Origin of the sequence: Nocardia sp. NPDC005825, assembly GCF_040630175.1 — a bacterium.
Classification (GTDB): Bacteria; Actinomycetota; Actinomycetes; order Mycobacteriales; family Mycobacteriaceae; genus Nocardia.
In genome coordinates, this window is record NZ_JBEXXC010000007.1 from 342,502 (window position 1) to 400,172 (window position 57,671).

Here is a 57,671-nt window from a genome sequence, read left to right on the forward strand (position 1 = left end):
ACGGCAAGCTGGACCGCAAGGAACTGCCGGAGCCCACCTTCGAGAAGGCGGTCTTCCGCGCCCCCGTCAGCCCGATCGAGCAGATCGTGGCGGGCGTGTTCGCGGAGGTGCTGCGCGTCGAATCCGGTCGCATCGGCCTGGACGACGACTTCTTCCAGTGGGGCGGCAACTCGCTGCTGGCCACCCAGGTCGCCGCGCGCCTCGGCGAGGCGCTCAACACCCGGGTGCCGGTGCGACTGCTGTTCGAGGCGTCCACCGTGGCCGCGCTCGCGGCCCGCGTGGAACGCGACGCCGGGGCCGGTGGCCGCAAGGCGCTGACCGCCGCACCGCGACCGGAGAACATCCCGCTGTCGCTGGCCCAGCAGCGCATGTGGTTCCTCAACCGCTTCGACACCGCCTCGGCGGCCTACAACGTGCCGGTCGCGGTGCGCCTGTCCGGCGCGCTCGACGAGGACGCGCTGCGGTCGGCCATCGCGGATGTGGTTGCCCGCCACGAGATCCTGCGCACCATCTACCCGCAGACCGAGCAGGGCCCGGTGCAGGTCATCCTGCCGCCGGCGCAGGCCGTGCCCGAGCTCGAGGTGCGCACCGTGACCGCCGACGAGGTCGTCGGCGCGGTGGTCGAGCTGACCTCCACCAGCTTCGACGTCACCGTCGAGGTGCCGATCAAGGTGGCGCTGTTCAAGATCGAGGGCGAGACCCCGGCGCCGGCTCCGGTCGAGTCGGAAGCCGCGGCGCACGCGGCGGCCTACACCTTCGACTTCGCCGACATCGCCCCCACCGGTCAGTTCCAGATCGTGGACCCGGATGCCGCGGCTCCGGCGGAATATGTACTGGCACTGGTCATCCACCACATCTCCGGTGACGGCTCCTCGGTGGCGCCGCTGACCCGCGACCTGATGACCGCCTACGCGGCGCGTTCGCTCGGGCAGGAGCCGGGCTGGAGCCCGCTCGCGGTGCAGTACGCGGACTACTCCATCTGGCAGCGCGAACTGCTCGGTGACGAGAACGACGCGGACTCGCTGGCCGCCAAGCAGGTCGCCTACTGGCAGCAGGCGCTGGCCGGGCTGCCCGACCAGCTGGACCTCCCGGCCGACCGGCCGCGTCCGGCGGTGCAGTCCTTCGCCGGTGGCAAGATCGACATCCGCATCGACGCCGAATTGCACTCGGGGCTGGTCGATCTGGCCCGTGCCGAGGGCGCGACGCTGTTCATGGTCGTGCACACCGCGCTCGCCGTGCTGCTCGCGCGGCTGTCGGGCTCGGGCGACATCGCCATCGGCACGCCGATGGCCGGTCGTGGCGAGGCCGTCCTCGACGACCTGATCGGTATGTTCGTCAACACGCTGGTGTTCCGCACCGAGGTCGACGGCGGCGAACCGTTCAATGCTCTGCTGGCACGTCAGCGCGAGACCGACATCCAGGCCTACGCCAATGCGGACGTGCCGTTCGAGCGTCTCGTCGAGGTGCTCAACCCGGCCCGTTCGACCGCGCGGCACCCGCTGTTCCAGGTGGGTCTGTCCTTCCAGAACCTGACCCGCTCCACCCTGGAACTCCCGGGCCTGAGCGTGTCCGGCCTGGACGTGGATACCGAGCTGTCGCAGTTCGACCTGCACCTGATCGTCTCCGACCTGTACGGCGACGACGGCGCGGCCGACGGCATCACCGGCATCCTGACCTACGCGACGGACATCTTCGACCGGGAGACCGTGGTCGGCTTCGCCGATCGCTTCGTGGCCCTGCTGCGCGAGATCGTGTCCGCGCCGCGGACCGTGGTCGGCGAGATCGAGATCCTGGCCGCCGCCGAGCGGACCGAGATCCTGGACCGCCGCAATGACACCGCGCACCAGGTGGATTCGACCGCCACGCTGGCGTCGATGCTGACCGCGACGGTGGCCGCCAAGCCGACCGCCATCGCCCTCATCGGCCCCGACGGCGAGACGCTGACCTACGCCGAACTCGGCGCGCGGGTCAACGGCCTGGCCCGCCACCTGATCTCGATCGGTGTCGGCCCGGAGGCGCGGGTCGCGCTGGCGCTGCGGCGCTCGGTCGACCTGGTGGTCGCCATGTACGCGGTCTCGGTCGCCGGTGGCGCGTACGTGCCGGTCGACCCCGACCAGCCCGCCGAGCGGACCGGGTACATCCTGGAAACCGCCGCGCCGGTGTGCGTACTGACCAACGCCGCGGCCGAGTTCTCGACCGAGGTCGCGCCGCTGGTGCGAATGGACCAACTCGCGCCGGCCGCGAAGCTCGGCCCGATCACCGACGCCGACCGGGTCGCCCCGTTGCGTCCGGACCACACCGCCTACGTCATCTTCACGTCCGGTTCCACCGGCCGCCCGAAGGGCGTGGCGCTGCCGCACGCGGCCATCGCCAACCAGTTGCAGTGGAAGAGCGCGGAATTCGAGCTCGGCCCGGACGACGCGGTGCTGCTCAAGACCGCCGCCACCTTCGACCTCTCGGTCTGGGAGTTCTGGTCGGCCGCCGTCACCGGTGGCCGCCTGGTGATCGCCGCGGCCGACGGCCACCGCGATCCGGCGTACCTGAACGAGCTGATGGCGCGCGAGCGGGTCACCACCCTGCACGTGGTTCCGTCCATGCTCGACGCGCTGCTCACCGCGGGCGACGGCGTCATGAATGACGCGCTGCGCCGGGTGCTGGCCATCGGTGAGGCGCTGCCCGCCGCCGTGGCGCAGCGCTTCCGCGCCTTGAACCGGCAAAGTCGACTGTTCAACCTGTACGGCCCGACCGAGGCCGCGGTGTCCATCACCAGCCACCAGGTCACCGACGCCGACAAGGGCTCGGTGTCGATCGGTGCGCCGGAATGGAACTCGCGGGTCTACGTGCTCGACGCGCGCCTGAACCCGGTGCCCGACGGCGTGTCCGGTGAGCTCTACCTCGCCGGCACCCAGCTGGCCCGCGGCTACTTCGCGCGACCGGACCTGACCGCGGATCGCTTCGTGGCCAACCCGTTCGCCGTCGGCGAGCGCATGTACCGCACCGGTGACCTCGTCGCCTGGTCGGACAATGGCGAGCTGGAGTACCGGGGCCGCACCGACTTCCAGGTGAAGATCCGCGGCTTCCGTATCGAGCTCGGCGAGATCGAGGCCGCGCTGCTGGCGCTGCCCGAGATCGCGCAGACCGCGGTGCTGGCCAAGCAGGACGCCAAGACCGGTGACCGCCTGGTCGCCTATCTGGTGCCGTCCGGCTCGGGTGTGGATGTGCCGCTGGTGAAGTCGGCGCTGTCGGCGGGTCTGCCGTCGTACATGGTGCCGTCGGCCTTCGTGGTGCTCGACGCCCTGCCGCTCAATGTGAACGGCAAGCTGGACCGGAAGGCGTTGCCGGAGCCCGAGTTCGAGACCACCGCCTTCCGCGCGCCGTCCACCCCGATCGAGGAGATCGTGGCGGGCGTCATCGCCGAGGTGCTCGGTGTCGAACGCGTCGGCGCGGACGACGACTTCTTCGCCCTCGGCGGCAACTCGCTGCTCGCCACCCAGGTCGCCGCGCGCATCGGCGCGGCCCTGGACGCGCGGGTGCCGGTGCGCGCCGTGTTCGAGGCGTCGACCGTCGCCGGGCTGGCCGCCAAGGTCGAGCAGCACGCCGGAGCGGGAGATCGCAAGGCGCTCACCGCCGGACCGCGACCGGAGACCGTGCCGCTGTCGCTGGCGCAGCAGCGCATGTGGTTCCTCAACCAGTTCGACACCGCGTCGGCCGCGTACAACGTGCCCGTCGCCGTGCGCCTCACCGGCGCGCTGGAGGTGGACGCGCTGCGCGAGGCCGTGTCCGACGTGATCGGCCGCCACGAGACGCTGCGCACCATCTACCCGCAGGTGGACGGCGCCGCCGCCCAGGTGATCGTGACCGCGGCGCAGGCCATGCCGGATCTGCGGCCGGTCACCGTCACGGCCGAATCGGTGACCGAGCGCATCGCCGCTCTCGTCACCACCGGCTTCGACGTGACCACCGAAGTTCCGTTGCACGCCAAACTGTTCCGGGTGGAGGACGCCACCGCGGCCACGGGCGGCACCGCCGCCGAGGCCGAGCATGTGCTCGTCTTCGTCACGCACCACATCGCCGCCGACGGCTGGTCCATGGGCCCGCTCACCCGCGACGTCATGGTGGCCTACGCCGCCCGCGCCGCCGGCGTGCAGCCCGGCTGGGCCCCGCTGCCGGTGCAGTACGCGGACTTCTCGATCTGGCAGCGCGAGGTGCTGGGCTCCGAGGACGACGCGACCAGCCTGATCTCGGCCCAGGCCGAATTCTGGCGCACCGCGCTGGCGGACCTGCCCGACGAGCTGAACCTGCCCTCGGATCGCCCGCGCCCCACCGCGCAGACCTTCCGCGGCGGCCGGGTGCTGTTCCCGATCTCCAACGACCTGCACCGCGGCCTGCAGCAGATCGCGCGCACCAACAACGCGACCATGTTCATGGTCGTGCACACCGCGCTCGCGGTGTTCCTGGCGCGCCTGTCCGGCACCACCGACATCGCCATCGGCGCGCCCATCGCGGGCCGTGGCGAAGCCGAGCTGGACGATCTGATCGGCATGTTCGTCAACACCCTGGTGCTGCGCACCGAGGTGAGCGGCCAGACCGGCTTCACCGAGCTGCTCGCCGCGAACAAGGACAGCGACCTGGCGGCGTTCGCGCACGCCGACATTCCGTTCGAGCGGCTCGTCGAGCTGCTCAACCCGGAACGCTCCACCGCGCGGCACCCGCTGTTCCAGGTGGCGCTGTCGTTCGAGAACCTGCCCGGCGGCTCCTTCGAGCTGCCCGGGCTGAAGGCCGCCGCGGTCGACTTCGAGAACGAGATCGCCAAGTTCGACCTCATGCTCACCCTGACCGAGGCCCCGGCCGACGCGGACGCGGGCATGTACGCCGAATTCGGTTACGCCCGTGACCTGTTCGACCAGGAGACCGTCGAGGGCTTCGCGGCGCGGTTCGTCCGGCTGCTCACCGAGATCGTCTCCGCACCCCGCCGGGCCGTCGGCGATCTGGAGATCCTGGCCGCCGATGAGCGGGCGGAGCTGATCACCCGCACCGGCGGACCGGCCATCGCGCCGCGCACGCTGCCCGAGCTGCTGGCCGACGCCGTCGCCAACAACCCGGTCGGCGAGGCCGTCGCCTTCGACGGCCAGGCCCTCGGCTACGCCGAACTCGACGCGGCCTCCTCGCGTCTGGCGCGAGTGCTCATCGAGCGCGGCGCCGGACCGGAAACCCGTGTCGCCGTGGCCATCCGGCGCTCCTTCGAATCGGTGCTGGCCATCTGGGCCGTCGCCAAGTCGGGTGCGGCGTTCGTGCCGGTCGATCCGTCCTACCCGGCGGACCGCATCGCGCACATGGTGAACGACTCCGGCGCGGTGCTGGGTCTGACCATCGACGCCGAACTCGAGGGGCTGCCGCCGGTCGCCAGCCTGGCGGGCTGGATCTCGCTCGACGATCCGATGGTGCACGCCGAGATCGCCTCGCACTCGGCCGAACCCGTCACCGACGCCGAGCGGTGGGGCGTGGTCCGGCCCGAGCACGTCGCGTACGTGATCTACACCTCCGGCACCACGGGCATGCCCAAGGGCGTCGTGGTGACGCACGCCGGTCTGGCCAACTTCGCCACCGAGCAGATCGTGCGCTACCACCTCGACTCCGGTTCGCGCGCACTGCACTTCGCGTCGCCGTCGTTCGACGCGTCGGTACTGGAGTACCTGCTCGCCATCGGCGCGGGCGGCACCCTCGTGGTGGTTCCGCCGGGCGTCTACGGCGGCGAGGAACTCGCCGAGGTGATCAAGCGCGAGCGGGCCACGCACGCGTTCATCACCCCGGCCGCGCTCGCCACCCTCGACCCGAAGGGGCTGGACTCGCTGCGGGTGCTGGTCGCCGGTGGTGAGGCCGTCCCGGCCGATCTGGTCGAGAAGTGGGCGGTGCCCATCGGTGAAGGGGCGCAGCAGAACCGCGCGATCCGTGCGTTCCACAACGGTTACGGCCCCACCGAGACCACGATCATGACCAACATCAGCGACGCGCTGCTGCCGGGCGATCTGGTCACCATCGGCGGCCCGATCCGCGGCATGCAGGCGCTGATCCTGGACTCGCGTCTGCGGCCGGTGCCGGTGGGCGTCGCGGGTGAGCTGTACCTGTCGGGTATCCAGCTCTCACGCGGCTACCATGACCGCCCGGGCCTGAGCGCCGAGCGGTTCGTCGCCAACCCGTTCGTGGCGGGCGAGCGCATGTACCGCTCCGGTGACGTGGTCCGCTGGACCCCGGACGGCCTGGTGGAGTACGTGGGCCGCAACGACTTCCAGGTGAAGGTCCGCGGTTTCCGTATCGAGCTCGGTGAGATCGACGCGGCGCTGGCCTCGCACGAGACGGTCGACTTCGCGGTCACCGTGGGCCACAAGACCGAGGCGGGGGCCACCATCCTGGCGGCCTACGTGCTCCCGGTCGCGGGCCGCAGCATCGACATTCCGGCGCTGACCGAGCACGTCTCGGGCCGCCTGCCGGAATACATGGTGCCGACCGCCATCACCGTCCTCGACGCCATCCCGCTGACCCCGGTCGGCAAGCTGGATCGCCGGGCGCTGCCCGAGCCGGTGTTCACCGCGCGCGACTTCCGCGCTCCGGTCACCGAACTCGAGGCCACGCTCGCCGAGGTCTTCGCCGACGTGCTCGGCGTCGAACAGGTGGGCGCGGACGATTCGTTCTTCGCCCTCGGCGGTGACTCGATCCTGTCCATCCAGCTGGTCTCGCGGGCCAAGGCGCGCGGCATCAAGTTCTCGCCGCGTGACGTGTTCGAGCAACGGACCGTGGCCGGACTGGCCGAGGTGGCCACGCTGGGCGACGACACCGCGCAGGAGAAGCTGGCCGAACTGCCCGGCGGCGGAGTCGGCGACATCCCGCTGACGCCGATCATGCACGCGATCCTGTCGAGCGGTTCGTCCTACGACCGGTTCTCGCAGACCATGCCGCTGCGTCTGCCGGACGGCATCACGCGACCGGTGCTCGTCGGGGCCATCTCGGCCCTGTTCGACCACCACGACGTGCTGCGTTCGCGTCTGCGCGGGAACGCTTCGGAGGGCTTCGAATTCGAGGCGCTGCCGAAGGGCGCCATCGACATCGACGCGCTCGTGCACCGGGTCGAGCTGGCCGCGGACATCTCCGACGAGGAGCTGACCCGGGTCGGCAGCGTCGAATTCGACGCCGCCCTGGGCCGACTGGATCCGGCGAACGCCGCCATGGTGCAGTTCGTCTGGTTCGCCTTCGCCCCCGAGGGTTCCGACGAGGCTCGCGTCCGCCGCGACGTGCTGCTCATCGTCGCGCACCACATGGTGGTGGACGGCGTCTCCTGGCGCATCCTGATCCCGGACCTGGGTCTGGCCTGGTCGCAGGTGGCCTTCGAGCAGCCGATCGCGCTGCCCGAGACCGGTACCTCGCTGCGCCGCTGGGCGCACGCCCTGGTCGAGGAATCGCGCAGCGAGGCGCGAGTCGCGGAACTGCCGTTCTGGCAGCGGGTCACCGAGACCCCGGACCCGCAGCTGGGTTCGCGGGCCTTCGACCCGAAGGTCGACACCTTCGACACCGTCGAACGGATCGAGGTCAGCGTCCCGGCCGAGGTCACCGACGCCGTGCTCACCGCCGTCCCGGGCCTGTACCGCGGCGGCGTGAACGACGGCCTGCTCTCGGCGTTGGCCATGGCGGTCGCGCGCTGGCGCGGGGAGACCACCGGCGGCTCGGCGCTGATCAAGCTCGAGGGCCACGGTCGTGAAGAGGAGATCGTTCCGGGCGCGGATCTCTCGCGCACGGTCGGCTGGTTCACCGCGGCCTTCCCGGTCCGCCTGGACCTGAACGGCGCGAACCTCGACGAGGCGTTCGCGGGCGGAAACGCCCTGGGCGACATCGTGAAATCGGTCAAGGAACAGCTGCTCGCCATGCCCGACAAGGGTCTGGGCTGGGGTCTGCTGCGGCACCTCAACCCCGACACCGCCCCGCAGCTGCGGGACGTCGGCCAGATCAGCTTCAACTACCTGGGCCGCATGTCCGCGGGCGAAGCGCCCGAGGGCATGGCCGAGATCGGCTGGGTGCCGGTCGACGACCTGGGCCGCCTCGACGGCGACATGGACGCCGACATGCCCGCCAACGCCACCCTCGACATCAACGCCATCGTCACCGACGGCGAGGACGGCCCGCAGCTGGGCGCGGCCTTCTCCTACCCGCGCGGCCTCCTGGAGCGCGAGCGGGTGCAGGAGTTCGCCGACCTGTTCGTGGCGGCGCTGACCGCGCTGGCCGAACACGCGAATCGGCCTGAGGCGGGCGGTCTCACGCCGTCCGACCTGCCGCTGGTCCGGGTCGCGCAGTCCGACATCGAAGTCTGGGAACGGAACTACCCGGCCCTGGGCGACGTGTGGCCGCTCTCGCCGCTGCAGTCCGGTCTGCTGTTCCACGCGCTGCTCACCCAGAACACGGTGGACGTCTACACCATTCAGACCGTGCTCGACCTGAGCGGTGTGGTGGACGTGGACCGTCTGAAGGTGGCCGCGCAGGCCATCCTCGACCGGTACCCGAGCCTGCGGACCGCGTTCGTCACCGACGCCGACGGTCAGGCCCACCAGGTCGTGCTGGATCGCGTGGAAGCCCCGTTCCATGTCATCGACCTGACGGATCTGCCCGAGGCCGAACGCAATCCGCGCATGCGGGAGATGATCGAGGCCGATCGCGCCGATCACTTCGATCTGTCCGCGGCGCCGCTCATGCGGTTCAACGTGTTCCGGATCAGCGACGACCTGGTGCACCTGGTCATCACCACCCACCACATCCTGGTGGACGGCTGGTCCATGCCGCTGCTGATGCAGGACCTGCTGGTGCTGTACGCGGTGCGCGGCGACGCGTCGGTGCTGCCGCGGGTGCCGTCGTTCCGCAACTACCTGGCCTGGCTGGCCGGACGGAACCGGGACGAGTCGATCGAGGCGTGGAAGCGCGCCCTGGCCGGGGTCAGCGAGCCCACCCAGCTCGCGCCGGCCGCGACCCGCGACGAGAACTACGAGATCGGCCGCTACACCGTCGACATCGACGCCGAACGCACCCGCGCGCTCACCAAGCGCGCCGGGGAACTGAACGTCACGCTGAACACGCTGATCCAGACCTCCTGGGCGGTGCTGATCGGGCGCCTCACCGGGCGCAGCGACGTGGTGTTCGGCGCCACCGTCTCCGGCCGCCCCGGCGACCTGCCGGGCGTGGAAGCCATGGTGGGTCTGTTCATCAACACGGTGCCGGTGCGCATCCGGGTCGACGACCGCCTGACCATCGGCGGGCTGCTGCAGCGCGTCCAGAGCGATCAGGCCGACCTGCTCGAGCACCACCACATCGGGCTCACCGAGATCCTGCAATTGGCCGGCGCCGGAGCGGAATTCGACACCATGATGGCGTTCGAGTCCTACCCGGTGGACAAGGACGCGATCGCGGCCGCCAGCTCCATCGACGGCATGTCGGTCAGTGGTGTCGGTATCAACGACAACACCCACTACCCGATGAGCCTGGTCATCATGGCGGGCGAGACCATCGACATCTCCATGCGCTACCTGGGCAGCCGGTTCACCGCCGACGAGGTCGTCATCCTCGCCGCGCGCTTCAACCGGATCCTGGACGCGCTGGTCGGCGATGCCGACGGCCTGGTCGGCGACATCGACATCCTCGATGCCGGCGAGCGCGCCCGAATCCTCGCCGAAAGCGCCGTCACCCCGGCCGATTCCGCGGCCGACGCGGGGCGGGTGGGCACGGCGACCGTGGCCAACGTGCTGGCCGAGGTCGTCGAGGAGGATCCGCAGGCGCCCGCCCTGCTGTCCGGCGGCGAGGAGATCGCGTACCACGTCCTGGACCGCCGCAGCTCCCAGCTGGCGCGTCTGCTCATCGAACGCGGCGCGGGCCCCGGCGACATCGTCGCCGTCGCCCTCCCGCACTCGGTCGACGCGGTCGTGGCGGTCTGGGCCATCCAGAAGGCCGGTGCCGCGGCACTGTTCGCCGACACCCTCTCCTTCGGCGACATCCTCGCCGCCGGAGCCGGTTTCGGCATCGCCCTGGAACCCGCCGCCAGCTCGGTCCGCTGGCTGGTCCCCTCGGACCCCAAGGTCCAGGCCGACCTGACCGCCCGCCCGGCGCATCCGGTCTCCTACACCGACCGAGTCCGCCCGCTGTCCGAAACCGACCCGGCCTTCATCTACCGCGACGCCGACAACTGGGCCACCCTCACCCAGTCCGAGGCCCTCGACCGCGCGGCCACCCTGCGCGCCGACCACGAGATCGACTACGAATCGACCACCTACACCACCGCCTCCACCGGCACCGCGGCCATCGACGAGTTCCTGTCGTCGTCGACCGCGGGCGCGCTCTCCGTCCTCCCCACCGGCGACATCCCCGCCGACCTGGAGGACGGCGAGGTGACCCACTGGTTCACCACCGAGGCAGACCCGGCGGGCGACGCGGGCGACGAAATCCGCGTCATCCCCAGCTAGCGGCAACTCGCCGGTGACGAACGAACAAATGTTCGTCACCGGCGAGTCGTCTGCTGAACCGAGCTAGCCTCGACCCCGTCGGCGGTGGGTTCGGACTTCAGCTGCGAACTGGTGCGGCGCGCAGCCGCGGGGTCCGAGGTCGTCATGCAGCGGCCCTTCGAAATCGCTTTGGACACAGCGAGACTGTTGCCCTGGCCGCGGTCAGGGGCAGGTTCGTTGCGCCGTGAGAGCCGCTCGCGATAACTCGTTGAACAGCGAGTTCGGACGTATCGTGGGCACAGCGCCGTGGGGGCGCGCGCGAAGGAGGGGCTTGTGACGAGCAATGGCCAGTTGGCGCTGGAGCTGAGCGGGCTGTACAGGAGATTCGGTGGGCCCTGGGTGGTCGAGGGGGTGAGCCTGGCGGTGCCGCCCGGGTCGTTCTTCGGGCTGGTGGGACCCAATGGGGCGGGGAAGACGACCACGCTGTCGATGGCGGTGGGGTTGTTGCGGCCGGACCAGGGGCTGGCGCGGATCTTCGGGCACGATGTCTGGGCCGATCCGGTGGCCGCGAAGGCGGTGGTCGGGGTGCTGCCGGACGGGATGGCCTTGCCGGAGCGGCTGACCGGGCGCGAGCTGTTGAATTTCACGGGATTGCTGCGCGGGATGGACAAGGCGACCGTGGTCGGGCGGGCGGACGAGCTGCTCCACGTGCTCGAGCTCGACGGCGCGGAAAACACTGTGGTCGTTGACTATTCGGCCGGTATGCGCAAAAAGATCGGGCTCGCCACGGCGCTGCTGCACGCGCCGAAACTGCTGGTGCTGGACGAGCCGTTCGAAGCCGTGGACCCCGTCTCGGCGGGAACCATCCGGACGATCCTGCAACGGTTCGTGGCCGCCGGGGGATCGGTGGTCCTGTCCAGTCACGTGATGGCTCTGGTGGAATCGATCTGCGATCGGGTGGCCGTGATCAACCGGGGCCGCGTGGTCGCGGGCGGCACCCTCGCCGAGGTCCGTGGCGACGGAACCCTGGAGGAGGCGTTCGTACGGCTCGTCGGCGGGCGGGTCGGCGGCGAGGAGGGGCTGTCGTGGTTGGCGTCCTGATCCGGATGCGGCTGCGCATCATCGGACGCAGCCTGCACGAGAGCCGGTCGGCGCTGAACTTCGTGCTGGGCATCGTCTTCGGACTGGCGGTCGCCCTGTTCACCGCGGTGCTCATCGCGAAGGGGCACGAGAGCGTGCACGGGGGTGTGACGATCGCCGCCGCGTTGTTCGGGGCCTGGACCCTGGGCTGGATCTGCGGGCCGGTCATCACCGGAACCAGCGACGAAACCCTGCAACCCGAGCAGTTCCGGTTGCTGCCCTTGACGACTCGGGAACTCGCTTACGGACTCGGGGCCGCCGCGTTCGTGGGACCCGCGCCCATCGTCAACCTCATCGCCTTCGCCGGGCTGGTCCTGCTGGGCGCTCAGATCGGCTGGGCCGCAGCCGGAATCGCGGCGCTCGGCGCGATCCTGCAACTCGTGTTCGTGGTGCTGCTGGCCCGTGTGGTGGTGGCCTGGCTGGGCGCGGCCATGCGCTCCCGGCGCGGCAAGGACCTGGGCGTGCTGTTCGCGGCGCTCATCGGGTTGGCGTACTACCCGCTCAACCTGCTCATCACCACGGCCGGGCCGAAACTCGACGGCGACCGCGGCGGCCTGTCCATCCTGCTGCGCTCGGTCCCGTCGGGCTGGGCCCCGTACGCCGTCGAGGCCGCATCCCGCGGCGACTACCTGCTCGCGCTGCTGGCGCTGCTCGGTCTGGCCCTGCTGTCGCTGGTGCTGTGGCAGTCGTGGGCGGTGCTGCTGGAGCGCCGGCTCACCACCCCGCCCGCGCCGGAGGCCCAGATGGTCGACACCGGCGGCGGCCTGCTCGACCGCTTCCTGCCCACCACTCCGGTCGGCGCGGTGGTCGCCAAGGAACTGCGCACCTGGTGGCGGGACGGCCGCCGGCGCGCGGCCCTGATCCCGCTGCTGATCATCGGTTTCGTGCTGCCGATCTTCCTGTCGGTGCGCAACGGCGGTAGCGGGACCATCGCGTTCTCGGGCGCTTTCGTGGTGTGGCTGGCCACCATGTCCAGTACCAACCTGTACGGATTCGACGGCACGGCGGTCTGGCAAACGCTGGTGACGCCGGGCGCGGCCCGGGCGGACGTCCGCGGCCGGGCCTACGCCTGGGCGCTGCTGGTCGGGCCGGTCTCCGTGATCTCCACGCTCGTCCTCCCCGGCGCGCTCGGGCTGGCCCACCTGTATCCGTGGGCGCTGTCCACGTTGCCAGTGCTGTTCGGTGTGGGTGTGGGCGCCGTCGTGTACCTGTCCACGCACGCGGCCTTCGCGCTGCCGCCGCAGCGCGGAAATCCGTTCGCGGGCACCGGGAACCCCGGCTGCATGAAGATGCTCATGCAGTTGGCGGTGGGCGTGGTGCAGGTGCTGGCCGCCGCTCCCGCCCTGGCCATTCTGGGAATCGGTGCCTACCTGCACAATTCGCTCGTGCAGTGGGCCGCCGTGCCGGTCGGAGTGCTGCTCGGCGTACTCGCCGCGCTGCTCGGAATCCGTTGGGCCACCACCCGATTGGAGGAGCGCGGCCCCGAACTGCTGGCCGAGGTGAAGCCGCGCTGACCGCGGCTACTCGCCCCGCCGCCGATCATCGGCCCGGAATCGGGTAGCGCACTACTGCCGACTTCCCGGGCCGATCCGGCGACGCTGGTCCCACTGCTCGAAACATTGGGAGACAGCGACAGTGGATCAGATCCTGTATTGGAACGCGGTGGCGCTGGAGTCGGACCGCATGGCGCACACCGACACCGGCAGTTCCCGTGCCCTGGCCTTAGTACACCTGGCCATGCACGATGCCATCTTCAGTATTTTCGGTGCACCGCACGGCACCTGGCTGACAGCGCCACCCGTGGCGGCCCCGGGCGCCGTGCCCGACGCCGCCATCGCGGTCGCGGCCCACACCATCCTGTCGGCGCTCTACCCGGAGCGGATCGCGCGGTTCGACAAGGCCCTGCGGGAAGCGGGACTACACGGACCGGGCACCCGCCGGGGCGGCCACCAGGGGCAGGCCGTCGCGCACGCCGTCCTGAACACCCGCGCGGGCGATCCGGCCGACCCGGAACCGGCCTGCGACACAACGCATGGCGATTCCTCCGCCGCCCCGACCCGCTTCTGCAATCTGATGACCCGCGAGATCGCCATCGTCCAGGGCAATGACGTGGAACAGAACGCCCGCCTGTTCGCCCTGGTCAACGCCGCCCTCGCGGGAACCGCGATCCGGTGCGGGGACGACGACGCCGCCTTCGTGGGCGCGACCTTCCGGACCATCATCGGCTACTACGCCGCCGCCGACGGTCCCGAAACCCTCACCGACGACCTGTGGGCCGCCGGACCGCGCGTGCGCTGAAGAAACGAAGCCCCGCCCCCAGGAAGGGGCGGGGATGTCACAGTATCCTGGCGGCTCCTTCCCGACCGTACCTAGACGTTGGACTCTGGTCTCAGATGCACCAGACCACACTGCCCAGGGGGAAGCAGAGAGCAAGTGATCCATCGACAGGAGTAGCCGAGGCCGATGTCGAAATCGCAGGTGCTGTCGCAACGGGGCTGGCCGAAGCCGCCGGAGCTGCGATAGCGCCTAGCGACAAGGCAATAGCGGTTGCGGCCGCGAACTTGATCATTTTGCTGGACATGTTTGTTCCTTGGGGTGATCGAGTGGCGAACTCGGTGACATCAGACAGTGGTCTCACTGCTGTCGTCCGCTTTCGCCGCCCTCGGGTGCAGCCCATGACCCGCTTTGTTCCGACCCCGACCAGTTGTCATGGTCCTGCATGACGAGCGATCGCTACGCGATGAAATTGCCGAACCAGACCCGCTACGGATCGGCCCGGCGCCAGGCACTGCCACGACCACGTCGACCTGGCGGCTCCGGTACGCATGCTCAGACCGAAGCCACATCCCTTTCCATGCGTTCGGAAAAGGACGATAATTCAGGTTAGCCGTGATCGGCCAGGGTCCGGTAGGGGCACGGTCTTCATTCGTAGGTTCAGCGTTGCCTCCACCGCCGCGAGTCGGCCGGTGCTCTTGCCACGATGTTGATTGGGTGGCTGAGGAGACGGAAGCATGCCCGCTCTGGTTGACCTCGCCGTGGGGATCGCACCCATCGCCGGTGGATTGGCTCTCGGTGCGGCGGCGGGATATCTGAAGGGCCCGGACGTCCGCAAGACGATCAACCAGGATATGGAACTGCTGGACCGCCTACCGCCGGGGGAGACGGAGCGGCGAGCCGAACTCCAACGAGCCATCGATAATCGCATCGACGACCTGGTCGCGACCGTCGACCGATACCGGCCGCTGCGCAGAGCCGCCGCCTCCTATCGCGGCAGCTTGCGCGACATCCTGCTGTTCATCTCCGCGATTCTGTTCACGACGGTCTGGTGGAGCGTCGATCATGACAAGAGCAGCTGGCTACCGATGTTCGTTGTCCTCATTGTGATCTCAGTGTGGGCGACCGCCTACGTGTTCAGCGGTCTGCGCAGAGTCCTACTCAATTTCCGCCCAAGGAAGGGCTGATCGACTGCGCGGCCGCCGGGCTGCGGCAGGATCAGGCCGCCGGACCGCGCGTTCCCCGAAAGGCGGACGGCAGCACGGTGAGATCCACCGTCTCCGCCATCGCCCGGGCTCCCGCGTCATTGAGATGCATGCCGTCACCGCCGTCGAGGTCGGGGCGGATGAAGTCCGGCCGGTCCGGATCCTCCACGGCCGCAGCCACATCGAAGACGGCATCGAACACGTCGGTGCCGCGCAGCCACTCGTTGACCACGTTCCGGACCGGAATGCCGTCCTCCAGCGAGAGTCCGGGGTAGATCGCCCCGGCGAACGGCCCGATGGTATTGGCGTACACCGGAAGTCCGGCCGCGTGGGCCCGCTCGGCCAGCGCGGTGAACCCGGCGATCAGCGCCTCGGCGGTGGCCGTCCCGGCCAGGATCAGGTCATTGATGCCGAAGTTGGCCCACACGGCCGCGGCCCCGGGCACCGACAGCACGTCCCGCTCGAACCGGGCCAGGCCGTGCTCGCCGATCTCGTCGGTGAGCAGCCGGTTGCCGCTGATGCCCTGGTTCACCGCCCACCCGGCGGCCAGCCGCTGGTCGATCACGTCCACCGAGCGCCGGTTGGCGGCGTGGGTGGAACCGACGCCCTCGAACCAGGAGTCGCCGAAGGCCACCAGCACCGGCACGTCGGCATCGACGGCGACGTCGACGCCGGTGAGGAGGAACCGCAGCGCGGTCTCCTCGGCATCGGCCGGAGCGGCGTCGCCCGTCCGATCGCCGGCGCTGATCCAGCTCGAATCCATCGGGAACTGGGCGAACGCGGGTCGCGTCGGCTCCGGCAGGTACACGCTGACCGCCAGTTCGGCGCCCGCCTCCACCGGCAGCTCGACCGGATCGCTGACCAGATCGGCGCCGGCCGGGATCCGCGTCGATGCGGACCCCGCGAACCGCACCTCGGTATCGGTCTCCGCCACGATCTCGCCGCCCGCCTTGCGGAGCGCGACCCGGGCCGCGCCGATCACCAGGTCCTCGGTGCCGTACCGGTTGGTCAGCCGCACCCGCAGGCTCGACCCGCCGCCGGCGACCCGCACCACCTGGCGGACCGTCTCGTCGGCGAAGTCCCGCGGCTCGGCCAGCTTGATCTCCTCGGCCGGATTCACCAGCGGCGCACGGAATCCCGCTGCCCAGCGCTGTGTCGTCATGAGAACCTCCATTTAGTTGCTGTGCGGAATATTGCGCTGACAACAAGATAGCGCATTTGTTCCGCGTGTCAACTATCCCCAGTGAAATCACCTGGTTTACGCTGGTCGGCGTGGATCCCAAGCATCTCTTCGACGACCCCCGGCTGACCGCCGTCGGCCTGCTCTACGAGGCCCACGAGGGGCTCATCGCCCGGCTCGAGGAGACCTGGAAGAGCAATGGACTCTCCGGTCTCGACCTCAATGCCCTGATGCGCCTGAGCCGCTCACCCGGCCGCCGGCTACGCATGACCGACCTGGCCACCCAGACCGGTCTCTCGACCAGCGGCGTCACCCGGCTGGTGGACCGCCTGGAACGCAACGGCTTCGTGCGCCGCGAACCCGACCCCGCCGACCGGCGCAGCTCCTACGCCGTCCTCACCGCCGCCGGGGCCACCCGCGTCGCCCGTGTGCTGCCCGCCTACCTGGACGGCATCGACCGCTGGTTCACCAGCCTGCTCACCCCCGCCCAGCTCGACGACCTCACCGCGAGCCTGCGCGTGATCCGCGACGCCACCAATGCCGCGGCCACCCAGATCTCGGATTGAGTCGACATCCCGCACAACCGTCGCGACGGGCGCGCAGCCGGTAACTTGCGAACCGCAGGGTGTGTTTTCTTCGTGGTGAGAAAGTGGGACGGAATGACGACCGAACGTGCGCTGGTCATCGGCGGCGGTGGTGTGGCGGGGATTTCCTGGGCGACCGGCATCGTCGCCGGGCTCGCCGACGCGGGGGTGGATGTGACGGGGGCGGACCTGCTGCTCGGGACGTCGGCGGGGTCGAACGTGACCGCGCAGCTCGGCAGCGGGACCGAGCTCGCGGAACTGGTGCGGCGGCAGGTGGATCCGGCGGTGCAGAGCCGTGAGATCGTGCCGTCCATGGAGAAGTTCGCCGGGCTCTGGGAGACCATGACGGCGATCATCGAAGAGACACAGGGGGATTCGCCCGAGCGGCGGCAGCGGATCGGGGCGCTCGCACTGTCCGCGGAGACCGTGCCCGAGGCGGACCGCCGGGCCGTGATCGAGACCCGGCTGCCGGTGCACGAGTGGCCCGCCCGCGACCTGCGCATCGTCGCGGTCAACGCCGAGACCGGGGAACCGCGGGTCTTCGACAAGGACTCCGGGATCACGCTGGTCGACGCCGTGATGGCCAGTTCGGCGGTGCCCATGGTGTGGCCGTGCGCCACCATCGACGGGGTGCGCTACACCGACGGCGGCGTCCGGACCTCGGTGAACGCCGACCTCGCCGCCGGCTACGCACGGGTGCTGGTGATCGCGCCCATGCCGGACGAGGAGCTCGAGGCCCAGGTCGCGGGACTGGTCGCGGCCGGAGCGCGAGTCGAGGTGATCGCGCCCGACGAGGCCGCCACCACCGCCTTCGGCCTCAATCCCCTCGACACCGCCACCCGGGTCCCGTCGCTGGAAGCCGGTCGCGCCCAGGGCAAGTCGGACGCGGCGCGGATCGCCGCCCTCTGGCAGGACTGATCCGGGAAGACCGGACTCAGCCGACGGCGCCGGCCGCCAGCGCCGCCTTCCACCCGCCGTATTCGCTGATGTCCTTGGCGGATTCGGCGGCGGCCCCCGCGCAGCCGAAACCGGTGTGCCAGGCGCCGTCGGCCAGCTCGACGGCGCCGAGCTGCATCGGGGCGGGCAGATTCGCGAGGAAGCGGCCGAGGGCGGCGGGGGAGAGCAGCCAGCGCTCCCCGGCCACCGCGACGCCGGATTCGGTTGCGGCGACCCGGGTTACGGCCGGTTTGGGCGGAACCGTGTCGAGCGCGCCGAGGCGGTAGTGCCGGGCGGTCTCGACCGGGCCGCCCCAGCGGGCGCCCAGCTCGATCAACTGGTGTTCGAGGGGCTGCCCGCGCAGGTGCGCGCCGAAGACGATCAGGTCCTGCACGGGCGCGACGGCCGTGGGCCAGCACCGGTCGAGCGGCGTGCCGGTGATCAGGGCGGCGATATCGATCGCGACGGCGTCGTCGAACGCGCGGGCCAGCACCGTCACCCCGAAGTGCGGCTCGTCGGTGGGGACCGCCACCGCGCACAGGTCGAAGAGGTTGCAGAAGTTCGTGTACGTGCCGAGCCGGGAATTGACGCCGATCGGGTCGGCGGCGACCTCGGCGACGGTCGGGTGGACCGGCACGGTCGGCGTCAGCAGGGCGTCCGCGCCCGCGAGACTCGCCATGGCGGTGGCGCGCAGGCGTTCCAGCGCGGCCAGATCGGTGACCAGCCGGTGCGCGGGCAGGTCCCGGGCGGCCCGGATGATGGAACCGACAGTGGGATCGACGGATTCGGGATGCGCGTCGACGAACTCGCCGACCGCGGCATAGCGTTCCGCGACCAGCGCGCCCTCGTAGAGCAGTTTCGCGGCGGCCAGGAACGGGGCCGGATCGACCTCGACAATGGTCGCGCCCGCATCGCGCAGCGCCGCGACCGTGCGCTCGTAGGCGGTGTGCCACTGCGGATCCAGGTCCGGCAGCGTGTCGAAGACGGCCACCACGGCCTCGGGCGGAGCGGCGAGACGGGTGTCGGCGGGCCACGGGCGGCCCGCGGCGCCGGCGGCCATCACGCCCATGGCCCGGTCGGCCAGGCCCAGGTCGGCGGCGAAGATCGTCACGCAGTCGTAGGAGCGGCACGCGGGCACCACGCCCGCCGTCGAGATGACGCCCACCGTCGGCTTGATGCCGACCAGGCCGTGCAAGGCGGCCGGGACGCGTCCCGAGCCCGCGGTGTCGGTGCCGATGGCGATGTCCGCCTCGCCCGCGGCCACCGCCACCGCCGAGCCGGAACTCGAACCGCCCGAGACGTATCCGGGCCGTAGCGCGTTCTCGACGACGCCGTACGGCGAGCGGGTGCCGACCAGGCCGGTGGCGAACTGATCGAGATTGGTCTTGCCGACCACGACCGCGCCCGCCGCCCGCAGCGCCGCCACCGCGGGCGCGTCCCGCTCCGGGGTGTAGGCGAAGTCGGGGCAGGCCGCGGTGGTCGGCAGGCCCGCCACGTCCACATTGTCCTTGACGGCCAGTCGCAGTCCCGCCAGAACTCCTGCGGCGGAAACGATGTCGGTGGCCACGTCGGCGTCGTCGCGGCGGTGAATCCACTGGGTCATGCGGGCTCCTGGATCAGGTCGGGGGATCGGGTCAGGGCGTTTCGGCGAGTTCGCCCGCCTCGCGCCAGGAGTTGCGTTCGGCGGTGAAGGCGTCGGCCTGCCGGGCGCGGAAGTCCGCGATGGAGGCGGCGTTGTCGGCCAGGAACTTCCGGTAGTCGACGAGCCGGAACTCGCCGTCCTCGGCCAGCAACTGTCCCCGCCCGGCGGCGGTGTCGGCGCGCAGGTCGAGCAACTCCTCGGCGCTCACCGGATACCAGCTGATCCGGTCGAAATAGCGCAGCAGCCACGGGTCTTCGCCGATCCCGCTGGAGCGGTGGTTCCACACCTGGGTGGTGCGGCCGACGAACTGGTAGCCGCCGGGACCCTCCATGCCGTAGATGCACAGGTACGCGCCGCCGATGCCGACCGCGTTCTCCGGGGTCCAGGTGCGGGCCGGGTTGTACTTGGTGGTGACCAGCCGGTGCCGGGGGTCGGTGGGGGTGGCGACCGGTGCGCCCAGATAGACGTCACCGAGGCCCAGCACCAGGTATTCGGCGGCGAAGACGGTGTCGAAAACCTCGTCCACGGACGCCAATCCGTTCATCCGGCGGATGAATTCGATGTTCCACGGGCACCACGGCGCGTCGGCGCGGACGCCGTGCATGTAGCGGGTGATGGCCTCCCGGGTGGACGGGTCGTCCCAGGACAGCGGCAGGCGCACCGTACGGCTGGGGACCACCAGCTGGTCGGCGGAGGGCAGGTCGGCCTCCACCTCGGCCAGCAGGTCCAGCAGCTTGCGGGTGGGCAGGCGATCGGGATCATTGCGCACCTGCAGCGACCGGACGCCCGGGGTCAGCTCGGTGATGCCCGGTTCGGCGCGTTCCAGCAGCGTCTGGTGCAGGGCGTGCACGCGGGCGCGCAGCTCCAGATCCAGTGTCATATCGCCGTATTCGACGAGCAGGCCGTCATTGCCCGCGCGGCGGTAGGTGACGGCGGTGTCCGCGCCGTCGCGGCGGGCCAGCACGCCGTCGTCACCGTCGCCGCCGGTGGACAGCACCACCGGCCACGCGGCGCGGCGCCCGGCGCCCAGTTCCCGCAACGAGGCCGCGCGGTCGGCGCGCACCGGCACGAAGCGCACGCTGTCACCCGGGGTGAGCTGGCCCAGTTTCCAGCGGTCGGCGGCGACCACGGTGACCGGGCAGACGAACCCGCCCAGGCTGGGGCCGTCCGGGCCGAGCAGGATCGGGGTGTCGCCGGTGAAGTCCAGCGCGCCGATGGAATACGCGGTGTCGTGGATATTGGAGGGGTGCAGGCCCGCCTCGCCGCCGTCCAGGCGCGCCCACTGCGGCTTCGGCCCGATCAGCCTCACCCCGGTCCGATCGGAGTTGAAGTGCACCTCGTAATCGGTGCCGATGATGGTGTCGAAGTCGGCGCGGGTGAAGAACTCCGGCGCACCGTGCGGGCCCTCGGTGACCGCCAGCTCCCACCGCCGGGTCAGCACCGGCTGATCGTCGCCGGGCACCCCGGTCGTCACCCGGCCGGCCGGGCCGAGCTCGAACGCGTCGTCCGCGGCCAGCGCGCGCCCGGTGCCGCCGCCGAACTTGCCGAGCGTGAAAGTCGAACGGCTGCCCAGGTATTCGGGCACCTCGATGCCGCCCGCCACCAGGACGTAGCACCGCATACCCGGCCCGCGCACCATGCCGACATCCAGCACCCCGCCCGCGGGCACCAGCACGCTGCGCCACTGCCGCACCGCGTGGCCGTTCACCGTGACCGGCGCCGGCGCGCCCGTCACGCACACCCAGGTGTCGGTGTCGAAGCGCAGCGCGGGGCCGCCGAGCGTGCACTCCAGACCCGCCGCGCCCTCGGGATTCCCGAGGGCCCGATTGCCCAGCCGGAACGACAGATCGTCCATCGGGCCCGACGGCGGCACACCCACGTGCCAGTAGCCGACCCGGGCGGGCCAATCCTGCACCGTCGTCTGCATGCCCGGGCGGACGACCCGGAAAGCCGGTGCGGAGGAGGGGTTCTCGGTCACGGCGAGATCGGGGAGCACGGCCGTCATCGGGTCACCACCATGCGGACGGGCGTCGGGTCGAAACCGTTGCAGGGATTGTTGATCTGCGGGCAGTTGGAGACCAGCACCAGGGTGTCGATCTCGGCGCGCAGGGTGATGGTCTTGCCGGGCGCGGACAGGCCGTCCACGATGCCCAGCGTCCCGTCCGCCTCGACCGGAACGTTCATGAACCAGTTGATGTTCGAGACCAGATCCCGTTTGCCCAGCCCCCACTTCAGGCCCTCGGCCAGGAAGTTCTCCACGCAGGCGTGCTGATGGCGGGTGTGGTGGCCGTAGCGCAGGGTGTTGGATTCCTGCGAGCACGCGCCGGCCACCGTGTCGTGATTGCCGACCTCGTCGGCGACGACCGTCATGAGAGGGGTGCCCGCCTCGGTGAGCAGGACGCTGCCGGTTCCCAGGAAGATATTGCGCTGCGCGGTGATGGTGGCCTGGGCGCTGTAGCGGTCGGTATGGTCCGCGGCGTTGTAGAGCAGGCAATCCACGGCTTGATTGCCGTGCAGGTCGATGATCTCCAGTTGCTCCCCGGCGCGCACCACGGCCGACCAGGGCGCGCGAGCGGGGACCGTCTCGTCGAGGACGACCGTGCGGGTGGTGGTGATCATGCGCGTGCCTCCAGAGTGCGTGCGTGCCAGTCCTGTTCGGTGTTCTCCACCGCGCGCAGGTATTCCGGGTCGGAGTTCGGGGACAGCGCGAGGTCCGCGGGCGCGGACCAGGCCACCAGATCCAGGGGGGTCACCGGGGCGGGGTCCAGCGGGTGCTCGGCATTGGCGACCAGCAGCGTCACCGGCAGGTGGATGAGCAGCTCGACCGCCGCGCCCGCGCCCGCGCCGCCGGTGACGCTCAGCGCGCCATCGGATTCCACGCGCACACCCCGGAAGAACGAGACCGTCGGACCGATGTCGCGGGGCTCCAGACCCTGCTTCACCCCGGCCATCCGCAAGCCCTGGCGGGCGGCGGGCGACGGTCCGCACAGGGTGTCGTGGCTGTCCGACGTGTCGGTCAGCACCGTGGCCAGCACCCGGCCCTGATCCGACAGCAGCGGATGGCCCACACCCAGGTAGGCCTGCCACGGCACCTTCACCGTGTCCGCGACATTCAGCCGCTCCCAGGGAGATTCGGCCCGCAACAGCAGGACGTGCGCGCACGCCCCGCCGGCTGGATCGGACAGCCGCACCCGGGTGCCGCGGGCCAGCACGACATTCGCGTAGCCGCCGGCCGGAATCCGCTGGGCGACGGTGATGTTCGTGCTGTCGACATCGGCGGACAGCTCCGGCCCGAAGTCGGCGGCGGCCGCGGCCTGGGCGCGGGCGTGGTCCCGCGCTCCCGTGGTGTTCGCTGTGGTCATTGCTACTCCGTTCAGGCGATTTGGGCGACGGTCTCGGCGACGGGGCCGCGAGCGGGCGTCACCAGCCGGTGCACCACCGCCCCCACCGCCAGCGTGACCAGGACGAACAGCGGTGCGGCCCAGAGCATCCACCAGCCGCCGCCGTTCGGGGTGTAGACGGCGCTGCGCGGCCAGGCCAGGTTCACCGCCATGGCGACGCCCCAGACGACGGCCAGCGCGTTGATCGCGATGCCGTGGCGGCCCAGTGCGAAGAGCTTGGTGTCCGCGGCGTCACCGGCCACGTCGGCGGGCCAGCCCTTGATCCGGCGTACCAGCAGCGGCACCGTGACCAGCAGGTAGGCGATGTAGAGCATGACGATGCAGACACTGGCCAGGGTCGCGAAGATGGCCGCGTTGCCCAGGTTCAGCAGCAGCAGGCCGATGCCGAGCACGCCGATCGCCACCGCGGGCCAGACCGGGGTTCCGAAGCGGGGGTGCACGGTCGCCAGCTGCTTGGAGAACGGCAGCCGCTCGTCGCGGGCCATGGAGAACAGCAGTCGCGAGCCGGCCGTCTGGATCGCCAAGGTGCACACCGTGATCGCGCAGGCCACGCACGCCAGCACCACCTTGCCGGGCGTGGTGTCCAGCTTGGCCTCGATCACGTACGCCAGGCCGCCGCTCGCCAGCGAGCCGTCGGACAGGCTCGGGGCGGCCATCAGCGCGCCCAGCAGGATGAGCCCGCCGCCCAGCGCCGACACCGCCAGCGCGGACAGGATGGTGCGCGGCGCGACCTGGCGCGGGTTCTTGGTCTCCTCGGAAAGCTCACCGGCGGAGTCGAATCCGACCATCACGTAGGCGGCCATCAGCCCCGAGGCCAGGAACGCGGCCCAATAGGGTCCGGCCGCCGCCTGATCGGTGTGGGTGACCACGCCCGGCCCGCGATCGGTGTGGGTGAAGAAGACGGCGATCACCGCGAGCACGCCGATGATCTCGATGGTGACGCCGAGCGAGTTGATCCGCGCCATCCAGTCGATGCCGATCACATTGATCAGCGTGGTGAGCGCCAGCAGCGCGCTGCCCAGCAGCACCGCGTTCGAGGCCCCGTCGCGGGAGGTGAGAGCGGTGTCGGTGCCGATCAGCTGGAAGCCGGACCAGATGGTCGGCAGCACCACCTGCAACGCGATGGCGGCGGCCGCGGCGGTCACGATCTGGGCGATGATCATCATCCAGCCCGCGAACCAGCCCACCACCTCCCCGGCCAGGCGGCGCGACCACTGATAGATGCAGCCCGAGATCGGGTAGCGGGCGGCCAGTTCCGCGAAGTTCAACGCCACCAGGAACTGGCCGGCGAAGACGATCGGCCAGGTCCAGAAGAAGGCCGCGCCCCCGAAGGAGTACCCGAAGCCGAAGAACTGGAAGATCGTGGTGAGGATGGAGACGAAGGAGAAGCCGGCCGCGAAGGAGGCGTAGCGGCCGAGCTTGCGGTGCAGCACCGGCTGATAGCCGAAACGCGCCAGATCGGTGCTGTCGGCGCTGGTATCGGGACCGGTCAGGGAGCCCGGGGTGAGGGCTTCGGCGGAGGCAACCATGGGCGGTGAGTCTTTCCCGAGGGCGAATATCTATCGATTGAAAGGTTTCCATTCGCGATCGCCGCTCCGGTGACGCCGATGTATCAGGTGCGTGGCCCGCCGTAACTTCTGCATTGCCGGTATTTCTATCAAGTGACAGGAACCTCACCTGCCAGGTGACGGAGGCGGTAGGACAGAATGACAAGGTGACCCAACTCGGACCCGGCCGGCCCCGCCTCGAACCGCGCCGGCGCGCGGGCCAGACGCCGCGTGCCGAAATCCTCGACGCCGCCGCCGAATTGTTCACCAGCCACGGGTACGGCAACACCTCCACCCGGGCGGTGGCCGACGCCGTCGGCATCCGGCAGGCCTCGCTGTACCACCACTTCGCCGCCAAGGACGACATCCTCGACGCGCTGCTCGCCGAAACGGTCACCGCGCCACTGGAATTGGCGGGCACCCTCGCCGAACGCCCCGAACCCGCCGCCGTCCGGCTCTACGCGCTGGCCTGGTTCGACGTCAGCCAGCTGTGCGCCAGCCGCTGGAACCTCGGCGCGCTGTACCTCCTACCCGAGCTGCGCAGCGAACGCTTCGCCCGCTTCCGGGAACGCCGCGACGAACTGCGCGGCCACTACGAGACCCTGGCCGCCGCCGTCATCGCCGAAGCGGGGACCGGCGCGGTCGCAGGAGCCGAACGACTGCCCTTCCGGCTGGTCGAATCGGTCATCAATATGCGCTCCGACGACGGCGCGGCGCCCGAGTACGCCGAACAGCTCATTCCCGACGCCATCCTGCGCCTGCTCTGCTGGACCGGTCCGCTCGCCGAGAACCGGCTCGCCGCCCTCGAATTGGCGCGTGAACTGCGCCCGGCGGTACACCGGGCGCCGTCGAACTGAGCCGGACGGCTCAGGACTTGCCCTTCGAGGTGCCCCATTTCAGGCCCCAGCCGTAGGCCTGATCGACCGCCATCTTGCCCCAGAACTTGCGGCCCTCCGGCGGGCGGATGAACCGGCCCTCGCGGCGCACCACCAGCTCGCCGCCGACGTTCTCGATCAGCGCCAGCACCATCTCGCGCGAATCGTCCTGGCAGCCGCCCACTTCCATCTCGATCGGCGGGGCGTCGCGCGGGAACAGGGTCGCGGTGGCGTGCACGCCGCGGAAATCCTGGGCGCCCTCGTAGATCGAGGCGAACACCAGGACGCGGCGGAAGGCCGCGGTCTGGTCCAGATTGATGGACAGGTTCTCGCCCGTGGCGCTGTTCCCGGTGCGGTCGTCCTGATCCAGCGCGATGAACGGCGGCTTGGTGAGATTGCCGAACGTGTCCAGCGCGCTGACACAGCCGCGGGAACCGTCCGTCAGCTCCCAGAAGGCGCACAGATCCAGATCCAGACCGCCCTGCGCGCGCTTGCGGCCGAACAGGCCGCCCGAACTCGGGACCGACCAGTTCAGGTTGACCCGCATGATGCCGCCGGTCGCGCCCGCCTTGGTCAGCGAGACCGCGGGGGCCTCCTTGGTCAGCGAGATCTTGGCCAGATTCACCCGCGGCGCGGGCGCGGGCGGCGGCGCGGGAGCGAACTGCTGTGGCGGTGGCGCGGGCGCGAATTGCTGCGGCGGCGGTGGGGGTGCGAACTGCTGCGGCGCGGGCGGAGGAGCGAACTGCTGCGGCGCGGGCGGGGGAGCGAATTGCTGCGGCGGTGATGGCGGCGCGAACTGCTGTGGCGCGGGCGGCGGCGTGAACTGCGGCGGAGGCGGCGTGAACTGCTGCGGGGGAGCGACCGGCTGCGGCGGAATCGGCTGCGGGGCGGGCGCGTCGTCGACGGTGATGCCGTAATCGGTTGCGAGTCCGGCGAGTCCGGAGGCGTAGCCCTGACCGACCGCGCGGAATTTCCAGCCACCGTCGCGGCGGTACAGCTCACCCAGCACGAACGCGGTCTCGGAGGTGGCGTCGGCGCTGTCGAACCGGGCCAGTTCTACCCCGCGGGCATCCATCAAACGCACGTGCAGCCCCCGGAATTGGGCGAAGGTGCCGCCGTCCGCGGAGGCGGCCAGCACGATGCTGTCGATCTGCGGCTCCACCCGCGGCAGATCCACCGACAGCGCGTCGACCACCACGGGTCCGGGCTGCTTGCCTCGGTGGTGCACGGCGCCGGAGGCGTGCGCGGGCTGGTTGTAGAACACGAAATCGGCGTCCGAACGGACCCGCCCACCGGCCAGCAGCAGCGCGGAGGCGTCGGCGTCGGGGACCCCGGGTCCCGATTCCCAGCCCAGTTCGATCCGAACCTCTGAGGCCGCCACCGGAACGTTGGAACCCTTCATCATCGACACGATTTCCAAGTTATCCGATTCCGGCATGCATCGTTTCCCCTTTCCGACCGGCTAATGTTCAGCTGTCCAACAACCTCGGCCTACACTGAGCAACGGACATTTCGCGCATAGGCAGCTAACCGGAACATCGGCGTCCACGGACGACTGTTCAGCGGCGGGAGCGACGGATGACGGAAATTCGGCCCGATCTGGGGCGCAGGAAGTGGATCACCCTCGGCGTCCTGGCGCTGGGCCTGGGCATGGTGGTGCTCGACGGCACCATCGTCTCGGTCTCGCTGCCGGTGCTCATCGACCAGCTCGGGCTGAATTTCACTCAGGCGCAATGGATCAACAGCATCTACGCGGTCGTGCTGGCCGCGCTGCTGATCACCAGCGGCCGCCTCGGCGACCGGCTCGGACGACGCACCATGTTCGCCGTCGGCGTCATCGTCTTCCTGGTCGGCAGCCTGCTCGCCGCGCGGGCGCACAGCGCGGGACCCCTCATCCTCGGCCGCGTCATCCAGGGCATCGGCGCGGCGGGCGTCATGCCCGGCACGCTGGCCACCGTCAACGCGCTGTTCCGCGGCCGCGACCGGGCCATCGCCTTCGCGGTGTGGGGCTCGGTCATCTCCGGCGTCGCCGCCATCGGGCCGCTGCTCGGCGGTTGGCTCACCACCTACTTCACCTGGCCCTGGATCTTCCTGGTGAACATCCCGCTGGGCATCGTGGTGCTGATCGGGCTGGTGCTGTTCGTGCCCGAGACTCGCACCGGCAAGAACGCGCCCGGCCTGGACGTGGACGGATTCCTGCTCAGCGCAATGGGTTTCGCGCTGCTGGTGTTCGCGCTCATCGAGGGTCAGACCTACGGCTGGTGGAAACCGCTGCGGGAGTTCCCGATCGCCGGATGGAAATGGCCGGTCAGCGCGCCCATCTCGCCGATCCCGGTGCTGCTGGTGCTGGGCGTGCTGGCGCTGTACCTGTTCGTGAAGTGGGAACAGCACCGCCATCTGATCGGACGTTCCGCGCTGCTGGATCCGGCGCTGTTCAAGATCCCCAGCTTCCGGTGGGGCAATATCACCGCGTTCCTGGTGGCGCTGGGCGAATTCGGCCTGCTCTTCGTGCTGCCGCTGTTCATGGTGAACGTGCTCGGGCTGTCCACTCTCGGCGCGGGCTACGTGCTGGCCGCCATGGCCGTCGGCGCGTTCCTGGCCGCGGGGATCGCCGAAGGGCTGGTGCGGCGCTTCGGGCCGGTGCGGGTGGTGCAGCTGGGCCTCGCCTTCGAGGTCGTCGCGGTGGCCCTGGCCGCGCTGTTCGTCACCCCGCACATCTCGGGCTGGTGGCTGGCGGTGCTGCTGATCGGGTACGGCATCGGGCTCGGCATGGCGTCGGCCCAGCTGACCGGGACCGTGCTCGCCGATGTGCCGCCGCGCAATTCCGGTCAGGGCTCGGCCACCCAGAGCACGGTGCGGCAGGTCGGTTCGGCCTTCGGTACCGCGGTCGTCGGTGCGCTGCTGTCCGCGGCCCTGGCGCACGATCTGCCGAGCCGCCTCTCGACGGTCAAGGAGCTGCCGCCGAACGTCGCCGACACTCTCGCCACCGCCACCCGGGAATCCGCGGGTGGCGCCATCCCCGGGGTGCGCGAGCACGGGGGCGGCGCGGCCATCGCGGACGCGCTGAGCCGGGCCTTCACCGACTCCACCCGCACCACCCTGCTGGCCGCGGCGCTGTTCCTGCTGGTGGGCCTGGCCGCGGCCACCCGCATCCCGAACCGGCCCTACACGGGGACCGCCGACAATGTGCCGCCCGACGACTCGCGGGCCATGTCCGACGGCACCGGGGACGATCAGACCAGCTGACCGTCCCCGCGCGGGCCGGACGAACGGGTCGACGTCTTCGGTTGCGTCACACCGGGTTACCGATCAGTCGATCAGGCCGAGCGCGTGAAGGCGCTGGAAGACCAGCAGCGAACCGGGAGCGACCTCGTCCATGGCGGCGTACTCGGCGAGGGTGAACCAGCGCAGTTCGGCGATCTCGCCCGAGGCGCGCGGCTCCTCGGTGAGCTCGCCCAGGAAGCAGGTCATGTGCAGGCGGGTGCCGGGTGCGTGCCCGTACGCCTCGGCCTCGAACACGCCCAGCTCGCTCACACCGGCCGTGCCTACCCCGAGCTCCTCGCGAATCTCCCTGTGCAGGGCCATCTCCGGGGTCTCGCCCGGATCGATCTTGCCGCCCGCCATGTAGAAGACGGTCTTGCCGTCGGACCGGGTCTGCAGCATGCGGCGGTCCCGGATGTGCGCCAGTGCCGCGGTACGAATCACGGCACCCACCCTAACCGGGCGCCGAGGCGGGCCCGCCGGCGATCAACGCGTGGGCGGGGCGATCTTCCAGTGCTCCTGCAACGCCTCGGCGATCTCCGGCAGGATGGTCACCGGAATCCGGCGCTGCCGCAACATGGTTCGGATCTCGGTGACCTGCTCGCGCTTGCGCTGGTCGTAGGCGCTCGCCACCGGGCGGTGCACCGGCGGGATGGACAGCAGCACCAGTTCCCGGTGCGGCTCGTCACCGTCGGTCAGGTCCAGCGCCAGCGTCCAGCGGCCGTGCTCGTCGAGCGCGAACCGCGCCGCCACCACCCGATCCCACGCCACCGTCGACGTGCCCCACGGCGTCCGGCGCACGATCGCCGCCTCGGTCAGCTCCACCCCGTCCCGCCCGAACAGCAGGATCAACAGCCCCACGGCGGCGGCCGCCCCGAAGAACAACCCCGTGAACACCCGATTAAGGCCGAAGACCCCGATGGTCCCGGCACAGACCACCGCGACCAGGAACACGCCCGCCACCGCGTAACCGGCAATCCGGCGTCCCGGCACCACGCCCGCCCGCACCATCGCTCATCGCCTCCCGCTACCGACTGCGCGTCACCGTACCCGCCCCCGGTCCCGGGTGCCGGGCGATCTCGACACCGGCGCCGTCGCCGACCTAACCTACGATGCCCACTCCTACCGCCTCCGGCGGTGTGGGTCAGCATTACCCGAAGGAGCGACCCATGGTGCCAGCCGTCGATCTCGAACGCCGGTTGGGCGACCTGATCGAGGAGTACGGGGTGCCCGGCGCGCAGGTCGCGGTACTGTCCGGCGGCCGGATCACCGACGCGGCCGCCGGGGTCCTCAACACCGCGACCGGCGTTGCGGCGACCACGGATTCGGTGTTCCAGATCGGCTCGATCACCAAGCCGTGGACCGCGACCCTGATCATGCAGGCCGTCGCCGAGGACCTGCTCGACCTCGACGCCCCGGTGCGGCGCTACCTGCCCGAATTCCGGGTGCGCGACGAGGACGCGGCCGCCGCCATCACGGTCCGGCAGCTGCTCGGCCATACCTCCGGCATCGACGGCGACCTGTTCCTCGACACCGGGCGCGGCGCGGACGCGGTCGCCAACTTCGTGCCCGCCATCGCCGACGCCGGACAGGTGCACCGGCCCGGCGCCATGTTCTCCTATTGCAACAGCGGGTACGTGCTGCTCGGCCGCATCCTGGAAGTGTTGCGCGGCAAGCCCTTCGACACGCTGCTGCGGGAAAGGCTGGTGACCCCGCTCGGGCTGACCCGGGTGGCCACCGACGCCGACGAGGCCATCCTGTTCCGGGCCGCGGTCGGGCACACCGGATTCGAGCCCGGCACCGGCCCGGTGCCCGCGCCGGTGTGGGCGCTCCCGGCCTCCAATGCCCCGGCCGGAGCGCGGCTGGCCATGTCCGCGCGCGACCTGCTGGGGTTCGCCCGGCTGCACCTGTCCGGCGGACGCGCCCCGGACGGGACCGCCCTGCTCCCCGAATCCGCGGTCCGGGACATGACCCGGCCCCACATCGAGGTGCCCGACATCGGCTACGGCACCCACTGGGGACTGGGCTGGCAGCTGTTCGACGCCGCCACCGGGCTGTTCGGGCACGACGGCAGCACCCTCGGCCAGAACGCCTTCCTGCGCATCGCGCCCGGCTCCGGCGTCGCGATCGCCTTGCTGGCCAATGGCGGAAGCGCATTCGCGCTCTACCGGGACCTGGTCGAGGACCTGCTGTGGGAACACGCCGGCATCCGGCTGCCCGCCCGCCCGGTGCCCCCGGCCCGCCCCGAACCGGTCGACGCCGCCCGCGTCAGCGGCCGCTACCGCTCCGCCATGTACGAGCACGCCATCGACGTCGACCCCGACGGCCGCGCCTGGCTCTCCACCAAACCCCTCACCACCGAGGCCGCCCTGGTCGCGGTCCCCGACCGCATCGAAGTGCTGCACCTGCGCCCCGACGCCCTCATCGCCGCCCACCCGATCCGCGGCCGCCACACCGTCTACGGCCTGATCAACGGCGACGGAACCGCCGCGACGCGCTACCTTCACACCAGTCGCGCGATGCCCCGCCAGCCCTGACCCGCGATCAGTTCAGCTCGGAGCCGGAGGCGACCACGACGCCGTAGAGGTCGGCGATGGTGGCGAGCGCGCTCTCGTGCAGCTGGGCGGCGCCGACCTCGCCGGCGGCCGACCGCAGGGGACGGGTGGCGGACGCGTCGGCCACGACCGTGGGGTGATTGCCGCGCAGGAACGCGCCCTCGGTGGTGAAGGTGACGCACATGTGGGTCATGAAACCGGCGATCACGACATCCTGGTGGCCCGCCGCGTCCACGTGCGCGGCCAGGTCGGTGCCGACGAAGGCGTTCGGAACCGTCTTCACCACAACGGGTTCGCCGTCGATCGGGGCCACCCGGGGATGGATGCGGCCGATCTCGTCGGTGATGTCGTAGGGCGTTCCCGGGCCGCCGTCGTTCACGATGTGGATGACCGAGGCACCGGCGGCCCGGGCTCGGGCCAGCAGGTCGGCGGCGGCGTCGAGGGCGGGCTCCCAGCCGGTCAGCTCCATCACGCCGCGGGTGTAGGTGTTCTGGTAGTCGACCAGGATCACGGTGGCCTCGGCCAGGGTGGCGGGGGTCTGATCGAAGCCGTTGAGGTCGCGCAGGGTCTGGGCGGACATGGGAATTCCTCCGGTCGGGTCGTGGTCCGGTCCGCCTGGTGCGGGGGACGTCGTCCACGCTATGAGCCCGCGGGCGTGTCGGAAATGTCATGTAACCTGCAAATCCGGACATTGCCGGATCGGGCGGACGGAGGACCGTGGGCACCATCGAACGATTCGTGGTCATCGTGCTGTTCGACCGCGTCGACCTGCTCGACGTGACCGGGCCGCCCGAGGTCTTCGCGCTGCTGCGGCGAGAGATGAACGGGGAGACCGGATATCGCGTCACGCTCGCCGCGGAGACCCTCGACCCGGTGACCACCTCCGCGGGTGTGCGGGTGCTGCCCGACATCACCTTCGCCGAGATCGGCGACCGCGGCATCGACACCCTGGTCGTGCCCGGCGCCGTCGAGGTGGACGCGGACGGGCGGGTGCGGGCGCTCAGCGACCCGGCCGTGGTCGAGTGGGTGCGCAGACTCGCCGGACAGACCCGGCGGGTCGCCTCGGTGTGCGTGGGCGCGCACATCCTCGCCGACGCCGGACTCCTGGACGGCCGCCGCGCCACCACGCACTGGTCCACCGCCACCCAGCTCGCCGCCGAGCATCCGGCCGTCCAGGTCGACGCCGACCCGATCTTCATCCGCGACGAGAACGTCTGGACCGGAGCGGGACTCACCGCCTGCCTCGACCTGGCGCTCGCCCTGGTCGCCGACGACTTCGGCGACGCCCTCGCACTGCGGGTGGCGCGGCAGCTGGTCATGTTCCTGAAAAGGCCCAGCGGGCAGAGCCAGTTCAGCGTGTCACTCGAACCCGTCTCGACCACGCGGCGCATCGATGACCTGCGGCATTACATCACCCGCCACCTCGGCGACCAGCTCACCGTCGCCGACCTCGCCGCCCAGGCGCACGTCAGCGAACGGCAGCTGACCCGCATCTTCAAGACCGACCTCGGCGCCACCCCGGCCGCCTACATCGAGTCCGCGCGGGTGGAATTCGCGCGCAACCAGCTCGAGACGACCGATCACACCCTGGAACGGGTGGCGACGCTGAGCGGTTTCAACACCACCGACACCCTCACCCGGGCCTTCCGGCGCACGCTGGACACGACGCCGACGGAGTATCGAAACCGCTTCCGCATCACCTGATCACGCTTCGAGCGGGACCGCCGCCTCGGCGGTGTACACCAGGAACGTCAGGCTCTCCTGGAAGTACAGCTGCACCGTCTCCGCGTCGTGGGAGAGATAGCCGATCGACAGGTCCTGGCCCAGCTGCAGATCGAAATCACCACCGCGCGTGGACAGGACGAACGCGCCGTCGATAGCCGGCGCCCAGATGATCTCGCCGTCGATGAGCCGCTCGATGTGCGTGCGGATCGGGTGACCGTGATCGGAGGTCTCGCTGACCGCGGTGTACAGGTCCGCGGACAGCAGCACCGAATACGGACCGTCCACACCGGCCAGCCGCAGCTTGCTCAACGCCTGCGCCACCGCTTCGGGGGCCAGGCGCGCGTCACCGGGCAGCTTCACCGGCTCGCACGAGGTGGCGGCCCGGATGCCCTGGATCTCCGCCGCCGGATAGCCCTCGAAGATCGCACGGTCCTCCGCGAACGCGATCTTCTTGGCGGCCGCCTTCACCGGATCCAGGTCGGCGTCCTGCGCTCCGCGTTCCACATTGTCGAGCTCGGTGCGGGAAAGCGTGAACGGCACCCGCAATTCGACCAGCGGCACCACCGCGCGCTGCCGCGCCTGCACCCCCTCGCCCGGGGATTCGATCGCCGTGGTGCGGCCCGTGCCGACCGCGGAGTAGTCGACCCCGTGCGGTCCGGACAGATCGACCACGCGGCGACCGGCGATGTGCCGCTTGAAGGTTCGCGTCGCCTCCTCCTCGATGGCCTTCCAGGCCTCCGAGGTGATCGGCGCCAGTTCGCGATGCAGGTTGTTCATACGTCAGCTCCTTGTCGGTTCGACGATTTCGTAGCTACTCAACGATTTCGCAGCGTCCCGATTCCCAGCGATCCGTTTCCGCCGCCCGCGCCATTGGATTCCGGCGCGGCCGCGACCGCCGCCGGGGCGGGCGCGTCGGGCAGCGCGTCGAAGAACGCGGCGGGCGGGGTGAAGAACGAGGTACCGGTGACGGCGGTGGAGAAATCCAGGATGCGGTCGTAGGCGGCGTCCGGGCTGCCCAGGAACATGCGGGTCAGCATGGTCTCGGTCACGGCCGGATCGTCGGCGTAGGCGATGTAGTAGGTGCCGAACTCACCGTCCTGGACCGAGCCGAACGGCATGTTGGCGCGCACGATATTGCCGCTGACGTCCTGATCGTTCACGGCCACATGGGAATTCGCGGGCTGTTCGGCGGCGTCGAGTTCGTAGTCGTCGAGTTTGGTTCGCCCGATGACCTTTTCCTGCTCGGTCGTCGAGAGCGACTTCCACGAATCCAGGTCGTGCAGGTATTTCTGCACGGTCACGTAACTGCCACCGGCGAATTCGGGATCCTCGTCACCCACCAGTGCGGCGGTGACGGCCAGCTGACCCTCCGGATTCTCGGTGCCGTCCACGAAGCCGAGCAGATCGCGCTGCTCGAAATAGCGGAACCCCACCGTCTGATCCACGATCGTGCCCGCCCCGGACAGCCGCTCGGCGATCTTCATCGCCAATTCGAAACAGGCGTCCTGGGTTTCGGCCTTGATGTGGAACAGCAGGTCGCCCGGCGTGACCGGGGCCTGGTGCTGCTCGCCCTGGTAGCCCGGAAACTCGTGCAGCTGTGCGGGTTTCGGCCCCGCGAACAAGCGGTCCCAGGCGGCGGACCCGATGCTGGCGATGCACGCGAGGCCGGAACCGGGCACCCGGAAACCGACCGAACGGCGCAACCCGGGCAGATCTGCGAGCAAATCCCGCGCCACCGCCTCGCCACCCTCGTCGATGGTGACGACGAGGAAGATGGCTGCCGGCGTGAGCGGGTCGAGGATCGGCTGTGGCTCACCCATGGGCACCAGCCTAGGCCCTGCCGCCGACCATCGAACCGTCCGGTACGTCCGGGTCGGGTTCGCGCCGCGCGAACGCCCCGGTGGGCTACTTGGCCACGGTCAGCAGAAACGCCACGTCATCGATGGCTTTCACACTGTGCCGCGCGTTCGGGATCACAATCAGATCGCCCGCCGAGCCCTTCCACTCGTTGGCGCCACTGATCAACACCAGCACCCCGCTGATCACCATGAGCGTCGCCTCGCCCGGATTCTCGTGCTCGGCCAACGTCTGTCCGGCCGTCAACGCGATCACCGTCTGCCGCAGCGAATGCGCGTGGCCGCCGTAGATGGTCGACGAACTACGCCCGCTCGACGCCGTGGCGGCCAGCTTCAGCTGCTGGCGAGCAACCGCGGTCAGCGACTTCTTGTCCATGGACTGCCTTTCGCCGGAGTATCGCTGAGTATGCCGGACACACCCGGGGCGCTCGGCGGTTTCGACGCGGTGTGTGCAGGAATTGCCGGAGGAGGAATACGCGCGTTATCGCCCCGTCACTCCGGGCTTGCGAGGGCGCGTATAACGCCGGAATCGATAGCGCAGACCCGACGACGACTCCCGCCAATCGGCCGCCTCGGCCCGCCACTGCCGGTCGATCGCCGGGGCGACGGTGTCGCCGTCGATATCCGCGTCGATCTCGGTGACCATCAGCTCCGTCGCGAAAGGCATTGCCGCGCGGTAGATCTCACCGCCGCCCATGATCCACACCGATTTGTCGCCGGTCATCTCCAGCGCCTCGGCCAGCGAACCCGCGCGCTCCGCGCCGTCCACCGCCCACTCCGGCTGCCGGGTCACGACGATATTGCGGCGGCCGTCCAACGGGCGGAAACGCACGGGCAGTGAATCCCAGGTCTTGCGGCCCATCACCACCGGATGACCGAAGGTGACGTCCTTGAAATGCGTCATATCCTCGGGCACCCGCCACGGAATCGTATTGTCCCGCCCGATGATTCCCCGCGTCGTCTGCGCCCAGATCAGGCCGACGGTTCTGCTCACACCGCCACCGGCGCCTTGATGGCCGGATGATGCTGGTAGCCCTCGATTTCCACGTCCTCGTAGGCGTAGTCGAACAACGAGGGGGCGGGACGCAGGTGTAGCTTCGGGAACGGGTACGGCTCACGGGTCAGCTGCTCCCGCACCTGCTCCACGTGATTGTCGTAGATGTGGACGTCGCCGCCGGTCCAGATGAACTCGCCGGGCTGCAGTTCGGTCTGCTGCGCCACCATCAGGGTCAGCAGCGCGTAGCTGGCGATATTGAACGGCACGCCCAGGAACAGGTCCGCGCTGCGCTGATACAGCTGGCACGACAGCTTGCCGTCGGCCACATAGAACTGGAAGAAGGCGTGGCAGGGGGCCAGGGCCATCTTGTCCAGCTCGGCCACGTTCCAGGCCGACACGATGATGCGGCGCGAGTCCGGGTCGGTGCGCAGCGTCTGCAGCACCTGCGAGATCTGATCGATGTGGGTGCCGTCCGGGCTCGGCCACGACCGCCACTGCACGCCGTAGACCGGGCCCAATTCGCCCTGCTTGTCGGCCCATTCGTCCCAGATGGTGACGCCGTGCTCGCGCAGCCAGCTCACATTGGAATCGCCGCGCAGGAACCACAGCAACTCGTAGACGATCGACTTGAGATGCACCTTCTTGGTGGTGATCAGCGGAAAGCCCTGCGACAGGTCGTAGCGCAGCTGATGTCCGAAGATGCTGCGGGTGCCGGTGCCGGTGCGATCCGCCTTCGGGGTGCCGGACTCCAGCACCAGTCGGAGCAGGTCCTCGTACTGGGTATCTCGGGCGCTCTCCACGCCTGGCAAGCTTACGCACCGTGCGAAAGTTGTTTGTGATCGGAATCGGGGCGGGGGACCCGGACCAGGTGACGGTGCAGGCCGTCAAGGCGATGCGCCAGGTGGACGTGTTCTTCCTGATCGGCAAGGGGGCCGAGAAACAGGAGCTCACCGACGTGCGCGCGGCGATCCTGGCCGAACACGTCCAGCATCGGCACACGGTCGTGGAGATCACCGACCCGCCGCGCGATCGCAGCGTGCCCGCGCGTGGCGCCGACGCCGCCTACCAGGGCGTGGTCGCCGACTGGCACGAGGCGCGCGCCGAACTCCTGGAACGGGCCTTCGCCGGAACCGAGGGCGTCGGCGGCATTCTCGTCTGGGGCGACCCGTCCCTCTACGACAGCACCCTGCGCATCGTCGAACGCGTCCTCGACCGCGGCCGCATCCAATTCGACTATGAGGTCATCCCCGGCATCACCAGCGTGCAGGCCCTCGCCGCGGCCCACCGGACCGTCCTGCACGAGATCGGCGAACCCCTCCACATCACCACCGGCCGCCGGCTTCGCGACGAAGGGTTGGCCGACGGCCAATCCACCCTGGTCATGCTCGACGGCGAATGCTCGTTCACCCAGCTGCCCGGCGACGACATCTACATCTGGTGGGGCGCCTACCTCGGCATGCCCGACGAGGTCGTCATCGAAGGCCCGCTGCGCGTCGTCGAATCCCGCATCACCCGCCGCCGCGCCGCCCTCCGGGAGGCCAAGGGCTGGATCATGGACATCTACCTCCTGCGCCGCTCCCTCTGACGGGATCCGGCGCGCGGCTATTGACTCTTACTGGCGAAGCGTCAATAGTCGGGGCGACGGTGTAGCGGGGGTCACAGCCTGGGGTTGGACAACGGGCTGGGGACCCCCTCGCGTGTGGAGGTGCGGCATGACGACCCCGATCCAGCGGGCCCTGGAACTACGTGACGAGTACGGGGCCGCCGATGCCTGCGCGGCCGAGCTGCTGTGCGACCGGCACCCCGGCGACGCGGTGGCCTTCACCTTCGTGCAGCCGGACCTGTCCAGTGTCGACGTGACATTCGGTGAACTGCGCGAGAAGTCCGAGCGGGTCGCCGCGGCGCTCGCCGAACTCGGTGTGGCGGAAGGTGATCGGGTCGCCACCCTGATGGGCAAATCGCAGGAACTGGTGATCGCGCTGCTGGCCGTGTGGCGGCTCGGGGCCGTGCACGTACCGTTGTTCACCGCCTTCGCTCCCGGCGCGATCGCTCTGCGCGTCACCGGGAACGGCACGACATTCGTCATCACCGACGGCGACCAGCGGGCCAAACTCGCGCCGAGCGCGGACCTCCCGGCCGAACGCGACTGGCGGGTCATCACCACCGGAGCGCCCGAAGCCGGCGACATCGCCTTCGCCGATCTGCTCCAGAACACCGGGCCCGCACCGAAATCCGTGGCCATCGGCGGTGACGGCGTACTCGTGGAACTGTTCACCTCCGGCACCACCGGCAAACCCAAGGCCGTGCCCATGCGGCTGGGCGGCATGGCCGGGGTGGTCATGTACCTCGAATACGGCATCGACTACGCCGACGGCGACGTGTTCTGGAACATCGCCGACCCCGGCTGGGCGTACGGGCTCTACATCGCCATCCTGGCGCCCATGGCGACCGGTCGACGCAGCATGCTGGTGTGCTCGGCCTTCGACCCCGCCCTCACCTGGCGGGTGCTGGACCGTTTCGGCGTCACCAACTTCGCCGCCGCACCCACGGTGTACCGCGCGCTGCGCAACAGCCCTGTGCCCGACGGGGTGCGACTGCGCCGCCTGTCCTCGGCGGGAGAACCGCTCACCCCCGACGTCATCACCTGGTCGAAACAGGTACTGGGACTGGAGATCCGCGACCACTACGGGCAGACCGAGACCGGCATGACCGTCGTCAACGCCTGGCATCCCGACCTGATCGCCGACATCAAGATCGGGTCCATGGGCCACCCCATGCCCGGCTACACCGTCGAGATCCTCGGCCTGGACTCCGACGATCCGGCGCCGGTCGGGCAGCCCGGCCGGGTGGCCATCGCGACCTCCAGTCCACTGCTGCTTTTCCGTGAGTACCGCGACGCCCCCGAAGCCAGCGCCGCCCGGTTCACCGCCGACGGCCGGTGGTACCTCACCGGCGACGTCGCCTCCCGCGACGCCGACGGCTACCTCACCTTCGCCTCCCGCGACGACGACGTCATCCTGATGGCGGGCTACCGCATCGGACCCTTCGAGGTGGAAAGCGTCCTCACCGAGCACGATTCGATCTCCGAGGCCGCCGTCATCGGCGTCCCCGACGAACTGCGTGGCGAGGTGCTCATCGCGGTCGCCGTCGCCACCCCCGGAATCGACCCCGACGACACCCTCACCACCGACCTCCAGCACCTGGTCAAACGGAAATTGGCCGCTCACGTCTACCCCCGCCGCATCCACTACGTCCCCGAACTCCCCAAGACCCCGAGCGGCAAGGTTCAGCGCTACCTGCTGCGTCAGCAGTTCCGCGACTGAGGGCGAACCGCTGGTCGCGCTGAATCCCGGGGGTGTCGGCGGGGGCGGCTAGGGTGAGAGGCGATCGTCCGGGTCGGCAGGCCCGGATGGATGCCTCGGGGATTGGAGGAGATCCGTTGCCCGAACTACCGGAGATAGTGGCGCTCGAGCAGTTTCTGGCCGAGCATGCGGTGGGGGCGGTGGTCGGCCGGGTGGACGTGGCCGCGCTGAGCGTGCTCAAGACCTTCGATCCGCCGGTGACGGCGCTGTCGGGGCGCGACGTCACCGGGGTGGGGCATTGGGGCAAGCACCTCGGAATGGATTGCGACGGGCTGTGGTTGATCACCCACCTGTCCCGGGGCGGCTGGCTGCGGTGGATCGACGAGCCGGGAGCCAATCCGCCCAAGCCCGGCAAAGGCCCGCTCGCGCTGCGCGTGCACTTCTTCACCCCCGAAGGGGCCACGCCCGCCTTCGATCTCACCGAGGCGGGCACCAAGAAACGGCTGGCCGTGTGGATTACGGCCGACCCGCTCTCGGTGCCCGGCATCGCCCGCCTGGGACCGGACGCCCTGGCGGTCAGCGAACCCGAATTCGCCGAGATCCTCGGCAGCACCTCCCAACGGGTCAAGAACGCCCTCACCGACCAGACCCTCATGGCCGGCATCGGCAACGCCTACTCCGACGAAATCCTGCACACCGCAAAGATTTCCCCCTTCGCCAACTCGGGCACCCTCAACCCCCAGCAGCTGACCGCCCTCTACTCGGCCATGCGCGCCACCCTCTCCGACGCCATCCTGCGTTCGGTAGGCCAGGACGCCGCCCGCCTCAAGGGCGAGAAACGCTCCGGCTTCCAGGTCCACGCCCGCACCGGCCTGCCCTGCCCGGTCTGCGGCGACACCGTCCGCGAAGTCTCCTACGCCGACAAGTCCTTCCAGTACTGCCCCACCTGCCAGACCGCCGGCAAGATCCTCGCCGACCGCCGCATGTCCCGCCTCCTGAAATAGCCGGTCAGCGATTGTCCGGGTGGGTGACCTTCTGGACATCGACCAACCCGGCCAGACCGGTGAAATCATCCGGATTGACCGTGAACAACGGCACACCGTGCACGGACGCGATAGCGGCGATCATCAAGTCGACCCGGCGAGGCTTGGGATTGCGCCCGGCCGCGAGCACCGACGCGACGATGTGCCCGAACCGCCGGGCCGCCCGGGTATCGAACGGGAGGGGCTCGAACAGGGCTTCCGCATTTTGGAGTCGCTCGATCCGCCGGGCGCGTTCACCCGGTTCGGTCGCGAAATGCGGGCCCGCCGCGAGCTCGGCCATCGTCACCGCGCTGACGACCAACTCGCCTGGGAGTTCATCCGGGTCCAAGGCCTCGAGCAGAATGAGCACATTCGTATCGACCAGGCCGCGAACGGGTACCAGGCTCATTCGCCACCCTCCTCGGCGAATTCCCCACGGCGATAGGCCCGGTCGTACGGGTCGTAGAGCGAATCGTCGACGAGTTCACCCGGATAGCTCGGCACCTCCGTTGCGGCACCGGACGGTCCGCTGAACGCGGCGATGGCTTCGGCGAGCGGAACGGCCGCGCGCCGGCGGAGATTCCGGTGCGGAACCAGATCCGCGACCGGGGTTCCGTCGACCGTGATGGTGTAGGAACGCCCGGCGCGGACCTCGCGCAGGACCCGGCTCGCGTCGTTCCGCAGCTCCCGCTGAGGGATCTCCGGAAGCTCCGCTGGACTCGTCATAATCCCAGCCTACGTGACCTGCTACACCATTACTACGGTTTCGCTACACCGCTCCGAGACGTGGTTCGGAACCTCGATGCCCGGCTCCAGATCCGCGGCCGGGATGGGGGCGTCGAAGACCTGGCGGAGGGGTAGGACTCCGGCCCACACGCCGCCGGTTTCGATGTCCTCCGGGGTGTCGCGGGGGCCGCCGGTGCGGATCTTCACCGAGGCCTCGGTCAGGTCGAGGGCCAGGACCGCGGTGGCGGCCATTTCCTTCTTGTCGGGGGAGCGGACCGAGTCCCAGGCGCCGGGGGCGGCCTGCTCGACGATGACGCGGAGGGCGTGCATGCGTTCGGCCGGGTCGGTGACTTCGACCGGGCGGGCGTGGATGACGGCCGAGCGGTAGTTCATGGAGAAGTGCATGGCGGAGCGGGCGTAGACGATGCCGTCGACGTGGGTGACGGTCAGGGAGACGTCGCCGGTCATGGCGGCGCGCAGGTTGCCGGCGCCGGTGGAGCCGTGCAGGTAGAGGGTGTCGCCGTCGCGGCCGTAGATGGTGGGGATGACCACCGGGGCGCCGTGCAGCAGGACGCCGAGGTGGCAGAGCATGCCGGTGTCGAGGATGGCGTCCAGGTCGGCGCGGTCGGTGCGGCCCCGCTCCTTGGACCGGGTGAGGCTGCTGCGCGGGGTGGGTGACAATGGGGTCCGGGTCGTCGCTGTCTCACTCATATGACCAGTTTCGGCCGGGAATTGGCATTGTTGAATAGCCAATTCTTCGGAAGATTCGCAGACCACTTTGGGGGATTCGTGCCGTTCACGCTGGCGCATCCGGCGGCCGTCCTGCCCTTGCGGCGGGCGTTGTGGTTTCCCGGGCTCGTCGCCGGGAGCATCGTGCCGGACCTGCCCTACTACCTGTGGACGGGTGTGGATGGTTCGGTGACGCACGCGCCGTGGGGGCTGCCGGCGGACGCGTTGCTCGGGGCGATCCTGGTCGCGGTCGCGTGGGGACTGCGCGGCGCCGTGCAGGGAATGCTCGGCAAGGCGATCGGCGGGAGTCGGCCGGGCGGGGTGGCGGCCGTCGCGGCCCTGATGGTCGGCGCGATGACGCACCTGGCCTGGGACGAGTTCACCCACACCGACGGTATCGCGGTACGGCATTGGGAAGTGTTGCGGGAGTCGGTGATCGGGCCGCATCGGGTGTACAACGTGATCGGATACGTCTCGTCCGTCGGCGGCATGGTGCTGCTCGCGGGGTATGCGATCGCGTGGTATCGAGGGGCGCGGCCCGTTGCTCAGGATCCCTGGCGCGGCTGGGTCTCGGCCGCGCTGATCGGGGTCGCGGCGGTCGCGGCCCTCTACGCTCGCACCGATCCGATCGCGGACGTGAGTCTCTACGACTGCGTCCGGCACATGACGATCTACGCGATCACCGGCGCCGGTGCGGGATTTGTTCTCTATGCCCTCGTCTCGCAGGTTCGGAGGCGTCGAGTGGCATCCTGATATCGACTGTTCGCCGGGATATCAGGAGGCCACTTGCGCGGGAATCGCCTGGTCGACGACGATCTGCCGTTCGCCATCGAACGGGAGGGGCGGGAGCCGCTGGCCGTGCAGGTGGCCGATGGGCTGCGGCGGGCCGCGACCAGCGGGGCGCTGCGCGGGGGCGATCGGCTGCCGTCGTCGCGGGAGTTGGCTACTCGGCTGGGGGTGAGCCGGACGGTGGTGACGGCCGCCTATGACCAGTTGCATGCGGAGGGGTGGCTGGACGGCCGGCACGGGTCGGGGACATATCTGACGGCCACGCCGCCGCGGGTGGACGCGCAGGGGGACGGGCCGCAGCGGGTCGACCCGCTGGCCGGGCTGCTGGATCTGGGTGCGGGAGCGCCCTCGATCGAGGCCATCGACGCCGCCGCGTGGCGGCGCGCCTGGCGGTCCGCGTCGGATCGGATGCCGGTGATCCGGCGGGATCGACGCGGGGAGGCCGCGTATCGCGAAGCCGTGGTGGAACACCTGCTGCGGCATCGGGGATTGGGCGCGGGCAGCGGATCGACCGTGCTCGCCACCGCCGGAACCAGCGCGGCGGCAGGCGAACTCGCGGCCGCGCTGCTGCGGCCCGGCGATGTCGTGGCGATCGAGGATCCGGGGTATCAGCGGGCGGGCGGCGCGTTCCGGGCGGCGGGCGCGCGCCTGGTGCCGGTGCCGGTCGACGCCGACGGACTGCGCGTCGAACTGCTCCCCGAGCACGCGCGCATGGTGTATTGCACTCCGGCGCACCAGTTTCCGCTCGGCGCGCGCATGCCCGCGGCGCGGCGGGTGCAGCTCATCGAATTCGCGCGCCGCACCGGAGCCCTCGTGATCGAGGACGACTACGACGGCGAATTGCGGTACGACACCGCGCCGCTGCCCCTGCTGGCCACCCTCGCCCCGGACGTGGTCGTGCACCTCGGCACCACCAGCAAGATCCTCACCCCGACGCTCGGAACCGGCTGGCTGGTGGCCGATCCCGCCGTCACCGAGGCCGTGCTCGCCCACCGCGAACTCACCGGCACCAGCCCCTCGCCCGCCGGACAGCAGGTGGTGGCCGAATTCGCCCGCGCGGGAGACCTCGCCCGGCATCTGCGCCGCCTGCGCCGCGACATGCCCGCCCGCCGCGCCCTCGTCCTGGAGGAGCTGCGCCGCCACGGTCTGGAGGTGCGTGGCGACGACGCGGGTTCGCACGTCTACGTCCCCCTCGCGAGCGCGGAGCAGGAGGATCGCGCGATCGCCGCGTCCCGTGCCGACGGCGTCTACCTGGACGGCCTGTCCCGCCATCACGTCGGCTCCCGGCACATCTTCGGCATAGCCCTCGGATACGCCGCCCTGCCCGCGGCGGACCTGCCCGGCGCGGTCCGGTTGGCCGGAAACGCGCTGGCCCGGGTCGTACAGTGGACCGCATGACCGAAAAGGACATCCACGCGCGCATCAAGGACCTCGTGGATCGTGAGCACGAGCTGCGCGCCCAGACCACCGGCGGCGAACTCGACCCGGAGGCCGAACGCCGCCAGCTCGCCGAGATCGAGGTCCAGCTCGACCAGTGCTGGGACCTGCTCCGCCAGCGCCGCGCCCGTCTCGACCAGGGCCGCAACCCCGACGAGGCCCAGCCCAACTCCGCCCGCCAGGTCGAGGGCTACCTCCAGTAGGGACCCGAACAACCCGCCCCCGGGACCGAGTCGACGAGCGGTCCCGGATCCGCGCCCGGCCCGGTGCGTCCGGGCCTCCCGAATCGGCCGGTGTTGCCCCGGCCTGGTGGGGGAGCCGCTCGTCCCGGGGTGGCGGGAGTCGCCAACTATGGGGTCCGGGAGCGTAGGCCCTGGGAGCGCCCCAGCGTTGGGTCTACGCTTTTCCAATGGTGGCAACCACAGACATCACGACCGCGGACGGGGTGGTTCGCGGAATCCGGGGCCGCCGCGTCTCACGCTGGCGGTCCATTCCCTTCGCCGCGCCGGCGGTCGGCGACTCGCGCTTTCGGGCGCCGCAGCCGGTGCAGCCCTGGACCGGGGTGCGGGACGCGACCGACTTCGGCTATGCCGCAATGCAACACCGTGACGGCGCCCGGATCGGGCCGCGGCAGGCGCAGGCGACCGGGGAGGACTGCCTCACGCTGAATGTGGCGGCGCCGAACTCGCCGTCGGGGACGCCGCGGCCGGTGATGGTGTTCATTCACGGCGGCGGGTACATGATCGGAACCTCCGCGCTGCGACTGTATTCCGGTGCGCGGCTGGCCGTCCGCGGCGACGTCATCGTGGTGTCGATCAATTACCGGCTGGGCGCGTTCGGGTACGTCGATTTCGGCGAATACTCCACGCCCGACCGGCAATTCGACTCCAATCTGGGCCTGCGGGACCAGGTCGCGGCCCTGGAGTGGGTGCAGCGCAATATCGCGGCCTTCGGCGGCGACCCCGGCAACGTCACCATCTTCGGTGAATCCGCGGGCGCGCACGCGGTGCTGTCGCTCATGGCGACCCCCGCCGCGGCCGGGCTGTTCCATCGCGGCATCGCGCAGAGCGCGCCCGCCGACTGGGCGCCGAGCCAGGCCGAGGCCCGCCTCTTCGCCCGCCGCTGCCTCGACGAACTCGGCATCGACCCCGCCGAGGCCGCGAAGGCCCTGAGCGCCGCCGGGGCCAATGACATTCGCAAGGGCGTCGATCGCGCGCTGGCCCGCGTCATGCACGAGCAGCCGGGCCTGTTCCCGGTCGCCCCGGTGGTGGACGGCGAATTCCTGCCCGCCGCACCGGTCGCCGCGTTCGCCAACGGCACCGCGCACCGGGTGCCGCTGATCCTGGGCACCAACCGCGACGAGGCCACCCTGTTCGTACGCATCGACGACACCCTGCCCACCACCCCCGACCGCATGCGCTGGCTGCTGCGCCACGTCGACCAGGCCCTCGAGGCCGACGGCGAGGGCCCCATCTTCACCAAACTCGGCCGGACCATGCCGACCTCGGAGGAACGCCTGCACGACGCGCTGTCCGAATACGGCGCGGCCGTCGAATCCCGGGTCGCCGCCGCCTATCCCGGCTTCCCGGGCAGGAAGGCCACCGTCCGGATGGGCGGCGACTTCACCTTCTGGCGGCCCTCGGTCCGGGTCATGGAGGCGCACAGCCGGTTCGCGCCGACCTACGCCTACCGCTACGACTTCGCCCCGCGCGCAGTGCATTTGAGCGGTTTCGGCGCGACCCACGCCCTCGATCTGATCCCCGTGTTCGGCGCGGTCGACACCGGTATCGGACGGGCCATGACGGCACTGGGCGGGCATCGCGGATTCCGGTCGGTGTCCAAGCAGTTCCAGGACAACTGGTTGTCCTTCGCCCGCACCGGGGCCCCGCTCCCGGCCTGGCCCGCCTATACGGAGGATCGGCGCGCCACCCTCATCATCGATTCCCCGAGCCGGGTCGAAATCGACCCGGACCGCACCAAACGCCTGGCGTGGCAAGGGGTCCGGATTCCGGCGCTCACCTGAGCGACATCACCAGCGCGTGTACGGCAGGCCGAGCGCGGACAGTTGCGCGTCGGCCAGCGCCGTGAGCGCCGCGGCCGTGGGGACGGCGTCGGGGTCCAGGCTCACCAGCGACAGCGTGTAGGTGTCGGCGATCCGGGTCAGGTACCCGGACAGCCGGGTGCGGGGCAGGGCGTCCAGCCGCAGCCCCGGGTGGATGGCGCGCGCAGCCACCCCGGTGCAGGCGTGCGGCCCCAGCGCCAGTAGCGATTCGGGCAGGTTGCCGATATTGGAGCACAGGATGTCGCGCTCGCCCGCGCCCTTGGCCAGCCGGTACGCCCAGCGGTCGGGGATGACCTGCAGCAGTTCCTCGGGGATGCCGCCGGGACTGGTCATGCGGTGCTCATAGGCCCGGCGGGCCTGCTGCCGCAGGGAGACCGGGGTGTCGTCGCGGGCGATGGCGATCTCGGTCATGGACATGTCGTTGTCCACGCGTGGTTCGTCGCGGGTGTCGACGGGGAGGCTGGCCGCGATGGTGTCGGGCTGGAATCCGGCCGCCCACAGCATTTTCGCGATCACGTACACGAACAGGCTGTTGGCGGTTCCCTCGTGCGCGACGGCGACCCGATTCCAGTCGCGGGCCGGAATCTGCAGCACGGTCGAACGGGTGGCCGGTCGGTCACCGGATTTCCTGCCGCCCGACACCGTCTTCCGGTCGGCGTCGGGGACCGGTCGCGCCGGGATGCCGCGGCGCAGCGCGCGAGCGGTTCCGCCCAGCACGGTCGCCCACATGCCGCGTGCGTCGGCCCAATCCGAATGTCCCGCAACGGGAGCCGCGAGCGGAATGCCCGACAGCGCGTTGTCGATGGCCAGGGTCAGCGCGCGCCCGTCGGCCAGGGCGTGCGAGCAGGTCAGCGCGACCAGGCAGCCGCCGTCGTCGAGCCGCGCCGCCGAGAGCCGCCAGCCGGGCCCGGTCTCCGGGTTCAGGTCCTCGCCCTGCCGGTCGGCCCAGTCGAGGATCGCGGCGACCGGAATCGGCTCGCTCGTCATGGTGAACGGGTAGGCGGACTCGTTGGGCTGCCAGCGCGGCCGCGCCCCGGGCACCCGGGAGCGGACCACGCGCCGGCCCAGCGGCCCGGTGCGCAGATCGCGGTGCACCCGCCACAGCAGCGCCGGATGCACGGGTTCGGCGGTACGCCAGAGTCCCTGCAGGACGATCGGGGTGCCCAGACCCCGATGCGACCGCAGGAAGATCTCGTCCAGCACGCTCAGCCGATTCATCGAACGGCTAGCGTACCGATCGGTCCGGCAGCGCGCTGCCGGGCGTATACGGGGCTTCCGCTACGCGCTGCCGCCGTGCCGTCCCGCACCCGCCGCGAAGCGCTGGGCGCCGTCGAGCGCGCCGTCCATGAGGGCCTTCATGCCGTGCCGCAGCTCGTTGGAGATCGCCGCCGGCTCCTCGAGCCCGTCCTGCTCCAGCACCGACATCCGGTCCGAGCGCAGGCAGGTCTGCGGCAGCGCCGCCAGTTCGAGCGCGAGTTCCTCGGCGGCGCGCCGGGATTCGCCGTTCGGCACCACCCGGTTCACCAGGCCGATCTGCAGCGCCTCGGTGGCCCCGACCGCGCGGCCGGTGAGGATCAGATCCATGGCCCGGCCCTCGCCGATGATGCGCGGCAGCCGTACCGTGCCGCCGTCGATCAGCGGCACGCCCCAGCGGCGGCAGAAGACGCCGAAGGTGCTGTCCTGCTCCGCGATTCGCAGATCGCACCACAGCGCCAGCTCGATGCCGCCCGCGACCGCGTAGCCGGAGACCGCCGCGATGACCGGCTTGGACAGTTTCATGCGGGTGGGACCCATGGGCCCGTCGCCGTCCTCGGTGACCTGGTTGGAGCGTTCGGTGCCCAGCGCCTTGAGGTCGGCGCCGGCGCAGAAGGTGCCGCCGTCGCCCCACAGCACGGCGACCGCGGCGGTGGGGTCGGCGTCGAAGTCGCGGAAGGCGTCGGCCAGGGCTTTCGCGGTGGGTCCGTCGACCGCGTTGCGGGCTCCGGGGCGGTGCAGGATCACGGTGTAGACGGGGCCGTTGCGCTCCACTCGTACTGTCACGGGGCCGACGTTACGCCGTAAACAGGGGGTTGCGTCAAGAAATGAACGAGTGGTTCACTTCTTGCATGGCCTATCGGAGAACCCCGGCGGTCCAGGCCCGTCTGGACGCTCAATCAGGGTCGATCGTGCGCGCGGCCATGACCGTGCTCTCCCGCGACGGCTTCTCCGGACTGTCCATGGCCGCCGTCGCCGCCGAGGCCGGGGTTGCCACCGGCACCGTCTACAAGAACTTCAGCGGCAAGGCCGAACTCGTCACCGCCGTCTTCCGCGAGGTCGTCACCCGCGAGGTCGACGCCGTCGCCGAGGCGGGCGCGGCGGGGGAGGGCCGCACCGCCTCCGATCGGGTCACCGCGGCCGTCGAGACCTTCGCGGGCCGCGCCCTCAAGAACCCCAAACTCGCCTACGTGCTGCTCGCCGAGCCCGTGGACACCGCCGTCGACGCCGAACGCCTGCGCTTCCGCCGGGCCTTCGCCGAGACCTACGTGGCCGCCATCGCCGACGGCATCGCCAATGGCCAACTGCCGCCACAGGATCCGGCGACCTCCGCCACCGCGCTGGTCGGCGCGATCGGCGAGGTGCTGGTCGGACCGCTCTCCCAGCAGCTCCAGAGCGAGTCGGTGCTGCCGGAACTGGTCGCCTTCGCCCTGCGCGCCCTCGGCGTCCCCGCCGAAGCCCGCGGCGTCCCCCACGAATAGGAGTCACCCGTCATGCACACCCACGACGTCTTCAATCAGGTGCCGCCCATCGCCCCGTTCGACAACTCCCGCAACCCCGCGCTGATCGAGGGCCTGCACCGGGAGGGCGCGGGCTGGGCCGAGGCCGAGGTGCGGGAACTGGGCGTGCTCGCGGGCGGGATCGAGGCCCAGGAATGGGGCCGGGTCGCCAACGAGTACCCGCCGGTCCTGCACACCCACGACCGCTACGGCCACCGCATCGACGAGGTGGAATTCCACCCGTACTGGCACAACCTGATGGATGTCGCGGTCACCCACGGCCTGCACGGCGCGCCGTGGCGCGACGACCGGCCGGGCGCGCACACCGCCCGCGCCGCCAAGTTCTTCACCTGGGGCATCGCCGACGCCGGGCACATGTGCCCGATCTCCATGACCTACGCGGTGGTCCCCGCGCTGCGCCACAATCCGGAGTTGTCCGCGAAGTACGAGCCGCTGCTCGCCTCGCGCACTTACGATTTCGGCCTGCGCGAGCCGTCCACCAAGGCCGGTCTCATCGCGGGCATGTCCATGACCGAGAAGCAGGGCGGCTCCGACGTCCGCGCCAACACCACCACCGCCACCCCGCTGTCGGACGGCAGCTACCGCATCGTCGGCCACAAGTGGTTCACCTCGCACCCCATGGGCGACATGTTCCTCACCCTGGCCCAGGCGCCGGGCGGCCTGTCCTGCTTCCTGCTGCCGCGGGTGCTGCCCGACGGCACCCGCAACGCGCTGCGCATCCAGCGGCTGAAGGACAAGCTGGGCAACAAGTCCAACGCCTCCTCCGAACTCGAGTACGAGAACGCCATCGGCTGGCTGGTCGGCGCGGAGGGCGCGGGCGTCAAGACCATCATCGAGATGGTCAATATGACCCGCCTGGACTGCGTGATCGGCTCGGCCACCGGCATGCGCGCCGGGGTCGTCTTCGCCACCCACCACGCCCGCCACCGGGAGGTGTTCGGCAAGAAGCTCATCGACCAGCCCGCCATGCGAAACGTGCTGGCGGACCTGGTGATCGAATCCGACGCCGCCACCACCGTCATGATGCGCCTGGCCGGGGCCACCGACCGCGCCGACTCCGATCCGGCCGAGGCCGCGCTGCGCCGCATCGCGCTCGCGGTCACCAAGTACTGGGTGTGCAAGCGGGCCCCCGCGCACGCGGCCGAGGCGCTGGAGTGCTTCGGCGGCAACGGGTACGCCGAGGAATCCGGCATGCCGCGGCTGTACCGGGAAGCCCCGCTCATGTCCATCTGGGAGGGCTCGGGCAATGTGGCCGCGCTGGACGCGTTGCGCGCCATGGGCCGTCAGCCCGAGACCGTCGAGGCGTTCTTCAACGAGGTCAACCTGGCCCGCGGCGGCAACCGCCACCTGGACGAGGCCATCGACCGGATCGGCAAGGAGCTCACCGACTTCGCCGACATCGAATACCGGGCCCGCCGCGTGGTCGAGCTGATGGCGCTGGTGCTGCAGGGCGCGCAGCTGGTGCGGCACGGCCACCCGGCCGTCGCGGACGCCTTCTGCGAGACCAGGTTCGGCGGCGACTGGGGCATCGCGTTCGGCACCCTGCCCGGGGGCGTGGACGTCGAATCGATCATCCAGCGCGGCTACGTGGACTGACCGCTCACCGGGTGGCTGTGATCTACGACAATCTGTCGTAATTGGATGTCACGTTTCGGGACCCGTCGGCGTCTCATGGTCATGACCACCACCGCGAACCGCGCCGATGCCGCCGACCAGCGGTATCACCTCGCCGCGGGCCTGAAACGCTCCATCAACAAGGTGTTCCCGACGCACTGGTCGTTCCTGCTCGGGGAGATCGCGCTCTACAGCTTCATCATCCTGCTGCTGTCCGGCGTCTACCTGACGCTGTACTTCGAACCGTCCATGACCGAGGTCACCTACAACGGCGTCTACCAGCCGTTGCGGGGTGTGCGGATGTCCGCCGCCTACCGCAGCGTCCTCGACATCTCCTTCGACGTGCGCGGCGGACTGTTCGTCCGGCAGGTCCACCACTGGGCGGCGCTGCTGTTCGCGGCGTCGATGATCATCCACCTGTTCCGGGTGTTCTTCACCGGCGCGTTCCGCAAACCCCGCGAAGCCACCTGGGTGATCGGCGCGATCCTGTTGATCCTGGCCATGTTCGAGGGCTACTTCGGCTACTCGCTGCCCGACGACCTGCTCTCCGGCACCGGCCTGCGCTCACCGCTGGGCGGCATCACCATGGCGGTCCCCGTGGTGGGCACCTGGATCCACTTCTTCCTCTTCGGCGGCGAATTCCCCGGCACCGTCCTGATCCCGCGGCTCTACATCACCCACGTGCTGCTCTTCCCGGGCATCATGCTGGCCTTGATCGGCGCGCACATCGCCCTGGTCTGGTACCAGAAGCACACCCAGTTCCCCGGTCCCGCCCGCACCGAGCGGAATGTGGTGGGCGCGCGCATCGTCCCGGTGTTCTCGCTGGACCAGGGCGCGTTCTTCGCCTTCACCCTCGGCACCGTCGCGCTCATGGGCGGCCTGTTCCAGATCAACCCGATCTGGAATCTCGGGCCCTACAACCCCGCCCAGGTCTCGGCCGGATCCCAGCCCGACTTCTACATGATGTGGACCGACGGCCTGGCCCGGCTCATGCCGCCCTGGGAGATCTACCTGGGCCGCTACACCATTCCCGCGGCGTTCTGGGTGGCCGTGGTGATGGGCCTGGTGCTGGTGGTGCTCCCGCTCTACCCGTGGATCGAGAAGCGGCTCACCAGCGACACCGCGCACCACAATCTGCTGCAGCGGCCGCGAGATGTGCCGGTGCGCACCGGGATCGGGGCCATGGCGATCGCGTTCTACCTGGTGCTCACCTTCGCCTGTGTCAACGACATCATCGCCCTGAAATTCGATGTCTCACTCAACGCGACCACCTGGTTCTTCCGGATCGCGCTACCGCTGGCGCCGCCCCTGGCGTACACCGTCGCCTACCGGTTCTGCCTGGGACTACAGCGCAGCGACCGAGCGGTACTGGAGCACGGGATCGAGACCGGGATCGTCAAGCGGCTGCCGCACGGCGAGTACATCGAGGTGCACCAGTCGCTCGGGACGGTGGAATACCAAGGCGCGCCGGTTCCCAAGAAGATGAGCAAGCTCGGAGCCGCGGGCGCACCCGGAATCGGCGGGTTCCTCACCGCGGATCCGGCCGCCGAGCGCGAGGCCCTCACCGCCTCGAGTCATCATGAGGAGCGCGCGCAGCTGATGGTGCTGAAAGCGAAGCAGGACAACGGGAGTCGAGCATGAAACTCCGGACACGCGCCGGCGACGGCGAATACGGACTGCTGGTGGCCGCCGCCACCGCGTACGACATGCAGTCCGCACGCCACGTGCGGCAGCTGCTGAACAACCACGGGGTGCGCGCCACGCTGGGCCCGGCGCGCATCCACCGGTGGCGGAATCTGAAGGACCACTTCCGGATCCTGGTGTTCCCCGAGGACGCCGTGCGCGCCTACGACGTCCTCAGCCGCCTCGGCTGATCAGAGCTTGGTCAGGGTCCGGCTGTAGGACGGGATCAGCCGGATCTTGCCCGCCGTGCCGAAGTCGATGGTGACGGTGGCCAGCGCGCCGAAACCCTCCGCCGCGATGACCCGGCCCAGACCGTACTTGTCGTCATTGACGCGATCGCCGACCGCCAGCACCAGACCGGTGTTGTTGCGCTTCACCCCGGCCGCCGCCGGGGCGGGCCGGCCCTCGCCGCGACCGCGCAGGCCGGGGCGGGAGTCCGACCAGCCGTCGCCGCGCGTCCAATCCCGTTCCAGGCCGTCGTCCTCGCCGCGGCGGCGGAAACCGCGCGACTGCGACTGCGAGGGCGTCGGCTCCAGCCGCTGCCAATCCATCAGATGGCCCGGAATCTCCTGCAGGAAGCGGGATTCCGGATTCGACACCGGCTGCCCCCAGCCCGAACGCACCACCGCGCGGGTCAGATACAGGCGCTTGCGGGCACGGGTGATGCCGACGTAGGCCAACCGGCGCTCCTCCTGCAACTCCGCCGGATCGCCCAGCGCGCGCATGTGCGGGAACTGGCCGTCCTCCCAGCCGGTCACGAACACCACCGGGAACTCCAGGCCCTTGGCGGTGTGCAGGGTCATCATGGTGACCACGCCCGAACCCTCTTCCGGGATCTGGTCCGCGTCGGCCACCAGCGAGACCCGCTCCAGGAACGCCGCCAGCGACCCCGGCTCCGGCTCGCCCTCGGCCTGCTCGGGCACCAGGCCCTCGTCCCGCGCGGCCTCCACATTGTTGCGCGCCTCGGAACTGAATTCCCGTGCGACGCTCACCAATTCGTTGAGGTTGTCCAGCCGCGCGCCGTCCTGCGGATCATCGGAGGCCTCCAGCTCGGCCCGATATCCGGTGCGGTCCAGCACGGCCTCGACGATCGAACCCACGTCGGGGAAGTCCATATCGGCCTGGGCCCCGGCCGCGCGGATCTCCTCCAGCAGCTCCAGGAAGCCCGAAATCGCCTTCTGCGACCGGGAATTGAGCAGCGCGACCTTGCCCGCCGCGGCATCCCGCAAGGCTTGCGCGAAACCGATGTTCCGCTGCTCGGCGTGCACGGCCACACACGCCTCCGCGCGGTCGCCGATACCGCGGCGCGGGGTGTTGAGCACCCGGCGCAGGCTCACCGCGTCGTCCGGATTCTCCAGCACCCGCAGGTAGGCCACGATGTCGCGGACCTCCTTGCGCTCGTAGAAGCGGACGCCGCCGACCACCTTGTAGGGCAGGCCCATCCGGATGAAGATCTCCTCCAGGGCGCGCGAATTGTTGTTGGTGCGGTAGAAGACCGCCACATCCGCGTAGTTGGCGTCACCCTGATCCACCAGCCGGTCGATCTCGCGGGCCACGAACGAGGCCTCGTCGTGCTCGTTGTCGGCCACGTATCCGACGATCAGATCGCCGTCGCCCTGATCGGTCCACAGCTTCTTGTCGCGGCGGCCCTCGTTACGGGCGATGACCGCGTTGGCGGCGGTCAGGATGTGCTGGGTGGAACGGTAGTTCTGTTCCAGCAGAATGGTTTCCGCGTCCGGGAAGTCACGCTCGAACTCCTCGATATTGCGGATGGTCGCGCCGCGGAAGGCGTAGATCGACTGGTCCGCGTCACCCACCACGCACAGTTCCGAGGGCGGCACCCGATGCTCGGAGCCGGTGTCCGGGTCGTCGCCCCACACCCCGCCGCGGTGATGGCCGACCAGCTCGCGCACCAGCACGTACTGGGCGTGGTTGGTGTCCTGGTACTCGTCGACCAGCACGTGCCGGAAGCGGCGGCGGTAGTACTCGGCCACCTGCGGATGCCGTTGCAGCACCGACACCGTCTCGCCGATCAGATCGTCGAAGTCGAAGGCGTTGGCCGCGCGCAGCCGCCGCTGGTACTCGCCGTAGACCCGGGCCACGATGCGCGGCAGCTCGGCCTCCTCGGTCTCGGCGTCGGCCGCGGCCTGGGCGGCGTCGACGAGCTCGTTCTTGAGGTTCGAGATGGCGGTGGCCAGCAGGCGCGGCGTGTACTTCTTCGGGTCGATCTCGAAATCGCGGATGATCATGCCCAGCAGCCGCCGGGAGTCGTCGGCGTCGTAGATGGAGAAGTTGGAGTTCATCCCCGTCAGCAGTGATGCCTGGGTGCGCAGGATGCGCACGCAGCTGGAGTGGAACGTCGACACCCACATGCCCGCCGCACGCGGGCCGACCAGCCCGGCGACGCGTTCCCGCATCTCGGCGGCGGCCTTGTTGGTGAAGGTGATGGCCAGGATCTCGCTCGGCCGCACCCCGCGGGCGTCGAGGAGATAGGCGATACGACGGGTCAGGACCGCGGTCTTTCCAGAACCGGCCCCGGCCACGATCAGCAGCGGGGTGCCGGTGTGCATCACCGCGGCGCGCTGTTGTGGATTCAACCCTTCGAGCAACGCTCCGCCACCCCGCGCTTGCTGGGTCTTCTGCTCGTCCATAGCCGCCGTCGTATTCATCGCCCATCCACGCTACCGGCGCGCACCGACAGTCGTCGGGCGGGATCGCACAGGTGTCCGATTAGTGCCGGTCCGGCGAACTTCTGGTGAACCGTGTGACAGGAGGAAACTCAGGAGATTCACAAACGTACCCGTTTTGCTTGGGTACCTCCCCGTGGCAGACTCGTCCCATGACCGGCTCGACCGCGGTGCGACACACCCGCCCACCCGGGGCGCAGTGCACCTGAGCCCGATCCTGGGGAGACAATGATTTCCAGGGGGGACAATGTATGGCCGAGAGGTCAGATTCTTGGTGAAGAACCGATCGGTAACAGGATGGGTCCACCCGCCGATCCACGTTCTGGACCACGAGGAGTTGAAAGTATGAGCATCTCGACGACGGGACATTCCGAGTCTGCCACCGGCTCGGACTCCGCCCCGCTGCCCTCCGAAGCGGAGATCGAAAAGCTGCGCCTGGAGATCGACAAGCTGGACGCCGAGATCCTCGCGGCCATCAAGCGCCGCACCGAGGTCTCGCGCATCATCGGACGGACCAGAATGGCGAACGGCGGGCCCAAGCTCGTCCACTCCCGCGAGATGAAGGTACTCGAGCGATTCAGCGAGCTGGGTCAGGAGGGGCACACCCTCGCCATGCTCCTGCTGCGTCTGGGCCGCGGCCGGCTCGGGCATTAACAACTCTCGTGACTCTCAGGGGTTTCACCCCTGAAGCCCCCCGGACCTTCCGACTCGGGAAGGTCCGTTAACGCTGAGCGCCGCTCGACCCGATACAACGGGCGGTGCGTCGCGAATCGCGGGCACACACAAGCCGCGCTGCATGCGGAGCCACGGATGCAGCATCCCCAGGCCGCCCCGGGTGTCTCGACCCCGGGGCGGTTCTTCGTCTTCCTAGGGCAGGGCGATGTACTTGGTGTCGAGGTACTCCTCGATGCCCTCGTAGCCGCCCTCCCGGCCGAAGCCGGATTCCTTCACGCCGCCGAAGGGCGCGGCCGGGTCGGAGATGACGCCGCGGTTGACCCCGACCATGCCGGTCTCCAGGCCCTCGGCGACCCGCAGCGCCCGGTCCAGACTGCGCGTGTAAACGTATGCGACCAGGCCGAATTCGGTGTTGTTGGCCGCCGCCAGGCCCTCGGCCTCGGTGTCGAACCCGACGATCGGGGCGACCGGGCCGAACACCTCCTCCCGCAGGATGCGGGCCCGGGACGGGATGTCGGTGAGCACGGTGGCCGGGTAGAACCAGCCCGCCCCGCCCGGGGCCTTGCCGCCCAGCCTCACCTGCGCGCCCGCCGACACCGCGTCGTCGACCAGATCGCTCACGGTGTCGAGCTGGTTCTCGTTGATCAGCGGGCCCAGGGTGGTGTCCGGGTCCACGCCATTGCCCAGCCGGTACTCGGCCATCGCCGCCACCAGCTTGTCGGTGAATTCCTGGCGAACCGAATTCTGGACGTGGAAACGGTTGGCCGCGGTGCACGCCTCACCGCCGTTGCGCAGTTTGGCCAGCACCGCGCCCTGCACCGCCGCGTCCAGGTCGGCGTCGTCGAAGACCACGAAGGGGGCATTGCCGCCCAGCTCCATGGAGGTGCGCAGCAGGCCGTGCGCGGACTGCTCGACCAGCTTCTTGCCCACCGGGGTGGACCCGGTGAAGGTCAGCTTGCGCAGGCGCGGGTCGTTCAGCAGGGGAGCGGTGACCGCGCTCGACCGCGAGGTGGTGATCACCGACAGCACGCCGTCCGGCAGCCCGGCCGCGCTGCACAGCTGCGCCAGCAGCAGCATGGTCAGCGGGGTCTCGCCCGCCGGCTTCACGATCATGGTGCAGCCCGCCGCCAGCGCCGGGCCGATCTTGCGAGTTCCCATGGCCAGCGGGAAGTTCCACGGCGTGATGGCAAGGCAGGGCCCGACGGGCTGCTTGTGCACCAGGATTCGGCCCGTTCCGCCCGGGGCCGCCTGATAGCGGCCGTGCACGCGGACCGCCTCCTCGGAGAACCAGCGGAAGAACTCGGCGCCGTAGCGCACCTCATTGCGGCTCTCCGGCAGCGCTTTACCCATTTCCAGGGTCATCAGCAGCGCGAACTCGTCGGCCCGCGCGGTGATCGCCTCGAAGACCGCGCGCAGGATCTCCCCGCGCTCGCGGGCCGGGGTCGCGGCCCACTCGGCCTGCACCGCGGCCGCCGCGTCGAGCGCACGCACCGCGTCCTCGGGCGCCGCGTCGGCGACCCGAGCGATCACCTCGCCGGTCGCCGGATTGTGCACGGGAAAGGTCGCGCCGCCGGTGGCGTCCACCGGCCCGCCGATCCAGAGCTGGGTTGGTACGGACGAAAGAAGCTCAGTCTCAGACACCATGCTCGCCAGCCTATGCCTCGCCCCCGAATTTCACTCTGCGCTGGGCGAACCCCGCCGATACCGCTTGTTACCTGCGAGTCGTAACACAGAGGTTGTAACCTCGGCGATCGTGAGCAGCGACATCACCGCGTCGGCGGTCTGGCGGAAACTGCACGATCATCACTCCTCCCTGGCTTCGCGGCATCTTCGTGAGTTCTTCGCCGAGGATCCCGAGCGCGGCCGGGAGCTGATCGTGCGGGTGGGTGACCTGCACATCGACTACTCGAAGCACCGGGTCACCCGCGAAACCCTGGACCTGCTGGTCGAATTGGCGGAGACGGCGGAGGTGGAACGCCGCCGCGACGCCATGTTCGCGGGGGAGCGGATCAACACCTCCGAGGACCGCGCGGTCGGGCACGTCGCGCTGCGGGTCCCCGCGGGCGGCCACATCGACATGGACGGCGAGGACGTCGTCCCCGAGGTGCAGGACGTGCTGGAGCGGATGGGCGCGTTCACCGACGCGGTCCGCTCGGGGCAGTGGCGCGGCGCGACCGGCGAACGCATCACCACCGTGGTGAACATCGGCATCGGCGGCTCCGACCTGGGCCCGGCCATGGTGTACCTGGCGCTGCGGCACTACGCGGACGCCGGCATCGCCGCCCGCTTCGTCTCGAATGTCGATCCGGCGGACCTGGTTTCGACGCTCGACGGCCTGGACCCGGCCACCACACTGTTCATCGTCGCCTCCAAGACCTTCTCCACCCTGGAGACGCTCACCAATGCCACCGCGGCCCGGCGCTGGCTGGTGGCGGCGCTCGGCGAGGACGCGGTCGCCAAGCACTTCGTGGCGGTGTCCACGCACGCGCAGCGGGTGTCCGACTTCGGGATCGACACCGCCAAC

At 70.1% G+C, this 57,671-nt stretch carries 46 protein-coding genes (2 of these 46 only partly in view); 24 read left to right on the forward strand and 22 right to left on the reverse strand.

Annotation, left to right across the window (positions count from 1 at the left end; all coding sequences use genetic code 11):
• The 5 genes from ABZ382_RS21235 to ABZ382_RS21255 all read left to right on the forward strand — a co-directional run.
• Nucleotides 1-10,490, forward strand: the end of a protein-coding gene (locus tag ABZ382_RS21235) for a non-ribosomal peptide synthase/polyketide synthase (protein ID WP_357091243.1). Its footprint begins 33,574 nt before the window's first position; only the last 10,490 of its 44,064 coding nucleotides appear in the window; its start codon lies off the left edge, out of view; it ends in the stop codon at nt 10,488-10,490.
• 330 nt (nt 10,491-10,820) lie between these two features.
• Entirely contained in the window at nt 10,821-11,570 is a 750-nt protein-coding gene (locus ABZ382_RS21240; RefSeq protein ID WP_357091369.1) for an ABC transporter ATP-binding protein, read from the forward strand.
• A complete protein-coding gene (locus ABZ382_RS21245) occupies nt 11,555-13,123 on the forward strand; it encodes a hypothetical protein (protein WP_357091245.1) in 1,569 nt (522 codons plus the stop codon). The genes ABZ382_RS21240 and ABZ382_RS21245 overlap by 16 nt, the downstream gene beginning before the upstream one ends.
• 121 nt (nt 13,124-13,244) lie before the next feature.
• Nucleotides 13,245-13,907, forward strand: coding sequence for a hypothetical protein (locus ABZ382_RS21250; protein WP_357091247.1), 663 nt, complete (start codon nt 13,245-13,247; stop codon nt 13,905-13,907).
• Nucleotides 13,908-14,620: 713 nt separating this feature from the next.
• Nucleotides 14,621-15,070 carry a hypothetical protein gene (locus ABZ382_RS21255; RefSeq protein ID WP_357091249.1) on the forward strand — a complete coding sequence of 150 codons (450 nt, stop codon included), beginning with the start codon at nt 14,621-14,623 and terminating at the stop codon, nt 15,068-15,070.
• A gap of 31 nt (nt 15,071-15,101) precedes the next feature.
• Here ABZ382_RS21255 and ABZ382_RS21260 read toward each other — a convergent pair whose 3' ends face one another.
• Nucleotides 15,102-16,250 (reverse strand): GDSL-type esterase/lipase family protein, encoded by a 1,149-nt coding sequence (locus ABZ382_RS21260; protein ID WP_357091251.1) that lies wholly within the window; start codon nt 16,248-16,250, stop codon nt 15,102-15,104.
• A gap of 110 nt (nt 16,251-16,360) precedes the next feature.
• Between ABZ382_RS21260 and ABZ382_RS21265 the strand changes: the two genes are divergently transcribed.
• Both ABZ382_RS21265 and ABZ382_RS21270 read left to right on the forward strand, forming a co-directional pair.
• Entirely contained in the window at nt 16,361-16,834 is a 474-nt protein-coding gene (locus ABZ382_RS21265) for a MarR family transcriptional regulator (protein WP_357091253.1), read from the forward strand.
• A gap of 93 nt (nt 16,835-16,927) precedes the next feature.
• Nucleotides 16,928-17,770, forward strand: a complete 843-nt coding sequence (locus ABZ382_RS21270) for a patatin-like phospholipase family protein (protein ID WP_357091255.1) — start codon at nt 16,928-16,930, stop codon at nt 17,768-17,770.
• Between the two features lie 16 nt (nt 17,771-17,786).
• On the opposite strand, the gene atzF is transcribed toward ABZ382_RS21270, so the two are convergent.
• The 5 genes from atzF to ABZ382_RS21295 are packed head-to-tail and all read right to left on the reverse strand — an operon-like array spanning nt 17,787 to nt 24,360.
• Nucleotides 17,787-19,391 carry an allophanate hydrolase gene (gene atzF / locus ABZ382_RS21275; RefSeq protein WP_357091257.1) on the reverse strand — a complete coding sequence of 535 codons (1,605 nt, stop codon included), beginning with the start codon at nt 19,389-19,391 and terminating at the stop codon, nt 17,787-17,789.
• A gap of 31 nt (nt 19,392-19,422) precedes the next feature.
• Nucleotides 19,423-21,435 (reverse strand): 5-oxoprolinase/urea amidolyase family protein, encoded by a 2,013-nt coding sequence (locus ABZ382_RS21280; RefSeq protein ID WP_357091259.1) that lies wholly within the window; start codon nt 21,433-21,435, stop codon nt 19,423-19,425.
• A complete protein-coding gene (locus tag ABZ382_RS21285; RefSeq protein WP_357091261.1) occupies nt 21,432-22,049 on the reverse strand; it encodes an urea amidolyase associated protein UAAP2 in 618 nt (205 codons plus the stop codon). Before ABZ382_RS21285 ends, ABZ382_RS21280 begins: the two co-directional genes overlap by 4 nt.
• Nucleotides 22,046-22,792, reverse strand: coding sequence for a DUF1989 domain-containing protein (locus tag ABZ382_RS21290; protein ID WP_357091263.1), 747 nt, complete (start codon nt 22,790-22,792; stop codon nt 22,046-22,048). Before ABZ382_RS21290 ends, ABZ382_RS21285 begins: the two co-directional genes overlap by 4 nt.
• A gap of 11 nt (nt 22,793-22,803) precedes the next feature.
• A complete protein-coding gene (locus tag ABZ382_RS21295) occupies nt 22,804-24,360 on the reverse strand; it encodes an amino acid permease (protein WP_357091265.1) in 1,557 nt (518 codons plus the stop codon).
• A gap of 185 nt (nt 24,361-24,545) precedes the next feature.
• Between ABZ382_RS21295 and ABZ382_RS21300 the strand changes: the two genes are divergently transcribed.
• Nucleotides 24,546-25,235 (forward strand): helix-turn-helix domain-containing protein, encoded by a 690-nt coding sequence (locus ABZ382_RS21300; protein ID WP_357091268.1) that lies wholly within the window; start codon nt 24,546-24,548, stop codon nt 25,233-25,235.
• A gap of 10 nt (nt 25,236-25,245) precedes the next feature.
• Here ABZ382_RS21300 and ABZ382_RS21305 read toward each other — a convergent pair whose 3' ends face one another.
• Nucleotides 25,246-26,658: a TerD family protein gene (locus tag ABZ382_RS21305; RefSeq protein ID WP_357091371.1), complete on the reverse strand. Its 1,413-nt coding sequence runs from the start codon at nt 26,656-26,658 to the stop codon at nt 25,246-25,248.
• Nucleotides 26,659-26,831: 173 nt separating this feature from the next.
• Here ABZ382_RS21305 and ABZ382_RS21310 point away from each other — a divergent pair, with 173 nt between their 5' ends.
• Nucleotides 26,832-28,499, forward strand: coding sequence for an MFS transporter (locus ABZ382_RS21310; RefSeq protein WP_357091269.1), 1,668 nt, complete (start codon nt 26,832-26,834; stop codon nt 28,497-28,499).
• A 63-nt stretch (nt 28,500-28,562) separates the two neighbouring features.
• Here ABZ382_RS21310 and ABZ382_RS21315 read toward each other — a convergent pair whose 3' ends face one another.
• Both ABZ382_RS21315 and ABZ382_RS21320 read right to left on the reverse strand, forming a co-directional pair.
• Nucleotides 28,563-28,958: an NUDIX domain-containing protein gene (locus ABZ382_RS21315; protein WP_357091271.1), complete on the reverse strand. Its 396-nt coding sequence runs from the start codon at nt 28,956-28,958 to the stop codon at nt 28,563-28,565.
• 42 nt (nt 28,959-29,000) lie between these two features.
• Nucleotides 29,001-29,525, reverse strand: a complete 525-nt coding sequence (locus ABZ382_RS21320; RefSeq protein ID WP_357091273.1) for a hypothetical protein — start codon at nt 29,523-29,525, stop codon at nt 29,001-29,003.
• A 158-nt stretch (nt 29,526-29,683) separates the two neighbouring features.
• Here ABZ382_RS21320 and ABZ382_RS21325 point away from each other — a divergent pair, with 158 nt between their 5' ends.
• On the forward strand, nt 29,684-31,051 hold the full coding sequence (locus ABZ382_RS21325) for a serine hydrolase domain-containing protein (protein ID WP_357091275.1): 1,368 nt from the start codon (nt 29,684-29,686) through the stop codon (nt 31,049-31,051).
• Nucleotides 31,052-31,058: 7 nt separating this feature from the next.
• On the opposite strand, the gene ABZ382_RS21330 is transcribed toward ABZ382_RS21325, so the two are convergent.
• A complete protein-coding gene (locus tag ABZ382_RS21330) occupies nt 31,059-31,649 on the reverse strand; it encodes an isochorismatase family protein (protein WP_357091276.1) in 591 nt (196 codons plus the stop codon).
• Between the two features lie 137 nt (nt 31,650-31,786).
• Between ABZ382_RS21330 and ABZ382_RS21335 the strand changes: the two genes are divergently transcribed.
• Nucleotides 31,787-32,773, forward strand: a complete 987-nt coding sequence (locus tag ABZ382_RS21335) for a DJ-1/PfpI family protein (protein ID WP_357091278.1) — start codon at nt 31,787-31,789, stop codon at nt 32,771-32,773.
• Here the strand turns inward: ABZ382_RS21335 and ABZ382_RS21340 are convergent, their stop codons facing one another.
• The 5 genes from ABZ382_RS21340 to ABZ382_RS21360 form a co-directional block, all read right to left on the reverse strand.
• Nucleotides 32,774-33,571 carry a family 1 encapsulin nanocompartment shell protein gene (locus ABZ382_RS21340; protein WP_357091280.1) on the reverse strand — a complete coding sequence of 266 codons (798 nt, stop codon included), beginning with the start codon at nt 33,569-33,571 and terminating at the stop codon, nt 32,774-32,776. It abuts the gene before it with no gap.
• Between the two features lie 38 nt (nt 33,572-33,609).
• Nucleotides 33,610-34,614, reverse strand: a complete 1,005-nt coding sequence (locus ABZ382_RS21345; RefSeq protein ID WP_357091282.1) for a Dyp-type peroxidase — start codon at nt 34,612-34,614, stop codon at nt 33,610-33,612.
• Nucleotides 34,615-34,699: 85 nt separating this feature from the next.
• Entirely contained in the window at nt 34,700-35,026 is a 327-nt protein-coding gene (locus ABZ382_RS21350; protein ID WP_357091284.1) for a cupin domain-containing protein, read from the reverse strand.
• Nucleotides 35,027-35,131: 105 nt separating this feature from the next.
• Entirely contained in the window at nt 35,132-35,644 is a 513-nt protein-coding gene (locus tag ABZ382_RS21355; RefSeq protein WP_357091286.1) for a dihydrofolate reductase, read from the reverse strand.
• A complete protein-coding gene (locus tag ABZ382_RS21360) occupies nt 35,641-36,447 on the reverse strand; it encodes a thymidylate synthase (RefSeq protein ID WP_357091287.1) in 807 nt (268 codons plus the stop codon). Before ABZ382_RS21360 ends, ABZ382_RS21355 begins: the two co-directional genes overlap by 4 nt.
• 20 nt (nt 36,448-36,467) lie before the next feature.
• Here ABZ382_RS21360 and cobF point away from each other — a divergent pair, with 20 nt between their 5' ends.
• From cobF to ABZ382_RS21375, 3 genes are all read left to right on the forward strand, one after another.
• Nucleotides 36,468-37,232: a precorrin-6A synthase (deacetylating) gene (gene cobF / locus ABZ382_RS21365; RefSeq protein ID WP_357091289.1), complete on the forward strand. Its 765-nt coding sequence runs from the start codon at nt 36,468-36,470 to the stop codon at nt 37,230-37,232.
• 127 nt (nt 37,233-37,359) lie between these two features.
• Nucleotides 37,360-38,970, forward strand: a complete 1,611-nt coding sequence (locus ABZ382_RS21370) for an AMP-binding protein (RefSeq protein WP_357091291.1) — start codon at nt 37,360-37,362, stop codon at nt 38,968-38,970.
• A gap of 116 nt (nt 38,971-39,086) precedes the next feature.
• Nucleotides 39,087-39,953 carry a DNA-formamidopyrimidine glycosylase family protein gene (locus ABZ382_RS21375; protein ID WP_357091293.1) on the forward strand — a complete coding sequence of 289 codons (867 nt, stop codon included), beginning with the start codon at nt 39,087-39,089 and terminating at the stop codon, nt 39,951-39,953.
• Between the two features lie 4 nt (nt 39,954-39,957).
• On the opposite strand, the gene ABZ382_RS21380 is transcribed toward ABZ382_RS21375, so the two are convergent.
• The 3 genes from ABZ382_RS21380 to ABZ382_RS21390 are packed head-to-tail and all read right to left on the reverse strand — an operon-like array spanning nt 39,958 to nt 41,408.
• Complete coding sequence (locus ABZ382_RS21380; RefSeq protein WP_357091295.1) at nt 39,958-40,380, reverse strand: type II toxin-antitoxin system VapC family toxin; 423 nt, start codon at nt 40,378-40,380, stop codon at nt 39,958-39,960.
• Nucleotides 40,377-40,697 (reverse strand): type II toxin-antitoxin system prevent-host-death family antitoxin, encoded by a 321-nt coding sequence (locus tag ABZ382_RS21385; protein ID WP_357091297.1) that lies wholly within the window; start codon nt 40,695-40,697, stop codon nt 40,377-40,379. Before ABZ382_RS21385 ends, ABZ382_RS21380 begins: the two co-directional genes overlap by 4 nt.
• Nucleotides 40,698-40,718: 21 nt before the next feature.
• A complete protein-coding gene (locus tag ABZ382_RS21390; protein WP_357091299.1) occupies nt 40,719-41,408 on the reverse strand; it encodes a pyridoxamine 5'-phosphate oxidase family protein in 690 nt (229 codons plus the stop codon).
• 78 nt (nt 41,409-41,486) lie between these two features.
• On the opposite strand from ABZ382_RS21390, the gene ABZ382_RS21395 reads away from it, so the two are divergent.
• From ABZ382_RS21395 to ABZ382_RS21410, 4 genes are all read left to right on the forward strand, one after another.
• Nucleotides 41,487-42,179 (forward strand): DUF4184 family protein, encoded by a 693-nt coding sequence (locus ABZ382_RS21395; RefSeq protein WP_357091301.1) that lies wholly within the window; start codon nt 41,487-41,489, stop codon nt 42,177-42,179.
• Nucleotides 42,180-42,212: 33 nt separating this feature from the next.
• Nucleotides 42,213-43,613 carry a PLP-dependent aminotransferase family protein gene (locus tag ABZ382_RS21400; protein WP_357091303.1) on the forward strand — a complete coding sequence of 467 codons (1,401 nt, stop codon included), beginning with the start codon at nt 42,213-42,215 and terminating at the stop codon, nt 43,611-43,613.
• Nucleotides 43,610-43,855 (forward strand): DUF2630 family protein, encoded by a 246-nt coding sequence (locus ABZ382_RS21405; RefSeq protein WP_357091305.1) that lies wholly within the window; start codon nt 43,610-43,612, stop codon nt 43,853-43,855. The genes ABZ382_RS21400 and ABZ382_RS21405 overlap by 4 nt, the downstream gene beginning before the upstream one ends.
• A gap of 206 nt (nt 43,856-44,061) precedes the next feature.
• Nucleotides 44,062-45,675: a carboxylesterase/lipase family protein gene (locus ABZ382_RS21410; protein ID WP_357091307.1), complete on the forward strand. Its 1,614-nt coding sequence runs from the start codon at nt 44,062-44,064 to the stop codon at nt 45,673-45,675.
• Between the two features lie 6 nt (nt 45,676-45,681).
• Here ABZ382_RS21410 and ABZ382_RS21415 read toward each other — a convergent pair whose 3' ends face one another.
• Both ABZ382_RS21415 and ABZ382_RS21420 read right to left on the reverse strand, forming a co-directional pair.
• A complete protein-coding gene (locus ABZ382_RS21415; RefSeq protein WP_357091309.1) occupies nt 45,682-46,932 on the reverse strand; it encodes a hypothetical protein in 1,251 nt (416 codons plus the stop codon).
• Between the two features lie 60 nt (nt 46,933-46,992).
• The gene (locus ABZ382_RS21420) at nt 46,993-47,754 is read right to left on the reverse strand and encodes a crotonase/enoyl-CoA hydratase family protein (RefSeq protein ID WP_357091311.1); all 762 of its coding nucleotides are present in this window, start codon (nt 47,752-47,754) and stop codon (nt 46,993-46,995) included.
• Between the two features lie 65 nt (nt 47,755-47,819).
• On the opposite strand from ABZ382_RS21420, the gene ABZ382_RS21425 reads away from it, so the two are divergent.
• The 4 genes from ABZ382_RS21425 to ABZ382_RS21440 all read left to right on the forward strand — a co-directional run bounded on the left by ABZ382_RS21425 (nt 47,820) and on the right by ABZ382_RS21440 (nt 51,976).
• Nucleotides 47,820-48,449 carry a TetR/AcrR family transcriptional regulator gene (locus ABZ382_RS21425; protein WP_357091313.1) on the forward strand — a complete coding sequence of 210 codons (630 nt, stop codon included), beginning with the start codon at nt 47,820-47,822 and terminating at the stop codon, nt 48,447-48,449.
• Between the two features lie 12 nt (nt 48,450-48,461).
• Complete coding sequence (locus ABZ382_RS21430; RefSeq protein ID WP_357091315.1) at nt 48,462-50,084, forward strand: acyl-CoA dehydrogenase family protein; 1,623 nt, start codon at nt 48,462-48,464, stop codon at nt 50,082-50,084.
• A gap of 81 nt (nt 50,085-50,165) precedes the next feature.
• A complete protein-coding gene (locus ABZ382_RS21435) occupies nt 50,166-51,743 on the forward strand; it encodes a ubiquinol-cytochrome c reductase cytochrome b subunit (protein ID WP_357091317.1) in 1,578 nt (525 codons plus the stop codon).
• Nucleotides 51,740-51,976 (forward strand): hypothetical protein, encoded by a 237-nt coding sequence (locus ABZ382_RS21440; protein ID WP_357091319.1) that lies wholly within the window; start codon nt 51,740-51,742, stop codon nt 51,974-51,976. The genes ABZ382_RS21435 and ABZ382_RS21440 overlap by 4 nt, the downstream gene beginning before the upstream one ends.
• On the opposite strand, the gene pcrA is transcribed toward ABZ382_RS21440, so the two are convergent.
• Entirely contained in the window at nt 51,977-54,436 is a 2,460-nt protein-coding gene (pcrA, locus tag ABZ382_RS21445) for a DNA helicase PcrA (RefSeq protein ID WP_357091320.1), read from the reverse strand.
• 381 nt (nt 54,437-54,817) lie between these two features.
• On the opposite strand from pcrA, the gene ABZ382_RS21450 reads away from it, so the two are divergent.
• Nucleotides 54,818-55,126 (forward strand): chorismate mutase, encoded by a 309-nt coding sequence (locus ABZ382_RS21450; protein ID WP_357091322.1) that lies wholly within the window; start codon nt 54,818-54,820, stop codon nt 55,124-55,126.
• A gap of 213 nt (nt 55,127-55,339) precedes the next feature.
• On the opposite strand, the gene ABZ382_RS21455 is transcribed toward ABZ382_RS21450, so the two are convergent.
• Nucleotides 55,340-56,791 (reverse strand): NAD-dependent succinate-semialdehyde dehydrogenase, encoded by a 1,452-nt coding sequence (locus ABZ382_RS21455; RefSeq protein ID WP_357091324.1) that lies wholly within the window; start codon nt 56,789-56,791, stop codon nt 55,340-55,342.
• Nucleotides 56,792-56,900: 109 nt separating this feature from the next.
• On the opposite strand from ABZ382_RS21455, the gene pgi reads away from it, so the two are divergent.
• A protein-coding gene (gene pgi, locus ABZ382_RS21460) for a glucose-6-phosphate isomerase (RefSeq protein WP_357091326.1) crosses the window boundary here: on the forward strand, nt 56,901-57,671 show its beginning. 870 nt of this gene lie beyond the right edge of the window; 771 of the gene's 1,641 nt are visible here — the first part of the coding sequence; the start codon lies at nt 56,901-56,903; its stop codon lies beyond the right edge, outside the window.

What these genes read in the sequence shown, in the direction of transcription:
- ABZ382_RS21255 (WP_357091249.1), top strand. Translation starts at nt 14,621, where the DNA reads ATGCCCGCTCTGGTTGACCTCGCCGTGGGGATCGCACCCATCGCCGGT.
- ABZ382_RS21260 (WP_357091251.1), bottom strand. Translation starts at nt 16,250, where the DNA reads ATGACGACACAGCGCTGGGCAGCGGGATTCCGTGCGCCGCTGGTGAAT.
- ABZ382_RS21270 (WP_357091255.1), top strand. Translation starts at nt 16,928, where the DNA reads ATGACGACCGAACGTGCGCTGGTCATCGGCGGCGGTGGTGTGGCGGGG.
- atzF (WP_357091257.1), bottom strand. Translation starts at nt 19,391, where the DNA reads ATGACCCAGTGGATTCACCGCCGCGACGACGCCGACGTGGCCACCGAC.
- ABZ382_RS21280 (WP_357091259.1), bottom strand. Translation starts at nt 21,435, where the DNA reads ATGACGGCCGTGCTCCCCGATCTCGCCGTGACCGAGAACCCCTCCTCC.
- ABZ382_RS21285 (WP_357091261.1), bottom strand. Translation starts at nt 22,049, where the DNA reads ATGATCACCACCACCCGCACGGTCGTCCTCGACGAGACGGTCCCCGCT.
- ABZ382_RS21290 (WP_357091263.1), bottom strand. Translation starts at nt 22,792, where the DNA reads ATGACCACAGCGAACACCACGGGAGCGCGGGACCACGCCCGCGCCCAG.
- ABZ382_RS21295 (WP_357091265.1), bottom strand. Translation starts at nt 24,360, where the DNA reads ATGGTTGCCTCCGCCGAAGCCCTCACCCCGGGCTCCCTGACCGGTCCC.
- ABZ382_RS21305 (WP_357091371.1), bottom strand. Translation starts at nt 26,658, where the DNA reads ATGATGAAGGGTTCCAACGTTCCGGTGGCGGCCTCAGAGGTTCGGATC.
- ABZ382_RS21310 (WP_357091269.1), top strand. Translation starts at nt 26,832, where the DNA reads ATGACGGAAATTCGGCCCGATCTGGGGCGCAGGAAGTGGATCACCCTC.
- ABZ382_RS21320 (WP_357091273.1), bottom strand. Translation starts at nt 29,525, where the DNA reads ATGGTGCGGGCGGGCGTGGTGCCGGGACGCCGGATTGCCGGTTACGCG.
- ABZ382_RS21325 (WP_357091275.1), top strand. Translation starts at nt 29,684, where the DNA reads ATGGTGCCAGCCGTCGATCTCGAACGCCGGTTGGGCGACCTGATCGAG.
- ABZ382_RS21330 (WP_357091276.1), bottom strand. Translation starts at nt 31,649, where the DNA reads ATGTCCGCCCAGACCCTGCGCGACCTCAACGGCTTCGATCAGACCCCC.
- ABZ382_RS21340 (WP_357091280.1), bottom strand. Translation starts at nt 33,571, where the DNA reads ATGAACAACCTGCATCGCGAACTGGCGCCGATCACCTCGGAGGCCTGG.
- ABZ382_RS21345 (WP_357091282.1), bottom strand. Translation starts at nt 34,614, where the DNA reads ATGGGTGAGCCACAGCCGATCCTCGACCCGCTCACGCCGGCAGCCATC.
- ABZ382_RS21350 (WP_357091284.1), bottom strand. Translation starts at nt 35,026, where the DNA reads ATGGACAAGAAGTCGCTGACCGCGGTTGCTCGCCAGCAGCTGAAGCTG.
- ABZ382_RS21370 (WP_357091291.1), top strand. Translation starts at nt 37,360, where the DNA reads ATGACGACCCCGATCCAGCGGGCCCTGGAACTACGTGACGAGTACGGG.
- ABZ382_RS21380 (WP_357091295.1), bottom strand. Translation starts at nt 40,380, where the DNA reads ATGAGCCTGGTACCCGTTCGCGGCCTGGTCGATACGAATGTGCTCATT.
- ABZ382_RS21385 (WP_357091297.1), bottom strand. Translation starts at nt 40,697, where the DNA reads ATGACGAGTCCAGCGGAGCTTCCGGAGATCCCTCAGCGGGAGCTGCGG.
- ABZ382_RS21390 (WP_357091299.1), bottom strand. Translation starts at nt 41,408, where the DNA reads ATGAGTGAGACAGCGACGACCCGGACCCCATTGTCACCCACCCCGCGC.
- ABZ382_RS21405 (WP_357091305.1), top strand. Translation starts at nt 43,610, where the DNA reads ATGACCGAAAAGGACATCCACGCGCGCATCAAGGACCTCGTGGATCGT.
- ABZ382_RS21410 (WP_357091307.1), top strand. Translation starts at nt 44,062, where the DNA reads ATGGTGGCAACCACAGACATCACGACCGCGGACGGGGTGGTTCGCGGA.
- ABZ382_RS21415 (WP_357091309.1), bottom strand. Translation starts at nt 46,932, where the DNA reads ATGAATCGGCTGAGCGTGCTGGACGAGATCTTCCTGCGGTCGCATCGG.
- ABZ382_RS21425 (WP_357091313.1), top strand. Translation starts at nt 47,820, where the DNA reads ATGGCCTATCGGAGAACCCCGGCGGTCCAGGCCCGTCTGGACGCTCAA.
- ABZ382_RS21430 (WP_357091315.1), top strand. Translation starts at nt 48,462, where the DNA reads ATGCACACCCACGACGTCTTCAATCAGGTGCCGCCCATCGCCCCGTTC.
- ABZ382_RS21435 (WP_357091317.1), top strand. Translation starts at nt 50,166, where the DNA reads ATGACCACCACCGCGAACCGCGCCGATGCCGCCGACCAGCGGTATCAC.
- ABZ382_RS21440 (WP_357091319.1), top strand. Translation starts at nt 51,740, where the DNA reads ATGAAACTCCGGACACGCGCCGGCGACGGCGAATACGGACTGCTGGTG.
- pcrA (WP_357091320.1), bottom strand. Translation starts at nt 54,436, where the DNA reads ATGGACGAGCAGAAGACCCAGCAAGCGCGGGGTGGCGGAGCGTTGCTC.
- ABZ382_RS21450 (WP_357091322.1), top strand. Translation starts at nt 54,818, where the DNA reads ATGAGCATCTCGACGACGGGACATTCCGAGTCTGCCACCGGCTCGGAC.
- ABZ382_RS21455 (WP_357091324.1), bottom strand. Translation starts at nt 56,791, where the DNA reads ATGGTGTCTGAGACTGAGCTTCTTTCGTCCGTACCAACCCAGCTCTGG.